Raw genomic sequence first — 57,671 nt, forward strand, 5'->3', positions numbered from 1 at the left:
CAAGCAAGTGCGCAGCAGTTCTGTGTGCAATGGCAGTTATGGTACCCGCAGCAGCAGCTGTAGTACCTGCAACCACAGCCGTTAACAGCGGTGCTATCGTGGCAAGCGCTCAGGGCGAGGGTTACAGCTGGATGACAGGCGACCAGTATGTTCCTGTTGGCAAGCAGTTCACTTTTGAGGTAAATCTCGGTCAGACTTATCTGAACGGCTATCAGCGCAGCGATTTCACATATCAGTGGTATTACAGCGACGATCAGTCCGATAACATGAACTGGACTAAGATCAACGGCGCTACCAACTATACCTACACCGATACAATGACCAAAGATAAGAACCTGCGTCATTTCAAGGTAGAGGTCAAGAACACCAAGACAGGTGAAGTTCATGACTTTGACTGGTTCGGCATGAGAACAGTTAACTGCTATGCAGTTACTACAAAGCTGGGTGCAGCTTCCATCGTTAAGGAGTCAAGCGGTACTTATGTTAAGATCCCTGTTACTCTGTCAGGTCTGTACAACAACCTGCTGACAGGCTATCACTTCGAGTTCCAGTATGATAACAGCATCTTTGCAAGCGCAGAGTTCGATGACAACACTCGTCTTTCTCCTATGGGCAACGATATGAACGACAAGGGCAGATATATCGTTACAGGTGCAGACGTTTCACCTAAAACTGTTGCTAACGGTTATGTAGGCGACCTGTACCTCGAACTGAAAAACGGTGCTAACCCCAACGGTTCTAAGATCTCTGTTGTAGATCAGGATCTTACCGTAAGCGGCGGCAGCATCAAGGGCGTTATCAACTACGGTTCTACCGATACTGCTGCTACCATCTCTACAGGTACCTCCGCAGTTACTTATCCTACCAACATTCAGGTACAGTACAGCGAGCAGTATCATCAGGTAAGATTTACCTGGGACAAGGTAGCTAACGCTCAGAACTACGGTATCGCAGTATATCTGGCCGGCAAGTGGAGAATTCAGACTCAGGGCATCTCCGCTAGCACAACTTCCTACACCACTCCTAAGAACCTGACTCCCAAAATGACCTACAAGGTAGCTATCGCTGCTAAGGTAAACGGCACTTGGGACGTTGCTAACGCTATCAAGAACGCTGTTACTATAACCGTAAAGTAATAGAGCTTTCCAAATCCAAAAATAATATGAAAAAACGGCAGTTCCTTTCGGGGGACTGTCGTTTTTTATGCAAATAGAGCATCAGCACTCCCCTGCCTGCGTTTTTTTAGAATACTGACAAAAAAACACTCTACAGATAAACTGTAGAGTGTCCGTAGTGCAGGTAAGAGGACTTGAACCTCCACGGGGTTGCCCCCACTAGCACCTGAAGCTAGCGCGTCTGCCAATTCCGCCATACCTGCATTTTATGTACTGTGTTTTTCACAGCTTATATATTATAGCATACTCTTTCTGATTTGTCAACCCCTTTTTGAAAAAAATCTATCTTTTTTAAACCATGCCTTTTGCCTTTAGATGACAGTCTGCTATAACTTCAGGTTATAGTACTATTTGATTTTAGTATTTTACAAATGGCTGAAACTGTGCTATAATAAAGAAAAACAGAAATAGTCTGAAAATGAAAGGCGGTATTATTATGGCAAACAAAGAACTTTCAGATATCTTCCCTCTCGGTGAGAAGAACCCGTTCGGTCAGTTTTTTATCGGGCAGAGCTACCTTGCTCCGCTGACCACCGAACAAGTCCCCACATACAACGTTACATTTGAGCCTGCCTGCCGCAACAACTGGCATATCCACCATGCGAAGAGCGGCGGCGGTCAGATGCTTATATGCGTAAGCGGACGCGGCTGGTATCAGGAGTGGGGCAAAGAGCCGAGAGAACTCCATGCGGGCGATGTGGTCAATATACCTGCGGGCGTAAAGCACTGGCATGGCGCGGCTAAAAATTCATGGTTCCAGCATCTTGCGATGGAGATACCTGCCGAAGACGGTCACACCGAATGGTGTGAGCCTGTGGACGATGAACAGTACAGTAGACTGGACTGATAGTGAGGTGACGGATATGGCAGTAAGTGAAAATGCTAAGGCTTATCTTGACAGAATGTTCCCTGAGGGGAAAGAAGGTCTTGAAAAGACCGACCCCGAATTCTGCGAATTTTTCAGGAATTTCGCATTTGACGAAGTGTTGAACAACGATGACCTTGATGACAAAACACGCTTTATGGCGATACTTGCAACTTTGCTTGGGTGCGGCGGCACAGACGAATTCAGGGTGATGCTCCCTGCGGCGCTGAATATGGGCGTTACTGCGACAGAAGCCAAAGAGATAGTCTATCAGGCGGTTGCTTATCTGGGCATCGGTCGGGTGTACCCTTTTCTTAAGGCGGCTAACGATGTCATGGGCGAGATGGGCATATCTCTGCCGCTTGAAGGTCAGTCTGCGACAACGCCTGAAACCAGACTTGAAAAAGGTGCGCAGGCGCAGGTGGATATTTTTGGCAAGGGCATGAAGGACTTCTACAAGACGGGACCAGCCGAAACGGTACACATAAACCGCTGGCTGGCAGACAACTGCTTTGGCGACTACTACACACGCGGCGGACTTGACTACAGACAGCGCGAAATGGTGACTTTCTGCTATCTTTCAGCACAGGGCGGATGTGAACCTCAGCTGACTGCCCATGCCGCAGGCAACATGAAAGTCGGCAACGACAAGGCTTTTCTGATAAAAGTGGTGTCACAATGCCTGCCTTACATCGGCTACCCGCGCAGTCTTAATGCAATCACCTGTATAAACAAAGCGGCTGAGAGCCTTTAATGATAACAACTGCCCCGATGACATGTCGGGGCAGTTTTCTGTCAAAATGGGAAAAAGTGCATAAATTAGTCGAAGCAAAGTTGTATGAAATTAATCTTGACTATTTAACTAGGATTTGATATAATTTAAACGATATGGAGGTGTTCCCGATGGACAAACTTCATGAAAAATACTCACATCTGCTGGAGTATATTAAAGGACTGGGCAGTGCGGCGGCGGCTTTCTCAGGCGGCGTTGACTCGGCTTTTCTGCTGGCGGCGGCTAAAGAGGCGCTGGGCGATGAAGTGATAGCTGTCACGGCGGTATCCCCATCTCTTCCAAAGCGTGAACTTGCTGATGCTGAGGCACTTTGCAGACAGCTCAGTGTGCGGCTGACGGTCTTTCAGTCAGATGAACTGGAACTGGAGGAATACCGCAAAAACCCGAAAAACAGGTGCTATTACTGCAAGCACAGGCTGTTCACCCGCATATTGGAGATAGCCGAGAAAAACGGCTTGGCGCATGTTATCGAAGGCTCGAACAAAGACGATGATGGCGATTACCGTCCGGGTATGCAGGCTTTAGCTAAGTTAGGCATAATAAGTCCGCTGAGAGAATGCGGCTTTACCAAAGCTGAGATACGCAGGCTCTCGCAGGAGATGGGTCTGCCGACCTACGATAAACCATCGGCGGCATGTCTTGCATCGCGCATACCATACGGCGATGAGATAACTGCCGAAAAGCTGTGCATGGCTGAACAGGCTGAAGATATGCTGGTCGGTCTGGGTCTTAAACAGCTGAGGGTGCGCATACACGGTGACATTGCGCGTATAGAGGTACTGCCCGAACAGTTTGATACCGTTATGATGCACCGTGAAGAGATAGTACATAAATTCAGACTGATAGGTTTCAGATATGTGAGCCTTGACTTACAGGGCTACCGCACAGGCAGTCTGAACGAAGCGATAAATTAGGAGGAATTTTGAAATGGCATGTTTTATTGTACCTACCACTGAGGCGATAGTCACGACCATCGCGGCAAAAGTGATAAAGAAAAAAGAAGCTGACCACCATATTGACAGCAGTGAGCATATCTCGCTTTCAAGGAAGATGGGCTGGCTCAACAATATGCTTTGGGGCGGTTCGGCTCTGCTGGCGTTTGAGCATGTGTGGCATGGCGAAGTTCAGCCGTTCTTCCCTTTCCTGACTGCGGCAAGTGACCCTGAGTCTACTGCCGAGATGCTTCATGAGATGGCAACTTCGGGCACAGCTATGGCGGCTGTGGTAACGCTGGCATGGGCAGGTCTTTGCGCGGCTGTATCGGCTATACAGAAGCGCGGCAAGACGGAAGAGGCAGAGGCATGACACTGCTTATAACTGTCATCGCGGCACTTATCACCACTGTTGTATGGTACACAAAGCCGCATGCAAGGAAGCTGAGAGTCGGCAGTCTGGCGCTGATGTACTGGGGCGCATCGCTTATGTGGCTGGTAGATGCTGTGGTCGAGTATGCCGAACTCAGGGCAGAATACTTCACGCCTGCCGCCGCCGACATGCTCAACGACGCATTTTTGGGAATTTGCGTGTCAGCGCTGGGTGTTGTCATCTGGCTGGTAATGGTGCTGTTGAAAGACCCCGACGGCGTTGTGCGCACTGCGCTCGGCAAAAAAGCTGAATAACTTCGTGATACAAGCGGTACTGTCAAGCGCGGCAGTTCCGCTTTTTTTATGCGTACACCGCTGATGTTACTGTAACTGCATAGTTACGCCGTTTTTTTGACTTCTCGTCCGAACATGAAAACACCCGCCCTGCCTTACAGCAGAACGGGTCCTTCATCATAATTCTATAAAAATTTCTACGCCGACTTATTTATCGGGCGTGCCGGCACGCCATCTGCGCGGCATCTGACTTGCCGCGAATTTGATGTTTTGACTGCATTTTTTAGCTGTTTTCTTCTGTTTTAATTATAGCACATATTCACGCTCATGTCATTTACCAAAATGGTAAAGAACCTATCTTTGTAGACTTGCACAAGTTTACCGTAGCTAACATGTACGCATGCAACAATTTATAGCAATCCAACTATTTAAATTCACAAAATCCGGTCGCTAAAGCTCGGATTTATGGGTTTTGTGACCCGATTTTGTCTGAATTTTAAGGCGGATCGCTATAGCGAACTTATTTCTTATCTGTCACAAAAATCGTCAGCGCGAACAGCCACGCTGCCGAACCATAATTGTTATTATTTGATACATAAAAGGCTGCGCAGAAACTTTTCTGCACAGCCTTTGAAATTATCAGTTTATTTTTCTGCGGCGTCTTCTTACCACAGCGGTTATGCCGCCGATGGTCAGCAGAAGTGCTGATGCACCGCCTACGCCATACCATATTCTGGTGTTGCCCACCGAGAAGTGCTCGACTTCGGTGATTATGCGCATGTTGCCTGCCTTATCGACCAGCTTTGCGCCTATTGAATAAGTACCTCTTGGCAGTGTAAGAGAAAGCGCGTCATTCTCGACATTGTAAGCCGCACTGACCTTCTTGCCGTCAACGCTGATCTTGTTGCCGTCAGGAGTGATCTCCTCACCGTTTATGTAAACAACAGTTTCGCCGTCATCCAGCACCTCGCTGATATTCGAGAAAGTGATGGTCTGTTCGCCCGAACCCTTTAGCCAGCCCCAGTTTTTGAGATAATCGGGAACTGCGCATTCAGGCTTGGTGTTGTCTATGTACATTTCACCGAGATCGATGTACTCGCCATCGTTCTCAGCCCTCAGATAGAGCCTTGTATCAGCATCTTCGGTGAAGTTTGCCGAGAAATATCCGCCCGGCAGATCATATCTGCGTGCATCGACCATGTACAGGTCATCGTCAATTATCTTTTCGCCAATTGCGGTGGCACCTGTGTCTATCTCTTCTTCGGTGTCCTTGTCTACCAGCAGCAGCTTAGGCGAAGTGCCTGCCTTAGAGAACATAACTATGTTAAGATCCTCAAAGCTGGTGGGCTGTTTGGATATAGGACCGTACTCTTCATCTTCAAAGGAATACCAGCCTGTGCCTTCTTCCTTACTGCTGTTTTCGATATAAGCCAGCAGAGGTGTGTTCATCAGACGAACGAAGGTGTTCTCGCTGATCTCACTCTTGTTGCCCGCCATATCGACTGCATACATGGTCACAGAGTAGACGCCGTCTTCTTCAAAATCGGGGACTGTGAACCTGATGGTATCCTGCGAAAGACCCTGCTCTGACTTGTTTATCTCCAGCGCCTTGTCCTTTTCGTAGTCATCATCGTCCTCATCTGCACTCTTCGCCTCAGGCACTATCTCACCGATCTCTCTGCCGTAGCTGTATTCGGGCTTGAAAGTTGTCAGTTCATATTCAAGTCTGTAGAGATTTGTGTCCTCAAATTCAACGAAAGGTGCTTCATCCTCAAATCTGTCGATGTCATAAACTGCCAGCGCATTGTATTTATCATCGGTCAGTTCAGCGTAATCGCCGTCGCTTCTCGCACCGAGAACGGGGGCAGTGGTATCTATCTCAAAGATATCGGTCTTGGTTTCAGAACCATCTTTGAGGTCACCTGCGTTTCCTGCGCGGTCCTCAGGATCGATCTCGATCTTGTACACGCTGTCCTCGTTCAGGTCGAAGGTCAGCTTGTGTGTGTTCTTCTTTTCATCATGTACCCATTTGAAGTCAGGCTGCTCTTCTGTCCACTCAACGCCACCCTCTTCGTGGGCACTGCCCGGAGCCTTGCTGTAGACTGCAATATGCAGGTCGCTCTCCTCGAAGTTCTTCTCGGTCACATCGACCTCAAATGCTGCACGCCTGCCGTCCTCATTGTTGTAGTAGAGTTCAGTGGTGCCGCTGACATCATCGGGAGTACCTGTCTTGAAATCTGCAAAGTTATTGGTGATGACAGGCTTGGTCTTGTCAACTATAAAGTGCTGACCTGCATCGAAAGTGCCGGGATTGCCTGCAAGGTCGGTATACTGTATGGTAACGTTGTAGTCGCCGTCCTCCTTGAAGTCCAGCTTGGCAGTGTGTGATGTGTTGTTGCCTGTACCCTCACCGTTCTGCCACGACACCTTCTGCTCAACGCCGTTGACCATTACCTTAGCGTCAGCCGCATTGAAGTTTCGCTCCAGTATCGTGAAGTTTACAGTCTGGTCTGCATCGTAGTATATGCCGTTCTTCGCTTTGGTGTTTGTTATCGAAGAACTTACCACAGGTGCAGTCAGGTCAAGAGAATACATCGCAGATGCCGTCAGCTTGTTGCCTGCGTTATCGGTCATCGAGATATTGACAGGATTGTCGTTCTCATCGCTCTCGACAAGCAGCTGGAATGTGACCTCAGTTATCAGGTTAGCATCGGTAGCTGTTATCTGCTGACCGACATCAACAGTGCTTGAAAGTGTTGTGTCTTCAACAGAAGTATCCATGTGACCGCTCTTGTGGTCTTTGCCTATCGACCAGTCTATGTCGGCTATACCCGAGAAGCTGTCACTTACAGTGACATTGAGTGCCAGCGGGTGGTTGTAGAAACCGTTCACAGGTGTGCCGAGCGGTGTTATGTTGATGTAAGCATGCTCAGAGTGCAGCTGGCTGTCCTCGATGACAGTGCCGTCAGGCGCATGCTTGCCTGAATCGTGACCAACATTATCGGTGACCATAGCAGCTATATGTCCCTTGAAGCCCTTACGAATGACGAACTCGGCATAAGTGCCGTTCTCGTCCTGTCTGAGCATGGGAGCGTCCATAGTCATTATCACTGCGTTTCCGCCTGCTTCGTTGGTGTAAAGTGTGACTTCCTTTATGCCCGAAGAAACATCGGGGTCGTTCACATAAACCCTTGCGGTAACATCTGTTTCAAAGAAATAGCCGTAAGAACCGTTGTGTATGAACGGTGAGTTCTCGACTGTACTGCTCAGTGTGAACGCGGTTATCTCAGGCGATCTGTTGTCGATATAGAATTCTTCGTTATCGTATGAAACATTGCCCGCGTTATCCTCAGCAGATGCCTTTAACTTGTAGTGACCTTCCTGATCTATGCTATATGTATACTCAGGGTCGGTATCAGTATACCTGCCGTCTTCAAAACTCTTGCCGCCATAGCTGTTCTCATCTTGTATCAGTTCATTGGTATCGGGGTCGGTAACATTGACTCTGCTTATACCCGATTTCAGGTCGCCCTCATCGTAGGCAACTACCGTGTATTCCACTCTGCCAGGGAACCATTTCGTGCCGCCTGCATCGATATAAGTGTAGCTGTCATCTGTCGCGATATCAACATGAGGAGCATTTTTCTCCAGCATCAGCAGTATGCCGTTATCATCAAATTCGCCGTTTTCATCGATCGCACTGAGCATCAGTCCGCCAACACGTTCTCTTGGGGAATTTGGTGTGAAGGTGTAGTGGTTCTCATTGTCCAGCTGGTCTTTTATCACAATGTAAGGCACGCCGACATAATTGAGTTCTATACCGCTGAATACCAGTTTGCCTGTAGCGCTGTCTATCTTAGCTTTATATTCTTTTTCCCCCCAGTGGAGAACAGCTTCTTTTATGCCGCAGCCTTGATCGTTGTCCTTAGCACTGATCGAGATATCGATCGTTTCATTGCCGTATATGCCGAACAGCTTATAATTCAGCGAATCCTTGTTTACCGTATATTCTGCGTCATCGATGGTCGGTGCAGTTTTATCAACATAGAAATTCGGATAATCTACTACGTCGTTCTTCGGGTTCTTGGTAACAGTTCCCGCAACATCAGTCACTTCGGTATCTATTACATACAAGCCGTCAGGTAAATTATTTGGTATCGGGATCGTCACTTTTCCGCTGTTGCTAAGTACGAGATCGCTGGAGTATTTCAGTTCCTTTTTAATAACTTCCCTGCCGTCTTTATTCCTGATGATTATATCGGCAGTTTTCAGTGCCATGTTGTCGCTGAATGTAAAATCGAGCGCATTGTCATCAGCTTTGCCGAAGAATTGTTTCTTTTCTTTTTCGTTCTCAGGCAATTCTTTATGTAACGAACCTTTGACATCAACAGTGAAAGTCGGTGCAACAGTATCGATGACCAGCTTAACATCGTTGTCATCAGTAGAAAGATTATGTTCGGACTTTGAGTCAGCAAAATAATATGTTCTGCTGTTGCCTACCTTGTCTTTGACAACGATATACGCTTTGCCATCAAGCATCATGCTTCCGTCCACAGACATTTCGGGCTTTATGGGGTCAAAAACAAAGCTCCTGTCCTCTTTGTGTGCACTGTACTCTATCGTTCTGTCATCAGTTTCGATATACAGCTTTACATCTTTTTCATCGACACCGCTGAAAGTATCGATAACATTAACTGATAATACCAGTTCTTTGTTGCTGTAAACGCCGCCCTTTATATAATTGAGCCTTGCTCCGTTTCGGATCTCAAATGATTCCTTATCGATCGAAGGTGCTTCGGTATCCACTGCATAATAGCATGTATCTTTTTTGATATGACCTTCGATATCTTTTACCTCTGTTTCGACAACGTATACACCATCGCCTGACAGTTTCACATCCTCAGGGTCAGTTTCCCTGACAGGTATTCTGTAATTACATATATTACCGCAAAAGTCTATAGCCTTTTCAACACTGTCATCAATGTTTTTACTTTTGTAATGAATCGTTTCATCGCCTTTAGTTATCTTTATGCTGTAAGCTGCAATGCTGATATCGTCCTTAAAACAGTACCGAAGAATATTATCATTTTCGGTATCGCAGAGTATCGCTTCATATGTGTTGTCAACTACAGAACCTTTCACAGCGCGGTTAACAGTTTTGATTTCTGCAAGTGCATCATTATCACCGATAGTGGAATAGAGATATTCAGATTCGCCGTCGATAGGTCTGGCTATAAACAACTTATCTTTTACACCGATGGTGAAATTGTATACACCTTTATTTTTAAGTTTCAGCTTACTAAAAGGTATATATACTGTACGAACTTTCTTAGATCCGTCAGATTTTGCTTCAACTTTCGACATTGGAAAACTTATGATCTGACTATTGCCTTCATTATCTTCACATGTAACATCGATAGTGCAGTCATCGAAGTTCTCATCCTCAAGTTTTACCTTAAGGAAAGAATCCTCGTTGACATATGTATACTTGGTAATATAAAAACCGTCTTCACCGTCATAGCCGTAATTCTGCTGAGCGGCAGACTGTTCTTTGCCCATATAGTTATTTATAGCACCGTCAAAAACTATCTTAGGTACATCTGCATCAGGTACATAGATGCTCTGAACATTCACACGTCCGCATTTGTCTACCGCGTAAACATATACCGTATTTTCCTTCATTTCAGGTGTGACATGTATATTCACAGTCGGCTTTTTATCGGGTTCACTGATATCTACCGCAGGTGTGATATTAGTGCAGTTATCTACCACATCATCCAGCTTTTTATATGCCTCACCATCGCTATAGTTATAGTATATTTTATCGATGCCCGAAGCATTGTCTGTTATTTCGGTCGAAACTATTTCTATCTCATCGGAATATTTTTCCTTTTGCTTTAAATCAAGTTTAAAATCATTAGGCTTATGTTTATCGAGCTTGTAACGGAACCAACCGGACGTGCTGTATCTTTTATAACTGCCTTTCCAGCGTGCATAAAACATCACATAATTGTCGCCCTCAGGCAATTCATCAAATGAGGTTATCGGTTTTGCTTTTTTAGTATCGTCCTGATATGGAATGCCGTTTGCGGGCACTGCATAATAGTAGACCTCAGCAGACAGACCCTCGCGTCCTTCGAGTCTTATGCTCCAGTCATTGAGTGAAGTTACCCATTCATCACCGTTTCTTGCAGGAATGATGACCAGTTTCGGCGGCAGGATCTCATCGACCTCCTGTCCGCCTGTGGTATCTTCATCTTTAGTCGGTTCATCATCAGGTCTTTTCTCTTCTTCATCAGTCGGAGTTTCATCGCCTGATCTTTCTTCATCATTGACTTGCTCTTCTTCGTTATCAGCATTTTCCCCCAGTGATCTGTCATTCAAGCCAGCCTCGATCATCGAAGGCATTTTTCCCAGTGCCACGCTATTGTTCGAGATCATCGAAAGTGCTGCTACCATTGATAGTATCCGCTTAGATAATGTCATTCCGTTACCCCTTTCAGTCAATTTGGTTTATTATTTTCATTGTGGAACAATATTCTTCCCAGCGCTCTGTAAGAGCTTCCGTTTTTGTAAGGCTTACCTATAGAAGAATATCTTCTGTACTTTTTCAGCCCTATAAAAACGGCGTATATAAAAAATGACAGTGCCGCAGCGACAAACAGTTTGACCATAAAGATCAGCGCTGCGGAATTGTATCTTATATCCCATTCATTTATGAAATTCTCAAGTTCGCCCGTCAGCCTGAGTATGCCCATAGCTGACACAAGCAACACAAGTGATATGGCAAAAGTCAGCAGGAACGGCTTTCTGCCATGCTTGAAATAAGCACCGAGCAGTTCCTTGATCTTTGAAAACAAGCCTATCCTCAATTACCTCACCCCTCACTCTTCAAAGCTGTCGAGATAGTCCTTTACCGAACGCCTTACTATGGCAGAAGGCTCATCGCTTCCCTTGCTCTCGACTATCTTGTCTATCTTTTGGTCGGTGTTGAGTTGTTTCGCAAGATAGACCAGAAGATTTCTGTACTCTTCCTTTTCGCCGTATTTCACCAGCGTTTTATAGCATTCACCTGCATAGCGCGGCTGCTTTGATTCATATATCTTTTCAAGCAATTCGTAACCGATACACTCGCTGTCTTCCTTGATATCAAGGTCAGCAGCAGAAACATATTCCGAGAACATCAGCAGCACTTGTCTGTCAGTATTACTGAGCAGTTCATCAAAGCTGCGGCGTGAGAATTCTTCATCAGGCACCTGATCCAACAGCTGTACCAGATCCTCCGCTTCCTCCTCACTTATGCCGTTTATATCACTGCCATCGTTTTCGTTATAGTAGAAGTCATATATCTTATCGTAGATCGCTTTTCTGCCTTCTACACCTGTTGCACGCATCTGTTCCTCAGCGGCACGTTTCAGCGATTCGTGCTTGGATATCTGATAATTATCCATGATATTATCTATCTTATGCGCCGCAAAGTGACCGCCGAAATAATACAGAAATCCCAGAAAGCACAGCAATGTCGTCAGCAGACCGAGAAATACTGCGCTGACCGAAAAGGAGTTGCGCACCTTTATGTCATCAGTTCTCAGCACCGCAGGCGAACGCTCACGAGCGTCCATGATATCACTGCGAAGCGTTGCATAATCATGATAATAATTCTTGTTATCCCTGTCAAAATAATCGGGCGTTCTTGATCTGGTCGCCTTAATGATTATCTGTTCGAGTTTATCATAGAAATGCACTGATGCCAGCGAAAGATCGCGGTTGCAGTAGGCATCTTCATTGAGCATCATTTCGGTATCAAAAAAGCGCTGGTAGTGGTATCCGTTGGAGAATTTCTTGCGGTACTCGATGTTGTTCATGTACAGCGAGAAAATATTCATGCACTCCCACAAAGTTGCTCCCAACGAAAAGATATCGCTCTCGACCGTCAGACGGCAGGCGTTTTTGAGGTCGCCGTTCAGGTTCGCAGATGTGAAGTTCGCTTGGGGCTTCATTTCAAGATTATATGCTTCCGGCGCGGCATATCCGACAGTACCGTATTCGTAAACATTCTCTCCGCCGAACGGCACAGTCACGTAGTCTTTGCCCTGATCCATGTAGTTTGCCCTGCCAAAGTCGATAAGCACCACTTCATCGCCTGCATTGGTTATCATGATGTTGTCGGGCTTTATGTCCATATGAAGTATCCTGTTGCGGTGCATGTAATCAAGCACGTCACACAGCTTGACCGCAAAGTTATAGATCACCGACTGGAAACGCAGACAGAAATCATTATCTGTCACGTACTTCTCAGTCCTCGCCTTGTTTTCTTCACTGAAATCGCTGTAGCCTGTTACAGCCAGCTTAGTCCTCACCACCAGTGGGAACTCGCCGTATTCAAGACAGAATTCTTCCAGTGTCTTGCCCTCGATATATTCTTCGACCACACAGAAAAATCCGCGTCGGTCGATATAAAAAGGTTCCTCACCCTCAGCCACATGCTCGAACTTTATGGAAAAATCTCCGATATCCTCGATAAGGTCATATATCCTTACCACCGAACGACAGCCCTGAAGGTCATTGAATATCTTAAGATCCTTGCCTTTGAAACGTTTCAGTATCCTGTCATTGGTACCCCTGCGCTTGAATTTGAGCACACAACTCATGCGGATATTTTCGTTTGCAATGCTTTCTGCTGCCCTCAAGCCCTTATAGACTATACTCTCGGTGCCGCGTGCGATAAAGCCGTCACCGTATTGAAAAAGATCCTGAAAGCCGGTATCTATCGTGTAAGTGAATTTTGTGCCGTGTATCTGCATAAAGCTGTGGTTCTCCTATCCGATCGTTCTTTGTCTGTAACTCCGGTCAGATCAAAGATCTATTTTATGAAAAATCTCCTCAACTTTTTGTTAAGCCTGCTGAAACGTGAGTATGATACCGAAAACGTTTTCAGCAGAAGTGCCGCCCGTTTCTCTGCCGACCGGAACAGCTGATGCTGTAACAAAAAAAGTCTGACAACTTTACCGAACAAAAAGCACCGCCGCAATAACAGAACATTTCAAAAGCCATCAGACATACCACTGCCACATACATTTATAATTGTACAGCAGCCGCCTGCAAAAAGCCGCACCCAACGCATCACTGTCACAGCAGATACCTGTGGCGGGTATAACTTTGCCTTTTTTACGCTGCGCTTGGAATCAGTGCCGATCCTAGTGCTTAAAATACAATATTTTGACAGAATATAATTTTTTCCACCTTAAATTATATCACCTTTATGAATGCTTGTCAAGATAATTTTAATAATATTTTGACTAAAAAAGATCCATTCTTTCATGCGGCATTTATCAAATTAGTTTTATCGGCTGAGAAGTCCTGAATTGCGCACTTCCCGATGCTCGGTCATTTTTATTAATTGTTAGAACGAATTCACTTTTATTTTTCAAAACGATTTTGTCAGCATTTTTCATTGAGCTTCTTGATGTCCGGCAGATACATGCTTTTCATTAGCGCAAGTACATCACTCGCTATGAGAACAACTGAGGTACGCTGTATTTCACAAAATCTTTCACACTATCCGAGGAAAATCCGTGTTTCTGATAACAGTTTAATATTTTTATACTTCCGAATGATATCGTCATTTTTACGCTGCCATTATTGACAGGTCATACCAGCGTAAAACTTATTTGTAAAACATTAAAAAACAGGTAATTATATTTAACTTATGTTCAGCTGATTTTTGATATATAATTGTAATTGTGGGATATCCGATGTCCAATGGTCGGATACGCCGAAATGTCATAAAAAGTTTAAGGAGTATATTGAAAATATGCCGTTGCCCAAAAAAGAATACTACTACTCGATAGATGCCGCAAAATTCATATGCGCGCTGCTTGTCGTGGCGGTACACTGCATGCCTTTTGGGTACAGTGAAGCATTCCTTATCCCCAACCAGATAGTGAGGAATTACATAGCACGCATAGCTGTGCCGTTTTTCTTCGTATCGTCCGGGTACTTCTATTTTAAGAGCAATTACTGTTACGACTATAAAAAAGACAAGGAAAGAAAGTTTCTGTCACGGTTTCTTTTCCTTTACATATTCTGGTGCCTTGTGTATTTCCCGATGCACATACCGGGCATACTTAACGACCCGAAAGGTGCTGCGGTCGGGGCACTGAAATACCTCAGGGACTTCGTCTTTATTGGCGGACATATACATTTGTGGTACCTGTCAGCGACCGTTTTTGCAATACTGGTGATATCAGCACTGCTGGAAAAAAATCTCAGTATAGAGAGGATATTCCGATATTCTCTGGTGCTTTACTTCATCGGGCTGCTTGGGCAGGGATATTCTTTCCTGCTTGAACCGCTGAAAAGATACAGCATCATCAAAGGTTTCATCGACCTTTACGAGAACGTTTTTGTCACAACAAGGAACGGTCTTTTTGAGGCTTTCACTTTCGTTTCTATGGGGCTGATACTTGCAGACCACAGGGATCATCTTCCAAAAAGGACTTCACTTATCTGTCTGATACTTTCAATGGCAGGCTTTGCAGGTGAACTGCTGCTGGTAAAACACTTCAGCGGAAGAATTGAGAACGATTATTACATAAGCCTGCTGCCAGCGATATTTTTCTTTTACAGATATATTTCAAAGATCAAACTTGAACCCAGCGACAAGTACAAGACCCTCAGGAAGTCCAGTACGCTGATATATTTCACTCACCCGTGGGTAAAAAATGTACTTGGGTCAGTGCTGAAACGTGTGAACAGCACACTGCCTAACACCTGCCTGCTGTTCATACTCACTGTGATATGCTGTATACTGCTTTCGATGGCTGTGATAAAGCTATCAGAGATCAAAGGCTTCAAATGGCTGAAAAAAATTTACTGACATAATAAAAAGGTGAGTTGTGGGACTCACCTTTTTTCATTCTTTCTAACCTTTTACTTCGTGCGGACATTCTATCAGTATCACACACGACTCTTCGTTAACTCAGTCGTCTTTTCTCTGTTCACGCCTGCGGCGCTGAGGGCGGTTGGCGGCTTCTGACGAAAAAAGTTCCACAACAGCATCAGTCAGCGCATCGGGTACAGTTTCACCGCTTGAGATGATATCTGCCCACGGACAAAGTTTTTTGTAGTCATCATCGAAAACTACTGTATAGGGTGGTCCGCAACGATCGTTGACAGACATGTAGAGATGTCTGCCATCATTTATGATACCGCTCGCTTCACTCTCTGTCATGCCGTTTTCAAGTCTGCCGAACTGTTCAGCGGTCATCTCATAGAGATGATACGCCTGAAAACCGCCGTATTCTGCGGTATATCTGCCGTTTTCCTCATCATGGCAGGCTTTCCAGCCCGAACCTTTTTTGAATGTCATATCATCCACCTCACTTAATATAATAGATTATGGTTTTTCCCTGCTGTTATGCAGATGATACCATAAGAATATGTACCTTATTTGTCCGAGCGATAACTATTCTGTTAATTAGATACTTTTCGCACAATATCGAATGTAATACTTCTGTTTTGCCATTAATTGACTATCAGCGCAATATTTGTTATGAACTTACAAATAAAACATATCAGACGACAACGCATGCGAACCGATGTTCAAGCGTGCTGACAAGGCAATGTACACCGAAAAGCTGAAATAAAAAGAAAAGTACGGAAGCTACAGGTAAATACAATATCCCCCGTCAGGCAGTTATGACTGTATGACGGGGGGATTTCTCTTTGGTCAGCGGTCTGCAAAAAACTTTTTCAGATCCGTGACTGTTTCTGCTGTCAGCGGGTAGTTCTCGACAACATGACCTTCTTCCAGTCTGACTATGTGGTCACAGCAGGAGAGGATAAACTCAAGGTCATGGGTGACTATCAGCACAGCTTTGCCCAAGCCGCGCAGTCTTGTCATTTCGGCGGCGACCTGCTTCATGTGGTAAAAATCAAGTCCGCTTGTTGGCTCATCAAATATCATCACAGGCTTGCTTGAAGCAATGCCGCCCGCGATGGCAGTTCGCTGTTTCTGACCGCCTGAAAGCGCCATCGGGTGGGTGTCGGCAAAGTCGGCAAGGTCAAGCAGGGAAAGTATGCGTTCAGCGGCGGCAGATTTCTGTTCATCGTCAAAAGTTTTGTCGGTCATGCTGAGTATCACTTCATCGCACACGCTCTCTGTGAAAAGCTGGTGATTGACATCCTGCATTATCATGTAGCAGTGGTGAAGACGTTCTCTGGCTCTTAATTCCCTGCCGCCGAAAGTCATGATGCCTTTGCATTTCTTCTCCAGCCCGCAGATGTTGCGCACAAAAGTGCTCTTGCCTGCGCCGTTGTGACCGATCACCGCGATAACGCTGTTTGCGGGAAGTTCAAGCAACGGGATATCGATACCGTGTCTGCCGTCTTTGTATGTAAAGCGGAAGTCCTTAAACTCCATGACCGCTGACGATATTTCGCTTTTTGACGGCGAATATGGCACGCTGTCTGTGTCAAGAGGGCGTATGCCCAGCGCTTCGGTGTCAGAATAGCTGAGGGCTGATATCTCAGCCTTTGAAAGTTCCTTCTTGACCATGCCGTTTTCAAATATCAGCATACGGTCAGCCAGTTCGCGCAGAAAATAAAGCCTGTGCTCGGCTATTATGACAGTCTTGCCCTGTGACTTCCACTTTGCCAGTATATCTCTCAGCTTGCTCACCGCGCCGCTGTCAAGGTTGGAAGACGGCTCGTCCAGCACTATGATATCGGGCGACAGCAGGTCAACGCCTGCGCAGGCTATCATCTGCTTTTCGCCGCCCGAAAGTTCAAAAATGCTGCGGTCGAGCAGCTTCTCTATCTTTAGCGCGGAAGCTGTTTCCTTTATCAGTGCCTCTATCTTTTCGGGCGGCACGCACTGATTTTCTGCTGCAAACGCTATCTCATCGGTGGTGTTGACATTGAAAAACTGCGAACGCGGGTCTTGAAAAACACTGCCGACATGCCTTGCAGTTTCATATATCGGTGTATCGGGTATGCTTTTGCCGTCAATGGTGACTTTTCCCGAAAGTTCGCAGTTATAGTAGTGTGGTATCAGACCGTTTATCAGCCGCGTTACAGTCGTTTTGCCGCAGCCCGATGCCCCTGTGAGCACTATGAACTCGCCGTCTTTTATAGTCAGGTCTATGCCGCTTATACCGTTTTTGGGAACAGGTTCATTATATCACAGCATTTGCAATTTTGGGATTTTCGTGTTATAATAGTATCAACATTAGGAGGTGTATGATTATGAAAATTAAAGAAACTCAGGAGTTGCGTGCACAAAGACTAAATGCTGCCATTGAAAAAAGCGGATTAAGTTATCCAGAATTGGAAAAGCTGACCGGCATATCGAAGTCTTCTCTTCAGCGCTATGCAACAGGAGCAACCAAAAAGATCCCCATTGACTGCTTAGAAAAGCTGGCGAAGGCTTTAAATTTAGACCCTGCGTATCTTGTCTTTGGCGAAGATAGTTCACCTTTTAACATGGTAGTAGGAGGTAATAAAATGTTTGACAATAGACTTAAACAACTTCGCGAAGCCAGAGGGCTGACTATGCGTCAGGCTGCCGCAGACCTTGACATACCATACACAACTTATGTGCATTATGAAAAGGACGAAAACGAAGCAAATAGTACAGCCCTTGTGAAAATGGCTCTTTACTATGGCGTATCTACTGATTATTTGTTAGGCTTACCAACTAAGACAGAAAAAGACTCCCCGCTCAATTCAGAACGAGAAGCCTTAAATTCACTTATTAATTATTTGCCAACAGAGCAGATTAATGATGTCTGCCAATTTATGGAGTTTCTGGTTTGGAAGAAGAAACAGGAGTAACTTTCTGCTTTCTCTTCCGTAGTTCCATCAGGTCATCATATAACTTCATGACTTTATCAATAAGTTCCTGTCTTTCATCTTTCATCTCAGAAAACCCATTTCGTTTTTTTGCTATCCAAAGTATAGCACATATGTTCTTGTTTTTCAAGCCCGAACAGGGTGATTAAACACCCTAGAAAAAAGTATACAATATATCGGGCAGCAACACCAGTTTATTTTCCGCTCATTTTCCGTTTACTTATAAGGAGGTAATGACAATGGAAAAACGTGTCATGTCAAAGAAGATCTCAGTCATCAAGCAGATAAAGGCGGCTCACAATCTGCCAAACGATAAGATACTTGACCTTGTAGCCCGCAGCGGCGGGTCGTTAGCAGACAGTACCCAGCGCCGCATAAGTATACCTGATGTAACCGCCCATATAGGGCTTGACTTTACCAAACATTCCTATTCCTTTCCATAAGCCCGCATCAGCGGGGTCTTTCAAGCATTATGACCTCTTTCCAGTTAAAAAAGCGGCAGACTATCCTGCAATGCTCCTCCATCTGCGCCCACGACATATCATGCACGAACGGCTCACAGACACAAGTCCAGAAAGATGATATCAGCACATGGAATTCCTCCTGAGTGATATCAGCTTTTGCCATGCCGCGCTTTCTGGCTTCATTGTAGTAACGAACGTAGGCGCGGCTCATTTGCAGTACGAACTCGTGGTTGAAATCCTCATACCGCGTACCGGCAGCCTTGCCTATCAGCAGCGCGAAAGTGTCCCGATATTCGTACAGCATTCTGAACATCGGCACCATCGCATCATAACTCATTATCCACGAGGAGTATATCTCTTCATTGCTGAATGCTGACAGTTCGACCTCCGAACGGCTCGCCATAAAATCACTCAGCGCATTGACGATATCCTCCACCACTGCACAGAACAGGTCTTCCTTGCCTTTATATCTTTTATAGACAGCGCCTGTCGTGATATCAGCATTTGCACAGATGGTCTTCAGTTCAGCTTTCAGGAAGCCTTGTTTCATAAATTCTGCCTTTGCACTTGCAAGCAAGCGTGGGTCAATGCTTTTATCGGGTGTTGACATATTGTTCTCCTTACCAAAAATCAGATTATCGATAAACCGATTATCATTTTTTCACACCATTATTTTGTTGTCAAGGGGTGCATCCAAATAAATGAATTAATATTTTATGAATTCAGCCACGAAAAGGGGCTGCTGCAACCGCAGCACCCTCTAACCATATCCGAACATCAGAGTAAAAATACATAATTACCGGTGAAATAAGCTGTTTCAGTGCGCACCCCCCAAGCCTTCTTCAAAAAAAGAGGACTCGGGGGTGTTATGTTCTGCTGGTTTTTATGCCGTTTTCAGTTCAAAAACGGTCGGGGAGTTTATTTTTCGCCCGAAACGAAATAGGTATATACGGTCATCAGGTATTTTTTTCATGGATAGACCCCTTTTCTTGACAATTCCAAAGTTGACAAAGTTGACATAAATCGACACTGCTTTGTCAACTTTTAAAAGCCCTATTTTACGGCGTTTAAGCCTTGTTTTTGAGAAAATTGACAATGTTGACAAGGTAAGGGGAAAAATGAAAAAATAGCAGGTATTTTCCAATATATGGTAAATTTATTTTTTAAAGTATCCTTACTACCCTGTCAATTTTGTCAACTTTTATGTTTTGACCCCTGAAAGCCCTATTTTTCGGGGTTTATATAGTTGACACTTTCGTGTCAGCTTTTGTCAATTTTGTCAATTTTTATGTATGGTTTTTGCAATTATATTATACCACAAAAAGAAGAGCTTGGCACTACCTTTCAGGTCTGTGCCAGGCTCTATTTTCTTTGTTGGGGCTGCAACAGCCCCATTTTATTAATACATATAAACCCGAATGCCTGCCAACAATTATGAATTATGAATTCAGAAAGCGCTTACCTGTCAGTACCCTTTGCTTTCGAGATATTCACGGCAGGTCTTTTCGATGACATCTCTTGCTTCCGATGCACTCATATCAAGTTCACAGCATGCGGCATGAAAGTGACCGCCGCCCCCGTGAGATTTGCAGATATCATTGGCAGAAAGTTCACCGCCGGTCCTCATCGAACATCTCATTCGCCCGTCAGGCAGTTCCCTGATTGTCACACCTATACGCAGACCCTCTATCTGCTCGACAAAACTGTTTATGCCTTCAAGGTCGGAATCCGCCACACCTGCTGTTTCAAGGTCTTTCAGCATGATGATGCCCGTAACTATCTTATCATCATAAGTGAAATGGAAACTGTCACGCAGGATATTCTCTATCTTCATTCTGCCTGCCGACTTTATGAAAGTGTTTATCCTGCCGATATGATAGACATCTGCTCCTGCTTTTGCAAGTTCGGCGGCGACCTCAAAAGTCTGCACATCTGTGTCAGTAGTCCTGAAACATAGGGTGTCGGTGACGACCGCTGTGTAAAGCAGGTCGGCTATCGGTTTGGTGACAGTTATGCCCATCTCTCTTATAACCTTGAAGATTATCTCTGCACAGGCACCCGTATCTGTTTCCACATAGCGATAGTCCACATTGTCAAAAGTGTTTTGATGATGGTCAATGCAGAAAGTGAAATGCTTATCACCATAAGTTCCGACCCTGTAGCGCGAAGCGCAGTCAACAGCGATATAAACAGGCTCACCGACATCATCGCACCGAACTTTGTCGGTCATATATCGGTGTATGCGCGGTATCTCGTCCTGACCTCTGACTGTACATTTTTTACTTACAGACTGCAACGCAAGACACAGCCCGAATGCTGACCCGATACAGTCACCATCGGGACGGATATGGTAGACGATGCAGTAATTATCATATTCTCTCAGTTTCTCAGCCATTTTGCGAACAGATATATCCATCGACAGCTCCTCCTATATTTCCGACAAACGGGAACAGCCCGCTGTGAGCCATTCCCGTTTATCTTACATTTTACATTATACTTCGTTATAACAAAACTGTCAAGTGAAAATGCGGATATATTTATTTCTGCATTCATCACTCAAATACGCTGCGCTTTTTGCAGCTGTGAGTGCTGAATGAGCCTTATCATAAGGCGGATCACTATAATTCCCGCTACTCCATGCCCTTGAGTACTTCGACCATATCTATCTTTCTTATCCTCTTCCGGAACATGAAACCTACCACAACAGAAACAAGCATAACGAAAGCTGCTGCGATAACATATGTCACAGGGCTTATGTAGCATGGCCAATCCACCTGATCGCCGTTTGAATCCATCATTGCCCGCAAAGGTGCCTGTCCCAGAGGTATACCGATGATAACGCCTATCACCGACAGCCAGAGGTTCTGCACCGATATCAGCCGCCTGATGGCAGAACTCTTGAAGCCCAGCACTTTCAGTGTAGCAAACTCCTTTTCGCGCTCATTGAAAGACAGGTTGCCCGAATTGTACAGCACCACGATTATCAGCAGTGCCGCAAAGAATACCATGAAAAATACCAGCAGATCCATGACTTCCATACTCTTGTCAAAAGCAGCTTTAAGGTCGTCCATACTGTGTACGGCGGAAACAAAATCAAGATCTTCGGCACCATCACAACTCTGCTTTGATACCAGCATCGCAGGTCTGAATTCAAAGCCCATCGCTTCGTAATCTTCCCTGAGCATAGTTATACCCATTATCGAGGGGTGCCTTGAAATGAATCCTATCCTGCTCTCGTTCCACTTGTCATCTGCGGCGCGTTTCCAGTAGACCGTGTCGCCCTTTTTAAGACCAAGTCTGTCAGCCTGCTTCATGGTCAGCGCCACACTGCCCGCTTCCAGCGGAGTTACATCCAGCGCATCGTCGGATACTCTGAACAGCCCCTTTCCCTCAGTGACGGTCAGTTTACAGCTTACTATATCGTCAGAAGTCGGGTGGCTTTCGGCGGCGATGGAGATAAGATCTGCCGATATGAGTTCGCCGTCATATTCATCAGCTATGCTGAGTGCATCTTCGGGGGTGCAGCTGTCTTTGAAAAGCACCTGTGTTTCATAGTTCTGTATATCACTGAAATACCAGTTCCTCACATAGCCGAGAGTGTCGTAAGCACCAAGACCCAGCGTCATGATGACCATGCCCATCATAGTGCCTGCGATGCCCATTACAGCCCTCAGCTTTGAGCGTGCGATATCTCTGAGGTCATACCTTGCAGTGAAGCCCAGCTTGTTCCAGAAAGGCAGCTTCTCGAAAATGCAGGGCTTTGCCGTCTTTGCAGCAGCAGGTCTGAGGGCTTCCGAAGGGTGTACTTTCAGTATCATGCGGCAGCTGAAAAATGCAGCGGCAGCGCATATGACAACGATGACCGCCGAGAGCAGTATGCTCTTGCCGTCATAACCCGCTCTCCAGCCCGGTACACAGTAAAACTCACCGAAAAGGTCTACCATCATTTTGCCGAATGTGAATACGCCCAGCACCACGCCCACGATACAGCCCAGTGCAGTTATTACGACACTGAAACTAATGTAGTGCGCCATTATCTTGCGGTTTTTCATGCCCAGAGCGTTCAGCGTACCTATCTGTGTGCGCTGACGTGCTACCATACGCTTCATGGTGGTGGTGATGACCAGCAGTGCTATCGCCACGAACACAGCCGAGAACACGTAGGAAAAACTGTCATGCTGTGAAAGTTCATCGGTCAGGCGGTTGTAGCCGTCGATGCTCTTGCGGTCGGCAAGGAAAGCATAGCTGCCATCAAGGGCATCTGAGATATCCTCTTCAAGTTTGAGCGGGTCGCCGTCACAGGTAAAGACTATCTCGTTGTAATTTCTCAGTTCTTCGGGCAGCACCTTAACAGACATATACGCAAAGCTGATGTTGTGATAATCGGTATCAGCATCGGTGCTGGCACAGGCATACTCATATTCGGGGGTAGCTACAAGACCTTTTATGGTCTTTGTCAGGTCAAGCCCCATCACATGCGAAGTAAAGCTGTCACCGACTTTAAGCCCCCACGCTTCGGCAAACCGCTGGAAGAGCCACACGCCGTCTTCATCATCGGGGTCATAGTCCTCACCCTCGATAGTGTAAGGCTTTGTGACTTTCTGCGATGACTGAAAATAGCAGTAAAGTTCGGCAGAATGGTATTTTTCGTCAGCCTTGCCGAGAACTTCCGTCCTCAGCTGAACATCATTTACACCGTCAACGTCAGCCACCGCATCTGCCTGTTCTTCCGAAAAAGCTGCGCCGTATATCCAGCCGTCAGAGAAATTTGTTGTTTTGTTGAGTTCCTCGCGTGCTTTGCTGCCGCCGATGACATTCGCCTGAAATCCTGTATAGCACCACATCGCCACCGCCGCAAGGATAAAGATAGAAAAGAACTGTGCAAAACCGCTCTTTATATCTCTGAGCATTTTACGCTTAAGCATGAACGTGCCCCCTTACCATTCGATATCCCGCGCAGAAGCGGGTTCATCGTTGGTCTTTATGGACTTTATCTTACCGTTGCGCATGTGTATTACCTTGTTGGCGCACTTGGCGAAATCGGCGTTGTGTGTTACCAGTATGACCGTGTTGCCCTGTTCGGTGGAGAGTTTCTGCAACATCTCCAGAACTATCAGACCCGTTTCCGAATCCAGCGCACCTGTAGGTTCGTCGCCCAGTATTATCTTAGGGTCTTTAGCCAGTGCGCGGGCGATGGAAACGCGCTGTTGCTGACCGCCCGACATCTGCGACGGAAACTTGTTTTTCTGGTCTGCAAGACCTACCCGTTCAAGCATCTCATCAGCATCAAGAGAATCTTTCTTTATATCCTTGACCAGTGCCACATTCTCATAAGCTGTCAGACCCGGTATCAGGTTATAGAACTGAAAGATAAATCCTATCATATCAGCGCGGAACTGCGAAAGCTGGCGGTCATTCATGGCAGAAACTTCCTGCCCGCCCACTATTACCTTGCCCTCAGTGGGCTTATCCATTCCGCCCAGCATGTTGAGCACAGTTGACTTGCCCGCACCCGAACGCCCCAGTATCACAACGAATTCGCCCTCTTCTATGGTGAAGCTGACATGATCCACCGCGATCTGCTGACCGTCGCCTTTACCGAAGACCCTTACTACATCTTTGAATTCAACTGCTGTCTTTGACAATTTATACACTCCATTTCTTTTGTGATAGTTAGTTAGTCTAAACTAATCACATTATACACCTTTTGAATATCTTTGTCAATTAAATTTTCTCGGAGATAAGAAGTTTGTATTTTTACACGTTTTCTTTTAACAATCACATTTCTGCTTTCAGCAGACTCAACCATTCACTCACCTATAGCGATACAACTTTTTAAATTCACAAAATTCGGTCACAAGACCTCCGATATATGGTTTTTGTGACCGTGTCTTGTCTGTATTTTAAGGCGGATCGCTATAAGAACTGCGTATCAAAAAATAACTCTGCCGATAAATATTGACTTGACGGCGGCAGTGTGATATAATCAGGTTAGTTTTAAATAACTGATATTTCACACTGAACTTTCGGCATTGAGGAGGTTGTATGCCATGAAAACTATCAGCAGTTCTATCATTTATAAAAAGCTGTTCAGAGAACTGGAAACAGAATTCGGCTGCGAAGAAGCGCGTAAGATATGGGCACTGGCAGAAAGGCTGAACAGACATCTGTATGAAAAATACTCGGCAGAGGACGAATTTGATACAGCAGGCATGCTGTTCCCTGCGGCGGCGGTATACACTGCACTGAAAAAGCGTCAGCCCGAATATCCCGCTATGGAACTTCTGAGGTCATACGGCACAAAAACGGGCGAACGTTTGCGCAGGCTGATACACGCATTCACCATGATACCCTGTGTACCTGCGCTGATATGGAAAAACATCGACAAGATAACAGACCATGCCAGCAGTGAGAAACTGGGCTACACAAGGCGTGATATGGTGGTCACAGAAAATACTTCCCGCGTAGATGTGCTTAGCTGTCCGCTTCATGAAATGGCTAAAAAACTCGGCATGCCCGAAGTCTGTCAGACCATATGTGCGATGGATAAGGTGTACATGACAGGTTTCAGACACATTCAGTACAAGCGCACAAGATCGGTGGCTGAGGGCGACGACTGCTGTGACTACAGACTTTGGTGGGACAAGGATAAGGGTTGAACAAGTATGACAAAATTGTATAAGAACAACATTTCCGGATCATTTGGCTGCATCTGTTTCTGTATAAGTGAACGGCTGCCTGGCTTTGCCTAACCGACAGCTGTGTTAACTGACAAAAAGATATTCTGTTTTACAGGCGAGGTTCACGGGGCAGATGGGGCGGCAGTCATACCTGCTGATACTGCCGATGTACGTTCTGCTGCTGTTACAGTATGGGTCAGCTATGATCTGTTCGCAAAGGAGGCATCGTAAGAATGAAGCACGCTGAAGATCTGACGGAAAAAGAACTGGAAAGGATACGTTTTGTAACAGGCGAGGCTTTTGTCACAAACGAACTTTTTCACGAGTTCGGCAGCATTGAAGAACGCAGACCGCTGGTGCTTAAGTATATGTCTGCTTTTGTGGACTTTGCTTACGAAAGCGGTTCGCTTTACATGACAGATGACGGCTGCGGTTTTATCGGTCTGCAATACATCAAAGATAACGCCGTTCTGCCGCAGCTGAAAATGCTGGTGCGGCTGTTCACAGGTCTGCCATTCGGCAAACTGAAAAAAATGCTGGGGCATGTCGGACAGATAGCTGATGCAGACAAACAGTTAAAAAAAGTTACCGCATATAGATGTCCTCATGGTGGCGGTAAACAAGGATTCGCAAGGCAAGGGCTATGCCCGGCAGCTGGTTGACTTTGCCAAGAAAATGTCTGAAGAGAAAAACCTCCCGCTGCTTATAGGCACAGATATGAAAGACTATGCCGATATGTACTGTCATTACGGTTTCAGACTTGCATGCAGCAAAACCGCTGACAACGGCGTTACAAGATACGTTCTCACATGGCAGCCGTCTGATAAAACCAAATAATGCCGCCAAAACCCTTTATTACGGCATATCTGAAAAAAGTTGCAAGCAGTGGTTGACAATTGATAAAAAAAGTGTTATTATAGACTTACCGAGTTAGTACTAGCTAATATTTTTAACAGAAAGGATGTATCATTATGATAGATTTACAGAAATTAGCGATATTTGCAGGCGGTCTACTCTGCGGAACAGCAGGCGTAAAGCTGCTGAAAAGCAAGGAAGCTAAGAAAGTATACGCTCACACGACCGCTGCCGCGCTGAGAGCAAAAGAGTGCGTTATGACCGATGTCACAAAGGTGCGTGAGGGCTGCGGCGACATCGTGGCTGAGGCTAAGGAGATAAACGAGAAGAAGTCTTCTGATAGCGCTGTTGAAATCATTGAGGATACATGTGAATAATGAAGTGTGAGATACTTCACGAAAGCAGAGGGCGCATAAGGGTACACTGTGTCTGCGGCAGAATGACTCTGCACCAGGCTGATATACTGGAATTCTTCCTCAGGGCAAAGCCTTTTGTTACAAACGCAAAGGTCTACGACCGCACAGGCGATGCCGTGATATGGTATGACGGCGAACGCAGGAATGTCATAAAAGCACTGGCAGGCTTTTCCTTTGCTGATGAAAGTGCTGAAGCACTCGTGCCTGAACACACCGGCCGCGAACTTGACCGCAGTTTTGAGAACAAGCTGATAGCGATGCTCATGTGGCGTGCCGCAAAACGCACGATAGTACCTGCACCCATAAGGTTCGTACTGACGGTGATAAATGCACTGAAACACATCAAAGAAGCACTGACAGCACTGTCACACGGCAGAATAGAAGTTTCTGTGCTGGACGCAACGGCAATAACCGTTTCACTGCTGAGAAACGACTGCGGCACTGCATCTTCGGTGATGTTTATGCTGGGACTGGGCGAACTGCTTGAGGAATGGACACGCAAAAAATCAGTGGATGAACTTGCCGGCGTGATGTCACTGGGTATAGACAAAGTGTGGGTCATAAAAGACGGCACTGAGGTGCTTGTGCCCACAAACGCCATCAATGCGGGCGATGAAGTCATCGTGCGCAGCGGCAGCATGATACCACTTGACGGCGTGGTGCTTTCGGGCGAAGCTGAGGTCAATCAGGCATCTCTCACAGGTGAGAGCCTGCCTGTACACAAAACCGTCGGCAGCTATGTCTACGCAGGCACAGTAGTTGAAGACGGCAGCTGCGTATTCAGGGTCGATAAGACATCAGGCTGCGGCAAGTACGACCGCATAGTCAAGATGATAGAAGAATCCGAGAAAATGAAATCACAGGCTGAGAGCAAGGCTGTGCATCTGGCTGACAAGCTGGTGCCATACAGTCTGGCGGCAACTTTGCTGACCTATCTGCTGACAGGTGACAGTGTTAAGGCGATATCGATACTTATGGTCGATTACTCCTGTGCTCTGAAACTGGCGATACCGATATCTGTAATTTCAGCAATGCGTGAGAGCAGTGTTCACGGCATAACTGTCAAGGGCGGAAAGTTCCTTGAAGCTGTAAGCGAGGCTGACACCATAGTGTTTGACAAGACCGGCACGCTGACCCATTCAACGCCGCGCGTGGCAGAGATATTCACATTTGGCGGCAGCAGCGAGGAAGAAGCACTGCGGCTGGCGGCTTGCCTTGAAGAGCATTACCCGCATTCGATAGCAAACGCCGTTGTCGAAGAAGCAAAGCGTCGCGGCATCGACCACGAAGAAAAGCACTCAACGGTGGAATATGTGGTAGCACACGGCATATCAAGTTCGATAGACGGCAAAAAAGCTGTCATCGGAAGCTATCACTTTGTTTTTGAAGACGAGGGCTGCACTATCCCCGCAGATGAGCAGGAGAAGTTCGACAGTCTGCCGCATCAGTATTCTCACCTGTTCTTGGCTGTCGGCGGAGCACTGGCGGCTGTACTCTGCATTGAAGACCCGCTGAGGGACGAAGCCGCAGAAGTGGTATCATCGCTGAGAGAACTTGGTTTTGAAAAGATAGTCATGATGACAGGCGACAGCAAGCGGGTCGCCAGATGCGTTGCCGAAAAGGTGGGCGTTGACGAACTGCATTACGAAGTACTGCCCGAAGACAAGGCTGAATTCATAAGACAGCAGAAAGCGGAGGGAAGAAAGGTCATAATGGTCGGTGACGGCATGAATGACTCCCCTGCCCTTTCAGAAGCCGATGCAGGCATAGCCATTAGTTCCGGCGCTGCCATCGCGCGGGAGATAGCGGACATCACCATCTCGGCTGATGACCTCTACTGTCTGCTGACACTGCGTAAGATAAGTCGTGCGCTTATGACGCGCATCGACCGCAATTACCGCTTTATAATGACTTTCAACACCGCACTGATGGTGCTGGGCGCATTCGGCATAATAACGCCGACGACTTCGGCACTGCTTCACAACGGATCGACCATATCGACAGCACTTTCGGATATGCGTGCATATCTGCCATAACAGAAAAAAAGAAGTCGGGCAGCCGACTTCTTTTTTGTTGCTGAGGAGCAAGCCCAATATATATCATTTTTCGCCTTTTACCCATGCGACTATCTCCTTTTCGGCGCGTGCAAAATACTCCATGTTCTCTTTGCGGTATCTGCCGAAAGTTCGATAAAACAGCCCTATCAGCGGTATCATGCGGTAGAGTTTCCGCTCGCGCTGACGGTTCGGCATTAGCCCGTTGAGATGACTGCCATGCGGAAAAACAACAGTCTTTACCTGCCTGCAAAAGCCTTTTCTTTTAAGCCTTGCAGAAAGCCGCTTGACCGAATATCCCGCATACCAGCATTCGTCCATAGCGCCCGCTATCAGCAGTACATCTGCACCGCATCTCTCTATCGGAAGTTCGGCTTTCTCAACGCCCTCTTTGTCGCAGTACGCTTTGTAATAAGCCGCCCACATGCCCGTGACCTTGTAAGGGACTGCGGGATGGCGCATGTACCTGCCTGCGCGGAAATGCGAGAAATCTGCCGTAACATACGGTATCTCCTTGCCAAGATAAGTCACCACGCTGTGACCTGTCATGGTCTTTTTGTCGGCAAGTGTTCCCTCAAACGGAACATGAGTCGGCGATACCATTATCAGCTTCTCAAAACCGCCGATATACACCGCACACAACAGTGCAAATATGGAACCCATCGACTGCCCGTAAACACTGATATGAGCGATATGCTTTGCCTCACGCAGATATCTGACCGCAGGTCTGAACATATCAAGCGGTATCCTGTCAGGCGAAGCAGGCAGACCCTCTGCCCCGAAAAGCGACACCGCCAGACCCGTGATGCCGTAGTCCGCAAATCGCTCTGCAAATTTGATACCTGGCAGAAGACTCTGTTCGCCACCCATTATTATTATAACTGCCCTGTCACTGCCGCCGTCAGGTTCGGCAAGATGCCCCGTAAAGCCGTCTTTTTTCATCGTGAAATTTTCGTATATCATTCCCTCACCCCGCACTTTTTAAGTTATGCAAAACTAACTAAAAACAATTATATCACATCATACCCCAAAAGTCAATAATGAATGTGATTATCCCGCTGATACACCAAAATAAACGATGTTATATCGGGAATTGAATACAGTTGGCGGTTATCTTTCCCCCGCCTGCGGCGGGGGGAAAGATAACATCAACTCAGTTTTTCCTCATTGATAAAGGTATTTTGCAGTGGTGTGCTAAAGGGATAGTCATAATAATGAATGCACTTATCGCGGTATATGCAGAACATATTTCCACACACGGCAAGTATAACACAGTCATGATATTGACATCATCAACTCAATGGTGTATAATTTAAATATGGTGCCGCATAGCATACAGAATTCTTTCCATGCGGCATTATGTAAAAGTATTCAATGACCGATATCTGAAAGGAGATACAAATATGGATCTTATCCCCAGCTTTTCCGTTGACCACACAAAGATCGTTCCAGGCATATTCACCAGCAGAGTGGATATTCTGGGCGATGAGAAGATAACAACTTACGATGTGAGGGTCACAAGACCTAATATCGAACCCGCGATCGATGTGGGTGCCATGCACACGCTGGAACATGTGATCGCCACCTACCTCAGAAACGACCCCGACTGGAAAGACAGCGTCATCTACTGGGGTCCGATGGGCTGTCTGACGGGCTTCTACCTTATACTTAAGGGCAACCGCGCACCAAGCGAGATATATGATCTTATACTCGGTGCTTTCAAATCGGTGGAAGAAGCGGAAGAAGTTCCCGGTGCTTCTGCTGTGAACTGCGGCAATTATCTGCTGCACAATCTCGGCATGGCAAAGTGGTATGCCCGCAGATTTGCTGACTATCTGACCGAGAATGCAGGCAACAGTGTGATTTTCGAGTATCCGAGATCTGAAAGACTTGTCACCGATGACGGCAGACAGTTCTTCGATTCTTAATTCCCGCACACACATCTATAAAGGCAAGGCACTCCTGAATGCAGAAGTGCCTTTTTTTCATCTTTCGGTATATCCCTCAAACTCCACCGATATTATCTTTGAACCACTGCCTGTGACCACCTGCAAAGTGTCGTCCTGCACCGGATGTTTAATGGCGGCGGCATTCTTCTCAACTGTCCTGTAGACCACCTTAAGATATATCAGCGCATTTATGGGATTTTTCACTCTGACCTATTAAACTGTAGATCCTTTGTCTTGCCACTCTTTCACCGCCCTGTCAAGGTCGTGTATAGTGTAAATGATATGTCCTCAACACATTGAGCTCTCTTATTTATTTTTATGACTATCCCTTTAGCACACCTGCTGAAAATGCGGTAAACAAAAGGATAATTGATCGCAGGATATCTTTCCCCCGCCTGCGGCGGGGGAAAGATATCCGCCAACCACTTTAAGTTCTGCCAGATCGCTGTTTTTTTTGTGGTGTGTCAGCGGGATAACCATGTTTATTTTTAATTGAAACAATTGCCCAAAAGGTATTGACATTTTATTGGATATAATGTATAATATATTCACATCGATGTAAACCAAATATTTCTTTATTTAATTTTTATCATAATTAAATTAAAACCATTATTTTTTAGGAGGGCTTATTATGAGCATTGAAAACACAACTGTTAAAGGCGGCTGGACTATCACTCATGGAGATACAAGCATTGAAAAACACCCTGATGCACTTGCTGCATTTGAAAAGGCTACAGCAGGATTTATAGGCGTAAAATTTACACCTGTAGCTCTTCTTGCAACACAGATAGTTTCGGGAAAGAATTATGCCATACTCTGTAAAGCTACCCCCGCAACACTGGATCCTGCAACTACTCTTAAAGTTGTGATCGTTTATGAAGATCTTAATGGCAATGCAACTATTACAGGTATAAAAGATGTATTAGGTGCTGATTATCCTGTATTCGCAGCTACCTGCGATTGTTCAGCAAACGATAATATCGTTCTCGGCGGCTGGAATATCACTCTTGGTGATCCGAGCATTGATAAGCATCCTGATGCACTTGCTGCAATTGAAAAGGCTACAGCGGGTATGTTAGGTGCAAAATATGAACCTATTGCTTTACTTGGCACTCAGATAGTTGCAGGAAAGAATTACTGTATCCTCTGCAGGATCACCCCTGTTACACTTGATCCTAAGCCGACTATGAAGCTCGTTTATGTATATGAAGATACAGAAGGTAACGCTGTTATTACAGAAATCAAGGAAATAATTGGCGCTCCTGTTCCGGGTGGATTTATTGCCAATGACGGTGCTACAGACCTTAACAGCAATCCTGAAGTAAAAAATGCTTTTGAAAAGGCTACAAAGGATCTCTTGGGTGTAGACTATGAGCCTATCGCTTATCTTGGCTATCAGATAGTTGCAGGCAAGAATTATCTTATCCTTTGTGAAAGCAAGATAGTTGTTCCGGATCCCATCCCTTCTCTTACACTTGTAACTGTCTATGAAGATCTTGACGGCAACTGCAAGATCATAAATACCGAACCTGTAGTCCTTTAAGTTTTAAGATATAAGCTGAAAATGTAAATGTTCCCCCGATCTATGGCTTTATGTTACAGATTCGGGGGATCTTTTTATGAATATGATATGTGGTCATTCCGCTGACATATTGTGCTTAACAGACTTTCTGCGACTATTGACCATAGTCGGCGGTTTTCTTTACATGTGTGAACGCATGGAAAGAAAACATCTCATAACTGTTTCTTGTTATACCTTTATTCCCGGTGGTGTATTAAAATGGTTAACCATATATTTCAATCAACATTAAGCCTGAACAGCTTCCTTGTGATAAATGCCGCGCACACCGAAAGCCCTATACCGACTATGACCACCGCAGGCAGCGCCCACGCGGGACTACAGTCCATAAGCTGCTGTGCGTAGCCTGCGGGCATCTCTTCAACTGCGCAGTCATATGTGAAATCGCGGTTGAACCATATCTGACCGTAATAACCGAAGGTCGAAAAACTCATCACAACGCTTTTAGCGACTATCGCCGCCCACTTTTCATTGCCTATCACCAGACCTATGACCTCTGCAAGAATGCCTATGACCGCTATTGGCAGTGCGTGCCATAGGTTGAACTCCCCTATCAGCAGAAATATCAGCATAAGCCCCAAAGAAAAAGAAAGCGCCACGAACGGTGCTTGTATACGTTCAAAGGCTTTCACCGTTATACCTGTGATAAGCACGCCTGCCGTTACCTGATACAGCACAAACAGTACAGGGTGTACCGCACCCATTCCGCAGACCGCCAGCGTAGCCACAAAGTACAGCAGCACATACACCAACTGCCACAAGGCATTTTTCTTGTTCCATCGTTTTTCCATAAAAACAACTCCTTAAGTTAATTTTTCGGGGAAGTATTAACTTTCCCCATAAAAGCAAAAAATCCGCTTAATAAGCGGAATTTTTGTATCTCTGATATTTATTCACAACCCGAATATCTCTTTCCAGCCGGGATACAGCAACGTCTTGACAAACTCCATATGTCGGACGGCTTCCTCCCTCGTCAGGTCGTGCCTGACTATCTCAAAGACCAGATGGATATATTCGGTAGAAAGTATATGCCACTCCATTTCGGTCAGTTGTCTTACATTCCTGCCCGACTTTCTGAGTATCTCGGCGTACTGCTTGTTAGATGACGTTTCGCTTTCTATCAGTTCTTCCTCGAAATCCTCAAATACTGAACCTGCCGAACAGCATACCAGCAGTTTTACGCCATCATAGTTGGAAAAGATGAAATCTGTCATAGCAGATGACCATTCTTCACCAAAAGGGTCAAAAGATGTGATATCACCCGACATATTCTCACTGCCGTCAGCCTGCATTGCTTTTAACGCATCAAGAGTGTCTTTGACAAGATAGTAAAACATATCCTCCTTGCCGCTGAAATGCTTATACAGACCTGCTGTGGTGATACCTACCTCAGCCGATATGCGGTTGAGCGATGCCTTGTCATAACCATGCGTCAGGAACTCATTCTTCATACATTCGATTATCCTGCGGTTGGTGGCTGTTTTATCCTTTGGCATTGCATACACCTCATTAGCTAACAGTATTAACTATCTTTAGTTTATCATATTAACTCACGTTTGTCAAGGGGGGTAAAAAATTTTTTTCACAGATAAAAGCGCCCGCCGAGCATTCGATGATGCTTCGGCAAGGCGCTTTCGGTCTTTATTCAGAATATTTATCAGCGTTTAACAGCATCACATGAAAAGTTCAGCCACATGGTAAACGATGCAGGAAAGCACCAGCGCATTGCAGATGTAGAAAAGTGCGACCTTGACTGTCCATTTAAGCGAATGCGACTCCTTGTAGGTGGTAGAAAGCGCCATCAGGCATGGTACACTGAAAGTCGTTGCGAACATGAATGCGAGGGCTTCTGCGGCAGATACAGCCTGCGACATCGCTGTGCCAAGCAGTGCGGTATCGGTGGAAGTTCCCTGTGAGAAGAATGCGGCTTCCATAACGGAGTTGCCGCCCATGAAAACAGCGTTCAGCGTACCAAGTACCGCTTCCTTAGCGAAAGCACCGCTTAAGAACGCCACAAATGTCTGCCAGCCCATGCCGAAGAACTTTGTGACAGGTTCGATGGTCGTGCCAACGCGGTAAAGCAGGCTGTTGTTGACGTTGCCGTCCCTGCTGAAAGAAAGCACATAGAATATAAGCGAAACAAGTGTTACAGTGCCCAGCGCCCTTTTGAATATATCCCATGCCTTGAAGAAGGCTTCTTTCAGGATATGCTTCCAGTGTGCCTTATGGTAGGGCGGAAGTTCCATTATCATGCCGCTTCTTGTTTCCATCGGCGCGAGTTTTCTGCCGAACACTTTTGACACTATTATCATCGAAACGACCACATAAGCCAGTATGCCGACACACACAAGCATAGTCTGCCACCATGTAAAGAACATGCCCGATACCACAGGTATTATCGACCAGATCGACGCACACGGTATCGCCCAGACTATGGACATCGCCAGCATTCGCTGACCCCAGTTATCCATGACCCTTGTGCCGCATGCGCCGCCGATAGTACAGCCGAAGCCCATCAGCATCGGACAGATAGCCTTGCCCTGCAAGCCCAGCTTTGAAAGCAGTCCGTCAAACTGATATGCCGCGCGTGCGATAAAGCCTGTTTCTTCAAGAAAGCCGAAAACAATGTTAACACCGAGAACAAAGCTCGCCATAGATATTGTGAATGACAGTGTGTTCGGTATCATCATGCTGAATATGTTCACTATCCAGGGGTGAACGTTCCAGCCTGTAAGCAGTTTGTCAACGGGTTCGTGCAGAAGTGTGGGTATCATCTGACCGACACCCGCAAACGGCAGCATGACTATCATCGATACCATGAATGCCAGCAGCACCACCGCGATACAGATGACCTTGCCCAGTATCGGTCTTGTCATAACACGGTCGAATTTCGACATCTTGTAGACCGATTCCCTTGTCCTTGTGACATTTTCGAGTATCTCGCTTACCCAGTCAAATTTCGCCTTGCTGTCAGCCTTTACATCAGCCTTGCCTTCGGGGGCTTTTACAGACAGCTTGTGAGGTTTTTTGAGTTCTTCGGCTATCAGCTTTTTCAGCTTGTCATAATCCTTTGTATCTGTGGCATTGAAAGGCAGGACGGGTATGCCCAGCTTTTTCGCCAGCGCATCGGTGTCTATATCCTTGCCCATATCCTTTGCAACGTCCATCATGTTAAGCACCAGCATGGCAGGTTTGTCAAGGCGTGCAAACTCCGCCAGCATGAACATGCTTCTTTCAAGCTGTGATGCGTCCACCAGCACCACTGTCAGTTCGCTCTTGCCCGACTTTATGAAATCCGTTGTGATTATCTCCTCGTCCGAATTGCCCGAAAGACCGTAGCTTCCCGGCAGGTCGGTGACTGTGTACTTTACGCCGTTGTATGTGAAGCTGCCCTCGTTCTTCTCAACGGTCTTGCCTGCCCAGTTGCCCACATGCTGACGTGCGCCTGTCAGGTTGTTGTATATGGTCGATTTGCCCGAATTCGGCTGACCCAGAAGTGCGATACTGCCTGTCATACTGCCTCCACCTCTATCCTCTCTGCATCTGCCCTGTTCAGTGAGATGAGCGTTTCTCTGAGATATATCAGCACAGGCATTTTCCTGTCATTTCTCACCGTCTGGAAGGCTGTGCCCTCCGTTATGCCGATGGAAGTTATGCGGTTCATGAAATGGTCATCGCCGCCCACCGAAAGTATCCTGCCCTGCATATCGGCAGTTGAGTCTGTCAGCTTCATGTTTTTTCCTCCAATTCTGATATTTACTTTTTATCCTTTCCCGCGCCGCAGCTGCACCCGCTGCAGCCCGAACAGCCGCACCCGCAGCCGCCCGACTTTTTCGCTCTTATCTTGCTCCTCACAATAAAGAACACTATGAGCGCCACAACTGCCAGCAGCACCACCGACATGATGTTTTCGGCAAGCCATGTCATATGAATTACCTCCTTATAAAAGTTAGTCCGCGCTAACTCTTATGCAAATTTATATCGGCACAAAGCCGACATAAACATATCCGTTCTTACCGCAGATACACTGCCCGTCATTCCATTCCGCAGAGCCACTTCCAGCCCTTTGAGAAAAACGTGTTTATCGTCTTTGCATAGTGCAATGCCGCCTCACGGTCGAAATCGTGTCTTATAGGCTGTAAGACCGCCTCGACATTTGAGGATACCAGCAGATGGAACTCGCGCCTGTCAAAATCAGGCACACAGTCACCGCGCATGCGCAGTGCCTCGATGTGCTTCAGCGAACTCTCCTCCTCCATCTCGGTGAGCTTATGGGCATAGTCCTCATACCGCGTCCCCTTTGAACAGCATACCAGCAGTTTGAACTCGTCAAAATGGTCATACACAAACTCCATAGCGAACACCGCATCTTCATTAAGAAATGCCGCCGCCGCACCTATTTCTGCGATGGCATCATGCTCCTCCTGCTCTTTGCGGCGGTAAAGCTCATAAAAGCTGTCAAGTATCGGCTGTACTAAGTGGGCAAACATATCCTCTTTACTAGGGAAATGCTTATACAGCCCCGAAACAGTCATACCTGCGCCTGCCGCTATACGCCGCATCGAAGCATTCTCAAAGCCGCAGTTCAGAAACTCTTCTTTTGCCGCCGCCACGATGCGCTCACGGCTCTCTGTCTTATCTCTTGGCATTTTGTTATCTCCTGTCTTTTTAGTGAACGCCGTTCTCTTATATAAGAATACACTGTTCTCTTACGTTTGTCAAGGGTGTCAGTTTATTTTTAGCGTTTTGAATAATATGGTTAGATTAAACAAACTTCCATTTGATGATAAGCGCCAGTTAACTATAGCGATCCGCCTTAAAATTCAGACAAAATCCAGTCACAAAACCCATAAATCCCAGCTTTTGCGACCGGATTTTGTGAATTTAAAAAGTTGGCTTGCAATAACACATCAGATGTGCTATACTATTTTCGGTAATTACTTGCTGAAAAAGGGGTGTCACTATGCCGTTAAAGTTTTTCGGACGCGGTTCTGCCTTTGCGGACGCGCACAATTCTGCTTTTTTTATTGAAAACAACGAACTTGTAATCATCGACTGTCCCGCATCGACTTTTCAGAAAGTCAAGCGTATGGAGTGGGAGAAGTTCGATAATATATTCATACTCATCACCCATACTCACGGCGACCACGCAGGCGGTGTGGGCATGATGCTTCAATTCGTATGGTTTGCAAGCCTCATGAAAAAGCGTGTCACTGTCGTTGCCCCGTCAGATGAAGTCAGAGAAGACCTGACTATACTGCTTAACAGGATAGAGGGCTGTGAGCCCGAATGGTATGATATCACCACAGCTGACTGTCTGCAAAAAAGCTGGTTTGTAAAATCAGTCCCCACGACCCATTCAAGCACTCTTGCAGGCAAATGTTTCGGCTACCGGCTGAAAATAAACGGCAGAAATGTGGTATACACAGGCGATACTGCAACATTGTGCCCTTTCCTCCCGCTGCTGTCAGAGGGTTCGTTCCTTTACGCCGAAGCTGCAACTTTCAGGAGTGATGTTCACCTTTATCTTGAAGATGTTCTGCCCACATTTGAGAAGCTGACAGCTGATGGTGTAAGAGTCTGCCTGATGCACCTTGACCGCGAAGATGTGGTAAAGAAGGTCATAGCAGGAAAAAACATAACGCTCGCGCCCTTATACGAGAATGACATATAACTGCGATAAAAAGCCCCCGCAGACTTTGGTCGGTCTGCGGGGGCTGTATGACGGGCTTTCAGGCTCTTCTTATGTAGAAATCGCACCTTTCCGCACCCTTGCCGAGTGTGCCTTTGCGCTCAAAGACAAGTCCGGGAAGAGCGCCGTAAACACGCTCGTCATTTTCACAGAATATCTTTGTCAGTTCGGGACAGCCAAGTTCTGTCAGATAAGTCTTGTAGGGACATTTCAGTATATCCATGCGATAGGCATTTTTCTCTTTGGGATAAAACCTGTTCTCAAAACCGCAGGAAGCCCCAAAATTCTTCTTGGTCATCGGGTCCCACATCTTTATGAAAAGCGAGGGCATAAAGGGTATCTTCATTATATTTTTGAGGGGACTTGCCTTTGCGCATATCTTAACTGCCGCATTTTCAATGACTGCATATGCCTGCTCATCGGTCATGTATTCCCTTGCAGTCAGGTACATCGCCGCCGCAGGGAATATCTTAGTATCGGTGTGCGAATGGACACCCTCAGGCAGGCTCTCATACTTTTTAAGATAATCATTCAGACGTGATGCCGCCTTGCGCCACAGCAGGTCGCATTTTTCTTTGTCAAGCACCATTTCTATCTCTTCTCTGTACTCCTTTTTGGAGTCAAGTATTTTTATTGCAGATTCCATATATTCTTTCCTTTCTCAAATCATAAAACACAGTCCGAGAAACATGACTGCATTGGCTATGTTGCCCTTAGCGGGCAGTTTTGTAGGGGCAAGTATCACAAACAGCGGCAGAGTATTGAACAAGCATGCCCATATCGGCAGTGCCGTCCTGCCCGATATGACCAGCACAAGAAGCGTCACCGCAAATACCAGCAGACCCAGATATGCTATGGCAGCTGCGGCTGTCCGCCTGAAAAAGCACAGAACCGTTTCAAGGGCTTGTTCAGTCCTGCCGAGTTTTACATAGAACCACTCCACTGCGCCGCATAAAACATGGTGGGCAGTTATCGGCACTATGAAAAACATCCCCGATATGTACATTATCTTACCTGATAATTCTGAATATCCCCCAGCCCAGCGGCTAAGTTCCAGATACCCGAAACCTGCCATAAAAAGCGCCAACACACCGACAAGCATCGACGCTTCTATACGGCTGAGCGGCATTTTTTCAAACAGCTTTTTCATTTTTTCACTGTCTTTTGTATCTTTGCCCATGTCAAATCTGCCTGCGGGCGTATAGGCAAGCATACGATCAGTAATTCCGCAGATGATGTGTCCCAGACAGGCTATCATAAGTGCGGTCTTCATTGGTCACCACCATCGGACAGGGCTTTGAAATACTCCTGCCTTACCGCCTTTGCTTCCGGCACAAATTCCATCGCGCCCCAGCAGTGCATCATACCCTCACCTACATGGACTTTCAGCGGAACACTGTGCCTCTCACAATGCGCTTTCAGGTCATCAAGATAAGCGTACATGACCTCATGGGTGCCGTAAAAAACTTCAATGGCAGGAAAACCCGAAATATCGCAGAGCAGGGGGCTGAGCAGATAAGCATCATCTCCATTTGCAAGAACAGGCGCTATCCTGTCAAAAAATGCGGGCGGTATCATCACATCGAACTTTTTGAGTTTTTCCATCTCAGCCTTCTGCTTACTGTCGGGCGGTACCTGCATACCGGGAGATTGCAGTACCAGTTTGCGCGGGAGCGGCACTTCGGGATATCTGTTCTTTATGTAAAGGCAAAGCGACATTGCCTGTCCGCCGCCCGATGATGTGCCGAATAACCGCACATTCTCGCTCTTGTATCTTGTGAGTATATGGCGGTAGACTTTGAGCGTGCTTTCGAGTGTTTCAACCAGCTTGTGGTCGGGTGCCATCGGATATATCGGAAACCATACCTCAGCATCGCAAGCCCTTGCTATCTGCCCGCAGAGGATAAGGTCACCTGTATCGGGGGGAAGTATATACCCGCCGCCAAACAGATACAGCACCGCACTTTCGGGCTTGCTGCCGCTGACCCTCAGCGCATATACCGTCACTCCGTCAAAGTCCTTTCTGATCATCTCAAAGCCGTCTTTTTTCAACTTTTTGAAAGGAACTTTCAGCGGCTTTTTCTGTTTCTTTGAATATTCTGACAGCAGTTTCTCCCACTGCTCGCCCTCTTTATCGAGCATCTTGTTCACGCCTATCAGCGAGAACATTTTTTCAAGCGCTCGGTATCTTAAACTTGGCATTTTATGACCCCACTTTTCTTTTTCTTGAACTGCGGCTGTTGGTACAGTCAAGTGATTAGCCAACGCTAACTGCATATCAATTATATCACACTAACCACGAAACGTCAATATCCCAAAGGCAAAAAAGAAATTGTATGACAGGCAGTCCGCTTAACTTTATCATTGCGATTTGATATGATCACAGTAAGAAAAAAATCGCTGTTTCTCAGGCATATGGAGGTATCACAGTGGAAAAAAACAGTGATAAAAGTTGACCCTTTCGTATCGGTCAACGGCATAAAGTTCGGAACAGCAAGAGAAAAGGTGCATGAGATATTGGGCAAGCCCGAAGACTCTTTCTTCAAGGGTGATGATGATATCGAAACAGATGTCTACAGTTGTTTCCACACCTGCTATGACAGCGAGTATAAATTTTGAAGCGCCGGAAGTTATCTATGTTGATGAAGCGGATATCTTCTGCGGCGGCGAAAAAGTGCCGAAACTTATAAAGAGGTGCTGGGATTTTTTTCAAAAGCGCTTTGACGATGTTGAGGAAGACGATGCAGGTTTTGTGTCGGTAAAAGGTTCGGTAGGCATCTATGTCGAAGATGCGGACGAAGACGAATACGAATACGATACCATACTGTTTGCCAAAAAGGATCATTACAGCGATACGGATATCTGAGCGGAGATATCTCATACAGATCGTAAAAGACAGCCGCATTTGTCAGGCGGCTGTCTTTTTCTTTTATGGCGTTTAGTATAAGTTAAGTGCCAAAAAACTGTGAAAAGCGAGAAAATCGGTGAAATTTTCGGGCATACTGTTGACAATCCGCTTGTTATATTGTATAATATCAGTAAATTAAACCGCCTGATCTGTTATAGTAAACGACATGTTTATTTCTGCATTGAGCGCTCGCTGACGCTGTGATCAGCATTGACTGCACCGAATTCCCTGAAATCAATGTCGTTAACTATACTGACAGGCGGCAGAAGAGAGGTAAAGTATCATATGTTGAAAAAGATCATTTCAGGGGTGACCGCAGCAGCGTCCGCATGCACTATAGTGCTTTCGACTGCTTCGGGCGTTATCGTGCATGATGCACCTGCCGCTTCAACTGTATCTGCGGCATCTGCACCCGACAGCTACCACGATGACTGGCTTCATGTAAATGAAAACGCTGAAGTCGTTGATATGTACGGCAATCCTGTCTGGATGACAGGCGTAAACTGGTTCGGCTACAACGTTGGCAGTCAGGTGTTTGACGGCGTGTGGTCGGCTAATATGCACGACTGCCTTGACCTTATCGCAGATCACGGCTTCAATCTGCTTCGTGTACCCATGTCCACCGAGATAATATTGCAGTGGAAGAACAGAGAGCCTGACCCGATGATAAAGGTCAATGCTTACACCAACCCCGAACTTGTAAAGACATTTGATGAGAACGGTACTCCCATAGAGTACATGTACAGCTATGATGTCTGGAACAAGGCTGTTGAATGGTGCAGAGAAAACGGTATCAAGATAATGATAGATATTCACTCTGCGTCCACTAATGCGGCGGGTCATACCTATCCGCTGTGGTATGATGACAGATTTTCCACTGAGGACTGGCTGGAAGCACTGTCATGGTTCTGTGAGCAGTACAAGGACGATGATACAATTATCGCCATCGACCTGAAAAATGAGCCGCACGGCAAGCCTGAGGAAGGCAAATTTGCGAAGTGGGACGACTCCACAGACCTCAACAACTGGAAATACGCCGCTGAAAGAGGCGCTATGGCTTGTCTTGAACAGAACCCCAACCTGCTTATAATGATCGAGGGCATCGAATGCTATCCCGATTTTTCAAGGGGTGCTGACTGGTCAACACCTTCCATCGACTACGCACACTACGGTGAACCCAGCAAGATATTCGGCGCATGGTGGGGCGGAAACCTGCGCGGTGTAAAGGATAAGCCTGTTGATCTGGGTAAATACACAAAGCAGATAGTTTATTCTCCGCATGATTACGGTCCGCTGGTATATGCTCAAAGCTGGTTCCATCTTGAGGGTGAAAGCCCGAATTTCACAAACTATGAATTCGATACCGAATCTCTGCTGAATGAGTACTGGCGTGATTCGTGGGCTTATCTGGTAGAAGAAAAGCGCTATCCTCTGCTTATGGGCGAATGGGGCGGCTTTGTGGATTCAAAGCACGACCCGTCGGGCGCAAATACTCAGTGGCTCACACTTCTGCGTGACTACATGATCGAAAAGCGCATACACCACACATTCTGGTGCTTCAATGAGAACTCCTCCGATACGGGCGGACTTGTCTATGATAACTTCGGCAAGTGGGACGATGAGAAATATGAGTTCGTAAAGCCCTCGCTGTGGCAGGACGAGAACGGCAAATTCATCAGCCTTGACCATACCATCAAACTCGGCAGAGCAGGCAACGGCATATCGCTCAGCGATTATTATTCCACCACACATACCGAACCTGTGCAGGATACGACCCCGAACTATGGCGATGTCAATGCTGACGGCAAGGTAGATATCTCCGATGCTGTGCTTATAATGCAGTATGTTTCCGACCCGAAGAAATACCCTCTCACCGAACAGGGCAAGAAAAATGCTGACTGTGTCGATGCAGGCAGCGGGCTGAACAAATCAGATGCGACTGCTGTGCAAATGGTCGCAAACGGCACTATCTCGGCATCAGACCTGCCTGTCACGGCGGAAAAACTCAGCAAGCTACAAAAATAATACGCTAAATAAATACACTAAAAAAAATTGCAAGCATATTTTGCTTGCAGTCAGTCTGTCCTCCAAAGCCCCTATTCCTTGCGGATCAGGGGCTTTTTTTGATAGACTGCCATATATTTTTTAACTTCAAACCATATATGATTTTTTTGGCTCCGAATTTTCTTGTATAATAATAAATGAAGGTCTTCACATTTACGATTTCAACATGAAAATGAAAGGACACATTTATTATGAATAAGAAAAGAAGAAAAAATAGAAAAACAACCCCCCCCCCGTAAGATGAACCACACAAATAATAAAGCAGCATCGCCTAAAACAGATGTTTTTACGATCTGTGTGGCTCTTGCAAATATCGGTATAACCCACTTGGCACATATATATTTAGATAAACTCTACAATAATAAAGGCATCTATGCTGAGATAAAACTGGTTAGCGCATTGTATGTTATAGCATTTTTCGGCTATAAAATAGCTCCGCTTTTTTTAAAGAAAATCCATAAATATCTGAAAAAGTAATGTTTTTATCCGAATAATCCATTTTCACCTTTGCAGATCAGTGATATCATGCTATTGTGGAGTATTATTTCCATATATGACTATCCCTTTAGCACACCAACTAAAAATGCGGTAAACAAAAGGATAATTGAGCGCCATACGCCAAGAACCTTAAGTTCTGTATAGCCGCTGTTTTTGTAGTGTGTCAGCGGGATAACCACATTTCCATAATACAGGTATATGTAGCGTTATTAACAACACGGCAAGCCCGCTGGCACACTACATCGCAAAACTTCCTCGTTATAAATAAATACGATCAGTGTACCACAGGTGCAGCCACATTAAGATCGGAGGATATGTTATGAAGAAAAAAACCAAACGCGCTGCCGCTGTATTGCTGTGTGCTTTGCTTGCGGCGTCTTCTGTCCCGTTGGCAGATGCACCGTCGGGCGCACTTACAGCTTCGGCGGCTTCATCAAAGCTCGTGGCTTTTCCTGGCGCAGTCGGCGGCGGCAAATATGCCACAGGCGGTCGCGGCGGCGAGGTCTACCATGTCACCAACCTGAATGACAGCGGCGCAGGTTCGCTGCGTGATGCTGTCAGCAAGTCGGGTCGTATCGTAGTATTCGATGTCAGCGGCACTATCACACTAAGCAGCAACATAGTATGCAGCAGCAACATTACCATCGCGGGGCAGACCGCACCCGGCGGTTCCGGCATAACCCTTAAGGACTACAAGTTCGGCATGGGCGGCGATAATATCATCGTGCGCTATCTCAGTTCCCGTCCCGGTCCCGATAAGGCAACAAGTTCGGGCAACGATGCTTGGGGCGGCGCAAAAGGCTCAAACTCCATCGTTGACCACTGCTCACTTGGCTGGACGACTGACGAACAGTGGGGTCTTTACTCAAATAACGACCACTACACTGTGCAGTATTCGGTCATCGGTCCTGCGAATTCGTGGGGCGGTCATGTCAAGGGCGTTCACGGTTTCGGTCTTATGATGGGCAGAAGCAACCTTACATTCGACCACAACCTTATCTGTCATAACGTTTCCCGAAACTTTCGCGGAAAAGTCGTAGGCACTGAAACTGCCGATTTTACCAACAATGTCATCTATGACTGGGGCTACCAGACAGCCTACGGCACTATAGGTCATGTGAATTATGTGAATAATACCCTTAAAGCAGGTAACTCCACAGCAAGCGGCTATCACTATGTACAGGTGTCGGCAAACGATAATTTCAAGCTGTATCTGAGCGGCAACCGCATACTCAATAAAGACGGTTCCTACCGCAACAGCGAAAATGATAACTGGTCTGCCATATCCTACGGCAGCAGCGATAAAAACCGCAGCAATACCGAGTCAACCACGCCTTTCACCATCCTGTCTGACAGCGGCGAGAACATTTCTTCTGCGCTCAACTGTGAAAGCGCGGCGGCATCTTATGACCACGTTATCAGCTTTGCAGGCAACGGCATCTCTCCCGACAAGCGCACCGCCATTGACAAACAGTGCGCTCAGGAAACTGCAAACGGCACAGGCTCATGCAGTGGTACCGACCCATACAGCGCCGACCAGTCAGAACTGAGCAAATATAACATTCAGTGCGGCGTTAAGTACGAATACCCATCTGCTGTGACCCGCAAAGAGATAACCGATAATGACAACGACGGCATGGACGACAGCTGGGAACTGGCAAGAGGTCTTGACCCCACCGACTCCACCGACTATAAGGGCGACTACTGCGGTCAGGGCTATATGAATATCGAGTACTATATAAATGACCTTACCGTTGACTCGTTCCCTGAGGGCGTTGTGACGCTCTCACCTGCTACAGGTGATGCGAAATACGGCGCTGTTATGGATACTTCCGTAAAATATGAGATAACCGACAGCAATGGCGGCGCATTACAGGCAAATACCGCAGGCTGGCGCCTTGCAGAGGCGGGAAACGGCTATTACCGCATCATATCCGCTGACAGCGGAATCGACCTTTCAAGCGGTGAACAGTACAAGTTCGTCAGAAAAGGCGCAGGCTATGTCATCTATACCAGATCATCAGATGATAAACAGTGTGTCGGCGGTGACGGCACTGTCTGGAATGTCACTGTCATGGTCGAACCTCTCAGCGGCGAACTGTTCAAAGAACTGAAAGTACTGGATACACCTCGCAGTTCTTTCTGGAAGATAGAAAAAGGTCTTTCAGCAGGCGCACTGCTTTACGGTGACCGTGATGTGGTGTATACCTCGATCCCCGACAGCTTAACAGGTGCCGAATATCTTGTGACTTCCTGCGACTCCAAACTGACAGACTCCGACCTTGCAACATTCAAAGCGGGTAAGAATATGACAGTCTATGTCGCACTTGACAACAGAGTAACGGCGCGCCCCGCATGGCTCTCAAACTACACTAAAACAGGCATGACTGTTCAGAACAGCGGTTCTGTGACATTTGACATCTACCAACAGGAAGTCAAAAGTGGTACTACCGTCACTCTCGGCACAAACGGTCAGAGTTCGGGCTGTGTGAATTATACCGTGTTTGCAACAGCTTCCGCTGTTCCCGCATCTGAGGTATATCCCGAAATAACAAGCGTAGAGTACAGCGAGCAGTTCCACCAGATAAGATTTACATGGAAGCCTGTTGACGGCGCTTCAAACTACGGCATCGCAGTATATCTCGCAGGCAAGTGGAGAATTCAGACTAAGAACATCTCAGCATCAACACTCAGCTATACCACCCCGAAAAACCTCACACCCGGCAAGACCTACAAGGTAGCTGTTGCCGCTAAGGTCAACGGCGAATGGACAGCCGCAGAATCGATCAAACATGCCGTTACTGTCACTGTAAGATAGCTGATACACGTATTTTCCACCATACCGCCCATATCATCGGCAGTGTGAAAAAAACTAAATAAAGAGAGGCTGTTGCATAACCGCAGCAGCCTCTTTGCTTTAATATAACTTTAACGACCATCTTTCGCCATAGCTTCACTATCCATCTATTTTATGCAAGGCACTTTATCCTCAAGAAAAGCGTCATGCACTGGGTATAGCTGTTGTCGGGTAGATGTTAGTTTTCATGGTTTAATTCTTTTGTGATATTTGTATTAATGTACAAAAATATAGTGGCAGATTTGTGAATAATCACACTCGAAAACGGTGCTACCTATATGTTATTATATATAAATCTATGATAATTCAGAAAATTCCTATTATTCCGACACTGACGGCGGCGGGCTATAATCCCGCTCGCATACGGCGGGAAAAGCTGATCGGAGAAAAGTATATGACGGCGCTCCGGCATAGTCACGCCCCGTCACACGGTCTACTAGATACACTTTGCCGACTGCTGGACTGTCAGCCCGGTGACCTGATCGCATATGTCCCCGATGATGCACCCGCCGCAGAGCAGGCACTGCCCGCAGATGATCCAGATACTTGATACACTACACCCGCCCCCGATGGTTTCCGCGCCGTCGGGGGCGTTGCATTGTAAAAAATCAAAACAAAAAAGTCCGCAAACGAAAAGTTTACGGACAAAGGAAGCAGGGGCACCAAGGATCGAACTCGGGACACGCGGTTTTGGAGTTCTAGGGTCATCGTTTACAATAATTCCCTTTTATTTTTACTTTTTAGAAATTTGTGTCTATAGACACAGTTTTCTATCCCGTTTTCTTTCTCAGGGATAATCGAATAAGGTAAAAGATAGCGTTTGACAGAAGTCAGGCGCTATTTTTTATGGCAGCGGCAGGGTCGCTCCCTGCGGGCAGTGCTTAGTGTTTTTCTCACTGCCCTTTCCGCTGTCAATAGATTGAAAAACACTAAGATTAAAATCCGCAACAGCGGTGAAAGGAAAAAACCATGAAAAACACAAAAATAATTGCAGTAGCAAATCAAAAAGGAGGCGTGGGCAAGACCACTACGACGATCAATGTAGGTGCAGCACTTGCTCTTACGGGCAAAAAGGTCCTGCTAATTGACTTGGACACTCAGGAATCCCTTTCAAATTTTCTTGGGATATACAATACAGAGAACAATATAGGAAAAGCGCTCTACAAGACAGTTAACCGCGAAACTATTGACCTTGCAGATTACATTGTCACAAACGAGGTCAACAGAGTTGACATAATCCCGGCAGAACTGAACACAATGCAGCGTATAGCGATTGACCTTGTATCGGTAAGAAGCAAGGAAACAGTTTTCCGCAGACTTATAAATCAGAACAGTGAACTGCTTGACAGATACGACTATATACTGCTCGATTGCCCACCGTCCCTTAATGTTATATTGGATAACGCACTTACGGCGAGCCGATATGTGCTTATCCCCTGTCAGGCTCACCCTCTGAGCTATCCCCCACTGCCTAATCTGCTTTTGCAGATTGACGAGATACAGGCAGAATTGAACGAAAGTATTGAGGTCATCGGCATTGTGCCAACAATGGTCGACCGAAGTACCAACAGCAGACAGACAGTCGATATGCTGCGTGAAAACTATGCTGACGTTGTCTTTGAAACAGAGGTCGAACGCATGGCTGTTGCCGCAAATTCAGCGCTTACAGAAAAAGCTGTCGTGCTTTCCAATGCAAAGGACAACCGCGTTTCCCGTGAATACAAGGAACTCGCAAACGAGCTGGTCAACCGTATCGAGGGGGTGTAAGGCATGAAATTTGATAAAGTCAGCGAAACCTTTTCCGAGAGGAAAGAAAAAGGCAGTATAAAAGAAAGCCTTATCTCAGCTGAGGAAGTGCTGAACGAGATAACCGAGATAGCTATGCACAAGCTGGATATGTACACCGATGAGGACGGCAATCAGCCCTTTGACATAGACGAAGAAAAGGTCGAGGCTCTGAGCGAGAGCATCAAAGAAAACGGTCAGCTGGAGCCTATGATCGTCCGCAAAAAAGACGGCAGATACCAGATACTCAGCGGTCATCACAGATACCTTGCTATGAGGTCGATGTTAGCTAAGTATGCACTTGCAACAGTGGTCGATGTTTCAGACCTGAAAGCCTACATGATAGTATGCGAGAGCAACATACACCATGCAGCACCCCCGCCGTCCAAATTGTGTAAGATCTTCCTGCGGTATCGTGCCGCAGGAAAGGAAGAAAAGCTGACCGCCGATCAGCTTGCTAAGATGTTCGGCATCAGCCGTGAGCAGATGTACAGAATAATCGCTATGGAACATCTGACCGAACCTACAAAAGAGCTTATAGATGCAGGACTTATCTCTACCAACAGCATAAAGCAGCTGAGAACACTTACTCCCGATCAGCAGGATACACTTGCTGACTACGTGTACAATGAGGACAAGAAACTCACTAAGGGTAAGTGTGACAAGGTCATTGATCTGTTCATCGGCAAGCCCGATGCAACAGCAGAAGATATTGACGAGTGTTTGAATAGTGATGATAAAGAAAAAGATCCTGCCAACAACTACACTGCCATGAAGAAGATGAGCAAAGAACAGCTATCCGAGTATCTCTTTGAAAACCTTTCAAGATTTACTTCGGCGGGCGATATCCTTTCTTTTCTCTGTGAGAAGGAGGTTTAAACTATGCCAAAAATAACACGATGCGAGTATGAGGAACTCTATGAGAATGCCGGAATAAAAAACTATCAGTTACGTGATCTGACTGATATAGAGCTGATACACGGCTACGATCTGACACTTCTCCCCGGATACGAGGAATTATCCACGGAGAACAAAAAACTTTTTGAAGACACTGTAGTGCGTTTGTTCAACGGACACGGTCTTGATACCCGCAAGGATCTTCTTCCGAAATGTGTTCACTATGTTGAAGAAATAAATTTCTATAAATTTATTGAAGAGGAAGATTGCAACTCGGTTATCGGGCAGGAAGTATACTCGCTCATCAAAAACAGAAACGGCAAGTATGTACATAAAAAACGCATTCATAGGTTTACGTATGAAAAAGGCATACCTTTTAAAGAATGCAAAACTTACTCAAAAACATATCTCCGATTTGAACTGAAAGGTGTATGGTATCACTTTACCGAAGCCTATGAATGGTACTGAGTTATGGAAATAAGGATTATAGGCACTGAGGAAGAACTATCACAGGCGGCGGAACTTATCTCTTCCGCCTGTGATGTTGCTTATAAAAGTCGGTTCTATCGCTGCCGAAACAAGAATAATGCTTATCGGCTATATATCAAAACAAAGGATAACACCAATAAAGAAGAAAAGCAACTGGAAGGTCAGATGTCTTTTGATGAGGTGTGATAAATGCTGAAAGACTATGATATAAGTAAGTATATCAATAAAGAAATACATGATCCAAAAGCAGAGATAATATTAAAAACAAAGGATAAACTTAATGAATATCGAAAAGAAACAATTAAAACAGATCCAAACTCTGATTTCAAAGACAAGCTGTATCGGATCTGTTGTACAATTATATCTAAATATAAATAACGATTTCCGATAATAGCAAACGTCAAAGCAGTCGAACATTTTCGGCTGCTTTTTTTGTTAAAAAGTAAAAAAACGAAAGGAAGAATAAAAAATGGACGAAAATATTATTATGGCTTTCAGCAGACCTCGCGTAATAAAGCCTATATACAATCAGAAGCTAAACACCTCCAATATAATGAAGATCACTTCACCAACTGAAGAAAGTGTAAAGAAATATGTGGAGAAGTATCATATTAAAGGTTTTGATATGAACTCGGCTACATACGGTTACGATTCTAACGTGATGATAACGATCAATACCGAAACCGATGAGTGCAAGTTGCAAGTGTTTGATTGCGCTACTGGTAAAATGATAGCCTCATACACTGGATCAAATAAGTCAGATGTCTTTTGATGAGGTGTGATGATAGCACAAAATGTCGATATAGGAGATAGCTCAAATGAGCAATAGAAACAACGAGATCACTGAATGCTTAAATGACACGATACAGCTGCTGAAAGAAGTAGAAGCAGGAATAGATATGAATAAATCAAACTATTGTAGGTTGTGCGATACTCCTTTACGACACACCGATACCCTCGGCAAACTTCTGGGCGAAAAACTTGGCTGCGTATATGTAAAAAGAGAGTCTACTTATTTTTGCTTCAATTTCGATGGTGATACAGAAACAGAGATACACATTTCGATTAATGAACCATTCAACGTAGATATATTCCTAGAGCATTACTATACCAGAAGAGATTTCTTTTGGGGCGGTCTCGATCCATTTCACTACGATGCGTCTACGATATTAGAGAACATCAGAGTTAAAATAAGGAATTTAAAAAAACTTGATGAAAAACTGCAATACCTAAAAGCAAAGAAATCAAGAATTGAAGAAACAATAGCAAAGGCAAACCAAAGCAGAAGTGTTATTTGGAAACTATTGAGTAGGTTTCAGACTTTTCAGTCCGATGATTGCTTCAAAGCAATCTTAGAAGAAACCCAAAAAGAAATAACAACAATCGAAGAACGAATAAAATGTTTACCGCCATTGCAAGAATTAAAAATATCCGAACAGTATGCGGAAGAGGAAGCAAACCGCATTGAAAATGAAATGAAAATAACGCTTGAAAAGCAAAAAGCTAAGATTGAAGAGTATAGCATGATACTCTTCAAATGGACTGATACGGTTATGGTTTATGATCGAAGCGGTCAGAATGTTGGAAGATTATCAAAATAATCTACAATATGATTTAGACACACTTTAATAGTAAACAGCAAAGCAGTCGAACACTTTCGGCTGCTTTTTTGTTTTCAAATTACGAAAAGACTATAAAGAGAAAGGAAAAAGATAGATGTACAGCCTTGAAGAAGTTAAAAACGGACAATGTTCGTTGACAGTTACTGTGGTCGAAACAGACTACGGCAGATTTGTCACCGACGAATACATAGACGATGATGATCTGTATTCTTCCTCGGCATTAGCCGATCATTTTGAAAACTGCGACTGTGGAGATGCAGATTATGCGGATATTGAAGTCGGTGTATACAGATACGGCGATCTCGATGTTGATGCAGATGATATGCTCCCCGATGATGTACGTGAATATATCGAAAGTGACATCGAGAACTTTCTCAGCAAATGCGACCCTCTTGAAACTAACAACTATGAGGTCGATCTGAGGGAACTGCTTGGACGAGAAGATGGAAGGAGTTACTAAAATATGAACAGAGAAGATAACTTACAGATAATAGAGAACTCTGTAACGCAGGAAACTTATAAAAAGATAGTGAGCAGGAACTATTCGGACGATGTTCTTAACTACATTTCAGGATACGGACCGACAATAGAGGTTTTTGCAGATACTAAGTACAAAACCGAAACTGTTCACAAGCTGGCTGATGCACTGAGCAATCACAGGATAAGCACCTATGATATGATGGATATTATGAAAAGTTCGGTGAACAGCGCTAAGAACGAACCATACACCGATGACTTTATCAAAAATATCGGCATAACTAACTTTAGGGAAAATATGGCGGCTTTTCTGACTTCAAATACTGCCGATGTTTCCTATAATGATATAATATCAGGCTTAAGCAGCGGAATATATGAAGAAAACACTGTCGGCAGATTGCAGATAAATGATATGCTTGCATCTGAGATGCGAAAGGCAGGCATAAATCTTACAGTTGAAAGCTATGAAGATGTGAACTACACACCTGTTCAGAAGCACATACTTTGCGAACGCATAAACTATATGCGCAAGAGTCCTGACTGGGAAGGAGTACGCAAGTCATTTGCCGAACCTATCATATCCGAGAATTTTGATGATATGATAATTCTTGATACCGAAACGACAGGACTTTCACCTTCATACGATGAACTGCTGCAAGTGTCGATCATAAACGGCAAAGGTGAGGTTCTGTTTGACAGCTACTTTAAACCAAATGCAGCGTCATGGGACGAAGCGCAGGCAGTAAACCACATCAGTCCTGAGATGGTGAAAAATTCACCGCGATTAAATGAAAAGGCTTACGAAATATCTCAGATACTCGATAAAGCGCACAAGATAGTCGGCTATAACGTGGATTTTGACCTCGATTTTCTTTGGCTCAACGGTGCAGGCGGCAGTAACGATAATTTCAAGAAAGTCGATGTAATGCAGATGTTTGCGCCGATATATGGAGAGATAAATGAAAAGTACGGCGGCTACAAATGGCAGAAGCTGACCAAAGCTGCCGACTATTATGGCTATGACTGGGATAGCCACGCCGAGAGCGCACACAATTCTCTGGGCGATTGTTACGCGACACTGCATGTATACAAGTCTGTGCTTAGCGATCTTAAAAAGAAAGAAATATTCAGTGAGTATTGTAAACCACTGGACAGCGATGATGACCTCAGTGGAAAACTCCTAATACTTGTGCCGGAGGCGCTCAACGAAGATAATCAGAACAAGGCTATGCTTTTCTTCTACGCAGAAAGTGCTGTACCTTCTGTCGTAGATGGCCGTCCGATGATAGTGTCCGGAAAATATCTAGCTGACGATATACGAGCAAGATATGACCTTGACGCTATACTAGGTATCGCTGACAAAGATAAACTGCCTGCGTGGGCTGAAAACAAGTTGAGAACACTTGAAAAAGAACAGCTGGAGATCAACGCAGAAATGAAGCAAACTGCTTATGACGAAAACATGGCTGCGTACAGATATATCAACGGCTTAGATGATCATGATGAACCGAGTGAGCAGGATGATGACGACTACAGCTATGAGAATTTAAGTCACAGCATATTCCTCGACGAGATAAAAGATCAGTATGCAGATTTTCGCGATAATACACTTCGCATGACAGCAAAAGATATTTTTGCGGCGGCATATGAGATCACCGCAAAGACTGCCATCAAAGAGAAACTCGTAAATGAAGATGTGATGCTCTCAGATGAACAGGAAACTGCACTTATGCAGAGCGATAATATGCTCGATGAGATCTATCAGGATTGGCTTAAGACAGACAGTGAAGACTTTGCAGACTTGCCTACGGTAATAGTAAACACTGCCGAATATAGACACCTTTGTTCCAATCTTGAAAAACAGAATATCAACGATAGTGCAGTTGTTTATGAAGAAGAAACAGACGATACTCCCGCTGTAAGTACATGCAGAGGGCGCTGAAATATGAAAGGTTGAAAAAAATGGCAAAGAAAAACAACTTTCTGGAAAAACTCGATTTGCAGATCGACGAGGAAAAGATCTCAATAATCGAGTTTTATCTCAGAGAAAATAAAGAAACGATCGATATAAGTGCGGAGATCTCCGCACTTATAAACAGCTACATCGACAAGCTGTATGTTAAGAAAGTACCAAAATCAGTAAGACATTTTATTGACAACAAGGACAAGGAGGTCAAAAGTAATGAAAATGAAAGAAACGGATCAGAGGACAAAGGCACTGCTGGGAATATCGAATTACCCGATGCGCAATCAGTTCTCGATAATGGACGCGGCGGCTAGAGCCAGAGAACTGGGCTACACCGTCAAGGTGATAGTTGATACCCGCACAAAAGCCGTCTGCGAAATGATAGTTTTTGACAGAGATAACATTTTCTACTGCTCGGCGGCTGATCTTATAGATAATACTAAGGACACGTCGCTTATCAAGTACGGTACAGTGACTGACAGCGGTGCTGCCCTTACTTTTAATGAGATCGGTACTGTTACCGCTGACGAACTGAAATATGCGGTGAGCGAAGGCAGGCTGTTCCCGATAGACCCTATCCCAAGAGAAAAGAAAAAAACAGGCAGACTTGTAGAAACTGAAGCGGCTTTTTCACGCTGGGTCAGAGCGAGGGGAATGCACCCTTTCGTAAAAGGCAGGCGCATAAAGACCGACTCGGGTTCTGAGGTCGTCTATACAACAATATACTGATGCCTAAGATCATCGAGGACAGCGCTGTATATACGGGCAAGAATGGCAGGCTGTATGAGCTGGGCAAAGTCTTCATGTATACAGCAGTTGTTCAAGATTTTCAAAGCCGTACCTATGCGGTCATCACAAAACCTAATATTTCTGATGATGGACTTCTGTGGTGGCGCACCAAGCAGGACGGTTTCAAAAGCAGAACCAAAGCCACCAAAACAGCAAAGGAGCTAGATCAGATGTACTCACTGATGGAAAAGAACCAAGAGATAAAAAATGTTGCAGAAGATATTGACGATCTTATATCAAAATCATATATAAGTAACTTCAACTATGATCTTGATGAAGCATTCAATAAGATCATAGAAAAGCACAGCGAATTCGAGGTCGCACAGGCTGTTGCTCTCACTATTAATGCCAAATCATGGGACGGTCGTTTTTCACAGCTTAATAAAGCATGGGCTGATAATTTCATAACTTTCAACGGCATAAAGACCGAAGAGTATGACCGCTTCTATGGCTGCAATACTCACTCGGCGCTTCTTGACGGATTTACAGATGTTGTCCGCAAGAATATAGCTAACCGCAGCATTACTGAACTGCGCGGCGAGAGTATCGCGGAAGAGCAGTTCATCGAGCAGAGTGCGGGCAGGAAGTAGCACACTGCACAAATTGCTAACTACAATTTTATACACTTTTACTTTAACTCAATAACGCCATAGTGATTTTATCACTTTAAAGTGGTAAAATTTTGTGCATTATTGCTCTTGAAGTATATACGTATATATGTTATATTATAGATAGAAGAAAACCAATATCTTGCAAAAATGAAAGGTGGGCTAAGACTATGAACGATTACTATGCTCCATACTATGAGGAATATAAAAAGCGCAGCGCTATGCTTGAACTTGTAAGACCAGCCGATGAGGTCTATGCGTTCATTAACGAACAACTGGAACTGCATGAACGCTACATGAAACTAATGCGCGAAAATGCACCGGATGAAGAGTATGAGAAGTTCGACTCACCGTTCTGGCGTGACAATGTGCGGAAGTTTGTCGGAGAAGAATTCTGGCAGGCATCTCACCTTGAACAGTACGACTACGCTCTCAGAACAAATGCTGATGTCTGGTGTCGTATGTACGAATATTACTACGACATTTTCCGCGCAATGCTGAAATGCGAGCTGGAAGAGAATGACCGCATTGTTAATGCTCCTCTGGTTCTTGACAGACAGCACTTCGTAGAAAGCTGGGACGCGGCGAACATTCGCTTTTTGAAGTATGTTGCGGATCACAACATCAATAAGGATGAGTACTGGCAGAACTACGCTTATCATGTATACACCAAGTATTACGTGGAGTATTGTTCATATGTTAACAGAACTTCGCCTTCAAAGGAAATGGTAAAGAACCGTGAGCGTGAGGGGGAGATACCTTCTCTTGACAGGATACATTATAATAACTGGGCGCATGAGTATGCGTTGGAGATCGTTAACAGTCAGTACACCAACAGCCGTGATCTGGCAAAGGGGGCAAACTCCGACGGCATGATATGGGATAAGAGTTTTATCCCCAAGAAAGAAGAAAACATCAAGTGGGCAGCATTCAATCAGTACGAGTTCATGGCAGACCCTCGCTTCGTTGACTTGCTTGAACGGCTTGCCGCAGATAAGGGTGTTACACTCCCCGAAGCGTATGAGATATACAAAAGCGGGAAGTACACACCTATAATAATATCAGGCAGCTGATTTGACAATTTCTGCTTGATGTGGTATTATAAAGTGTGTCTAAAGACACACTTTAAGGAGGCATGACTGATGGTTACGCTCGAAGAAATGTTAAACGACGAAACTATTCAAGACATAATCAAATATGCCAAACAGTATGACCTTGACAAAGTCGTGCTGTTCGGTTCAAGAGCGAAAGGCATTGCGCGAAAGTTCAGCGATTATGATCTGCTTATATACGGCGATGAACCGTCAATGCTAGATTATTATTTATTCCTTACAGATGAATACTTGTCACCATATTCTTTTGATGTGGTCATTGACGGTCACTATTCAAAAGAGTTGAAAGAAGAGGTAGATAATACGGGGGTTGTGATCTATGAAAAGGTACGATAAATATATTTCCGCTGTTACTTCACTTAACAATTTTAAAGCTAAAATGCCGATGTATGAAGAAATGCAGGATAGTGATACAAAATCACTCATATACTCAGGCTATATAAATCATTATCAGCACACTTTTGAACTTTCGTGGAAGATCTGCAAGCAGCTTATGGGTTACGAGGGAATTGCTGATGCAGAAACAGGTTCTCCAAACACTATACTTCGTGCCTGTTTACATAACGGTTATATAGATAACTGGAATTTATGGAAGAAAGCACTTACAAGCCGAAATGACTGGACACACATATATAGCGGTGATGACGTAGAAGATGCAGTAAAAACCATAAGCACAGACTACGTTCCCATGTTCAATGAGCTGGCTGATAAAGTGGAAGAAAAGATAGTTGAACTGTATAATGATGGTCTTATCCCTGAAGCGGAGATAGATGATACCATCATAGAACTTGCTGAGAACGGCAAGCCTTACTCGCCAAAACGATAAAGTGTGTCTATAGACACACTAAGAGAATGGAGTTGACATATATGAAGATAAAAGCAGCAATATCTGCGTTACTGACAGCTGTGATGCTGACCGCCTGCGGGCAGACAGAACAGCCTGTATCTGATAGGGTAGATGTATCTGCCGCTGAAACTGCGGTCACTACCTCAGCTTACAGTGAAGATATAACAACAAGCGCTGAAACTACTACCACCACTACCGTTACAACTTCGATAGCTGATGAGGATAGTTCTGCGGTCGTATCATCTACGCCCAGCAGCACACAGCGTACAGTATCATCAACAAGTAAAGCTGCAACGGGCAAGGCGGCAACTACTACGAAGAAGTCTTCTACCACCACCAGACAGTCTTCTGCGAACGGTGGAACTGTCAACAACAATAACAATGTCAGCGGAAACAGCGGCGGCGCGGCTGCTCAGGCACAAGCACATCAGTCATCGTCGGGCGGAACAACAGCCGCTAGGCAGACACAAGCGCCTGTGACCACCACAACGCCCGCACCCGTAGTTACTGCGGCACCTCCCCAGACTACCACCACAACAACTACAACTCAATATGTACCTGAGCCTGAACCTCAGCCTGAACCTGAACAGCGCTTATCAATTGATGATGGCGTTATGGATCTGAAGCTGTATGACCCCGATCTTCTTAATGAATTATCAAGTATTTACGGCTCATTTTCCGATTACTTAGATCTTCAGCTTTGGACATTCATTGACAGCTATCCTATAAATTGTCTTGACTTGTATAATGCCGGACAAAATCTCCAGTATGATGGCAC

59 protein-coding genes and 1 tRNA gene (1 of these 60 running past the window's edge) are annotated in these 57,671 nt (G+C 45.5%); 39 read left to right on the top strand and 21 right to left on the bottom strand.

The window, feature by feature from the left end; translation table 11 throughout:
• Positions 1-1,136: hypothetical protein (locus CUS_RS20325; RefSeq protein WP_037276267.1), on the top strand; the 1,136-nt coding region annotated here is incomplete at its 5' end.
• A gap of 158 nt (positions 1,137-1,294) precedes the next feature.
• Here the strand turns inward: CUS_RS20325 and CUS_RS02625 are convergent.
• Positions 1,295-1,378, bottom strand: a tRNA-Leu gene (locus CUS_RS02625).
• Between the two features lie 233 nt (positions 1,379-1,611).
• Between CUS_RS02625 and CUS_RS02630 the strand changes: the two genes are divergently transcribed.
• From CUS_RS02630 to CUS_RS02650, 5 genes are all read left to right on the top strand, one after another.
• The gene (locus CUS_RS02630; RefSeq protein WP_002847455.1) at positions 1,612-2,022 is read left to right on the top strand and encodes a cupin domain-containing protein; all 411 of its coding nucleotides are present in this window, start codon (positions 1,612-1,614) and stop codon (positions 2,020-2,022) included.
• 16 nt (positions 2,023-2,038) lie between these two features.
• Positions 2,039-2,794, top strand: coding sequence for a carboxymuconolactone decarboxylase family protein (locus CUS_RS02635; protein WP_002847466.1), 756 nt, complete (start codon positions 2,039-2,041; stop codon positions 2,792-2,794).
• A 149-nt stretch (positions 2,795-2,943) separates the two neighbouring features.
• Positions 2,944-3,747, top strand: coding sequence for an ATP-dependent sacrificial sulfur transferase LarE (gene larE, locus CUS_RS02640; protein ID WP_002847391.1), 804 nt, complete (start codon positions 2,944-2,946; stop codon positions 3,745-3,747).
• Between the two features lie 13 nt (positions 3,748-3,760).
• Positions 3,761-4,138, top strand: coding sequence for a hypothetical protein (locus tag CUS_RS02645; protein ID WP_002847420.1), 378 nt, complete (start codon positions 3,761-3,763; stop codon positions 4,136-4,138).
• Positions 4,135-4,452 carry a hypothetical protein gene (locus CUS_RS02650; protein ID WP_002847445.1) on the top strand — a complete coding sequence of 106 codons (318 nt, stop codon included), beginning with the start codon at positions 4,135-4,137 and terminating at the stop codon, positions 4,450-4,452. Before CUS_RS02645 ends, CUS_RS02650 begins: the two co-directional genes overlap by 4 nt.
• 618 nt (positions 4,453-5,070) lie before the next feature.
• On the opposite strand, the gene CUS_RS02655 is transcribed toward CUS_RS02650, so the two are convergent.
• From CUS_RS02655 to CUS_RS02665, 3 genes are read right to left on the bottom strand one after another with little or no spacing between them, the layout of a single operon-like run.
• Positions 5,071-10,917 carry an Ig-like domain repeat protein gene (locus tag CUS_RS02655; RefSeq protein ID WP_157769486.1) on the bottom strand — a complete coding sequence of 1,949 codons (5,847 nt, stop codon included), beginning with the start codon at positions 10,915-10,917 and terminating at the stop codon, positions 5,071-5,073.
• A gap of 17 nt (positions 10,918-10,934) precedes the next feature.
• Positions 10,935-11,303: a hypothetical protein gene (locus tag CUS_RS02660; protein ID WP_002847426.1), complete on the bottom strand. Its 369-nt coding sequence runs from the start codon at positions 11,301-11,303 to the stop codon at positions 10,935-10,937.
• A gap of 12 nt (positions 11,304-11,315) precedes the next feature.
• Positions 11,316-13,235, bottom strand: a complete 1,920-nt coding sequence (locus CUS_RS02665; RefSeq protein WP_002847412.1) for a protein kinase domain-containing protein — start codon at positions 13,233-13,235, stop codon at positions 11,316-11,318.
• Positions 13,236-14,245: 1,010 nt separating this feature from the next.
• Here CUS_RS02665 and CUS_RS02670 point away from each other — a divergent pair.
• The gene (locus tag CUS_RS02670) at positions 14,246-15,310 is read left to right on the top strand and encodes an acyltransferase (RefSeq protein ID WP_002847464.1); all 1,065 of its coding nucleotides are present in this window, start codon (positions 14,246-14,248) and stop codon (positions 15,308-15,310) included.
• Between the two features lie 102 nt (positions 15,311-15,412).
• Here CUS_RS02670 and CUS_RS02675 read toward each other — a convergent pair whose 3' ends face one another.
• Together CUS_RS02675 and CUS_RS02680 are read right to left on the bottom strand one after the other, a co-directional pair.
• A complete protein-coding gene (locus tag CUS_RS02675) occupies positions 15,413-15,802 on the bottom strand; it encodes a hypothetical protein (RefSeq protein ID WP_002847458.1) in 390 nt (129 codons plus the stop codon).
• A gap of 360 nt (positions 15,803-16,162) precedes the next feature.
• A complete protein-coding gene (locus CUS_RS02680; RefSeq protein ID WP_050792200.1) occupies positions 16,163-17,587 on the bottom strand; it encodes an ABC transporter ATP-binding protein in 1,425 nt (474 codons plus the stop codon).
• A gap of 92 nt (positions 17,588-17,679) precedes the next feature.
• On the opposite strand from CUS_RS02680, the gene CUS_RS18440 reads away from it, so the two are divergent.
• Both CUS_RS18440 and CUS_RS02690 read left to right on the top strand, forming a co-directional pair.
• Positions 17,680-18,267, top strand: coding sequence for a helix-turn-helix domain-containing protein (locus CUS_RS18440; protein ID WP_002847414.1), 588 nt, complete (start codon positions 17,680-17,682; stop codon positions 18,265-18,267).
• A gap of 257 nt (positions 18,268-18,524) precedes the next feature.
• Positions 18,525-18,728 carry a hypothetical protein gene (locus CUS_RS02690; RefSeq protein ID WP_002847410.1) on the top strand — a complete coding sequence of 68 codons (204 nt, stop codon included), beginning with the start codon at positions 18,525-18,527 and terminating at the stop codon, positions 18,726-18,728.
• A gap of 7 nt (positions 18,729-18,735) precedes the next feature.
• On the opposite strand, the gene CUS_RS02695 is transcribed toward CUS_RS02690, so the two are convergent.
• From CUS_RS02695 to CUS_RS02710, 4 genes are all read right to left on the bottom strand, one after another.
• Positions 18,736-19,359, bottom strand: coding sequence for a TetR/AcrR family transcriptional regulator (locus tag CUS_RS02695; protein ID WP_002847402.1), 624 nt, complete (start codon positions 19,357-19,359; stop codon positions 18,736-18,738).
• A gap of 855 nt (positions 19,360-20,214) precedes the next feature.
• Positions 20,215-21,165 (bottom strand): DHH family phosphoesterase, encoded by a 951-nt coding sequence (locus CUS_RS02700; protein WP_002847449.1) that lies wholly within the window; start codon positions 21,163-21,165, stop codon positions 20,215-20,217.
• Between the two features lie 214 nt (positions 21,166-21,379).
• Positions 21,380-23,674, bottom strand: coding sequence for an ABC transporter permease (locus CUS_RS02705; RefSeq protein WP_002847471.1), 2,295 nt, complete (start codon positions 23,672-23,674; stop codon positions 21,380-21,382).
• A 12-nt stretch (positions 23,675-23,686) separates the two neighbouring features.
• The gene (locus CUS_RS02710; RefSeq protein ID WP_002847447.1) at positions 23,687-24,394 is read right to left on the bottom strand and encodes an ABC transporter ATP-binding protein; all 708 of its coding nucleotides are present in this window, start codon (positions 24,392-24,394) and stop codon (positions 23,687-23,689) included.
• A 405-nt stretch (positions 24,395-24,799) separates the two neighbouring features.
• On the opposite strand from CUS_RS02710, the gene CUS_RS02715 reads away from it, so the two are divergent.
• From CUS_RS02715 to CUS_RS02730, 6 genes are all read left to right on the top strand, one after another.
• Positions 24,800-25,408, top strand: a complete 609-nt coding sequence (locus CUS_RS02715) for an L-2-amino-thiazoline-4-carboxylic acid hydrolase (protein WP_002847425.1) — start codon at positions 24,800-24,802, stop codon at positions 25,406-25,408.
• Positions 25,409-25,510: 102 nt separating this feature from the next.
• Positions 25,511-25,660 (top strand): hypothetical protein, encoded by a 150-nt coding sequence (locus tag CUS_RS19700; protein ID WP_157769487.1) that lies wholly within the window; start codon positions 25,511-25,513, stop codon positions 25,658-25,660.
• 2 nt (positions 25,661-25,662) lie between these two features.
• Positions 25,663-26,091 (top strand): hypothetical protein, encoded by a 429-nt coding sequence (locus CUS_RS02720; RefSeq protein ID WP_002847463.1) that lies wholly within the window; start codon positions 25,663-25,665, stop codon positions 26,089-26,091.
• Positions 26,036-26,266, top strand: a complete 231-nt coding sequence (locus CUS_RS19020; RefSeq protein WP_080559504.1) for a GNAT family N-acetyltransferase — start codon at positions 26,036-26,038, stop codon at positions 26,264-26,266. The genes CUS_RS02720 and CUS_RS19020 overlap by 56 nt, the downstream gene beginning before the upstream one ends.
• Positions 26,267-26,400: 134 nt before the next feature.
• The gene (locus tag CUS_RS02725; protein ID WP_002847452.1) at positions 26,401-26,661 is read left to right on the top strand and encodes a DUF6110 family protein; all 261 of its coding nucleotides are present in this window, start codon (positions 26,401-26,403) and stop codon (positions 26,659-26,661) included.
• Complete coding sequence (locus CUS_RS02730; RefSeq protein WP_002847444.1) at positions 26,661-28,736, top strand: heavy metal translocating P-type ATPase; 2,076 nt, start codon at positions 26,661-26,663, stop codon at positions 28,734-28,736. Before CUS_RS02725 ends, CUS_RS02730 begins: the two co-directional genes overlap by 1 nt.
• A gap of 63 nt (positions 28,737-28,799) precedes the next feature.
• Here CUS_RS02730 and CUS_RS02735 read toward each other — a convergent pair whose 3' ends face one another.
• Entirely contained in the window at positions 28,800-29,717 is a 918-nt protein-coding gene (locus CUS_RS02735; RefSeq protein ID WP_002847389.1) for an acyl-CoA thioester hydrolase/BAAT C-terminal domain-containing protein, read from the bottom strand.
• 440 nt (positions 29,718-30,157) lie between these two features.
• Here CUS_RS02735 and CUS_RS02740 point away from each other — a divergent pair, with 440 nt between their 5' ends.
• Complete coding sequence (locus CUS_RS02740; RefSeq protein WP_002847423.1) at positions 30,158-30,682, top strand: S-ribosylhomocysteine lyase; 525 nt, start codon at positions 30,158-30,160, stop codon at positions 30,680-30,682.
• Between the two features lie 57 nt (positions 30,683-30,739).
• Here CUS_RS02740 and CUS_RS19705 read toward each other — a convergent pair whose 3' ends face one another.
• Complete coding sequence (locus CUS_RS19705) at positions 30,740-30,907, bottom strand: hypothetical protein (RefSeq protein WP_157769489.1); 168 nt, start codon at positions 30,905-30,907, stop codon at positions 30,740-30,742.
• A gap of 427 nt (positions 30,908-31,334) precedes the next feature.
• On the opposite strand from CUS_RS19705, the gene CUS_RS02745 reads away from it, so the two are divergent.
• Positions 31,335-32,246 carry a hypothetical protein gene (locus tag CUS_RS02745; protein ID WP_002847454.1) on the top strand — a complete coding sequence of 304 codons (912 nt, stop codon included), beginning with the start codon at positions 31,335-31,337 and terminating at the stop codon, positions 32,244-32,246.
• Between the two features lie 254 nt (positions 32,247-32,500).
• On the opposite strand, the gene CUS_RS02750 is transcribed toward CUS_RS02745, so the two are convergent.
• The 6 genes from CUS_RS02750 to CUS_RS02770 form a co-directional block, all read right to left on the bottom strand.
• Positions 32,501-33,073 (bottom strand): MptD family putative ECF transporter S component, encoded by a 573-nt coding sequence (locus CUS_RS02750; RefSeq protein ID WP_002847451.1) that lies wholly within the window; start codon positions 33,071-33,073, stop codon positions 32,501-32,503.
• Positions 33,074-33,175: 102 nt separating this feature from the next.
• A complete protein-coding gene (locus CUS_RS02755; RefSeq protein WP_002847462.1) occupies positions 33,176-33,778 on the bottom strand; it encodes a TetR/AcrR family transcriptional regulator in 603 nt (200 codons plus the stop codon).
• 177 nt (positions 33,779-33,955) lie between these two features.
• Positions 33,956-35,797: a ferrous iron transporter B gene (feoB, locus tag CUS_RS02760; protein WP_002847421.1), complete on the bottom strand. Its 1,842-nt coding sequence runs from the start codon at positions 35,795-35,797 to the stop codon at positions 33,956-33,958.
• On the bottom strand, positions 35,794-36,015 hold the full coding sequence (locus CUS_RS02765) for a FeoA family protein (protein ID WP_002847465.1): 222 nt from the start codon (positions 36,013-36,015) through the stop codon (positions 35,794-35,796). The genes feoB and CUS_RS02765 overlap by 4 nt, the downstream gene beginning before the upstream one ends.
• A gap of 23 nt (positions 36,016-36,038) precedes the next feature.
• A complete protein-coding gene (locus CUS_RS19025) occupies positions 36,039-36,209 on the bottom strand; it encodes a FeoB-associated Cys-rich membrane protein (protein WP_002847468.1) in 171 nt (56 codons plus the stop codon).
• Between the two features lie 107 nt (positions 36,210-36,316).
• Positions 36,317-36,931, bottom strand: a complete 615-nt coding sequence (locus CUS_RS02770; RefSeq protein WP_002847475.1) for a TetR/AcrR family transcriptional regulator — start codon at positions 36,929-36,931, stop codon at positions 36,317-36,319.
• A 314-nt stretch (positions 36,932-37,245) separates the two neighbouring features.
• On the opposite strand from CUS_RS02770, the gene CUS_RS02775 reads away from it, so the two are divergent.
• Positions 37,246-37,956 (top strand): MBL fold metallo-hydrolase, encoded by a 711-nt coding sequence (locus CUS_RS02775; protein WP_002847460.1) that lies wholly within the window; start codon positions 37,246-37,248, stop codon positions 37,954-37,956.
• A gap of 58 nt (positions 37,957-38,014) precedes the next feature.
• Here the strand turns inward: CUS_RS02775 and CUS_RS02780 are convergent, their stop codons facing one another.
• The 3 genes from CUS_RS02780 to CUS_RS02790 are packed head-to-tail and all read right to left on the bottom strand — an operon-like array spanning position 38,015 to position 40,176.
• Positions 38,015-38,620, bottom strand: coding sequence for an L-2-amino-thiazoline-4-carboxylic acid hydrolase (locus CUS_RS02780; protein WP_002847457.1), 606 nt, complete (start codon positions 38,618-38,620; stop codon positions 38,015-38,017).
• Between the two features lie 15 nt (positions 38,621-38,635).
• On the bottom strand, positions 38,636-39,247 hold the full coding sequence (locus CUS_RS02785; RefSeq protein ID WP_002847390.1) for a DUF6796 family protein: 612 nt from the start codon (positions 39,245-39,247) through the stop codon (positions 38,636-38,638).
• Positions 39,244-40,176 carry an alpha/beta hydrolase fold domain-containing protein gene (locus CUS_RS02790; RefSeq protein ID WP_002847467.1) on the bottom strand — a complete coding sequence of 311 codons (933 nt, stop codon included), beginning with the start codon at positions 40,174-40,176 and terminating at the stop codon, positions 39,244-39,246. The genes CUS_RS02785 and CUS_RS02790 overlap by 4 nt, the downstream gene beginning before the upstream one ends.
• A gap of 174 nt (positions 40,177-40,350) precedes the next feature.
• Between CUS_RS02790 and CUS_RS02795 the strand changes: the two genes are divergently transcribed.
• From CUS_RS02795 to CUS_RS02895, 21 genes are all read left to right on the top strand, one after another.
• Entirely contained in the window at positions 40,351-40,593 is a 243-nt protein-coding gene (locus tag CUS_RS02795) for a hypothetical protein (protein ID WP_002847461.1), read from the top strand.
• The gene (locus CUS_RS02800) at positions 40,544-40,840 is read left to right on the top strand and encodes a hypothetical protein (protein WP_002847435.1); all 297 of its coding nucleotides are present in this window, start codon (positions 40,544-40,546) and stop codon (positions 40,838-40,840) included. Before CUS_RS02795 ends, CUS_RS02800 begins: the two co-directional genes overlap by 50 nt.
• A 327-nt stretch (positions 40,841-41,167) precedes the next feature.
• On the top strand, positions 41,168-42,907 hold the full coding sequence (locus tag CUS_RS02805) for a cellulase family glycosylhydrolase (protein WP_100084517.1): 1,740 nt from the start codon (positions 41,168-41,170) through the stop codon (positions 42,905-42,907).
• Between the two features lie 856 nt (positions 42,908-43,763).
• Positions 43,764-46,262 carry a pectate lyase family protein gene (locus CUS_RS02815; protein WP_002847448.1) on the top strand — a complete coding sequence of 833 codons (2,499 nt, stop codon included), beginning with the start codon at positions 43,764-43,766 and terminating at the stop codon, positions 46,260-46,262.
• Positions 46,263-46,599: 337 nt separating this feature from the next.
• Complete coding sequence (locus CUS_RS20615; RefSeq protein WP_002847469.1) at positions 46,600-46,851, top strand: helix-turn-helix domain-containing protein; 252 nt, start codon at positions 46,600-46,602, stop codon at positions 46,849-46,851.
• Between the two features lie 419 nt (positions 46,852-47,270).
• Positions 47,271-48,068, top strand: a complete 798-nt coding sequence (locus CUS_RS02825; protein ID WP_002847472.1) for a ParA family protein — start codon at positions 47,271-47,273, stop codon at positions 48,066-48,068.
• A gap of 3 nt (positions 48,069-48,071) precedes the next feature.
• Positions 48,072-48,965, top strand: coding sequence for a ParB/RepB/Spo0J family partition protein (locus CUS_RS02830; RefSeq protein WP_002847443.1), 894 nt, complete (start codon positions 48,072-48,074; stop codon positions 48,963-48,965).
• 3 nt (positions 48,966-48,968) lie between these two features.
• Positions 48,969-49,451: a hypothetical protein gene (locus CUS_RS02835; RefSeq protein ID WP_002847433.1), complete on the top strand. Its 483-nt coding sequence runs from the start codon at positions 48,969-48,971 to the stop codon at positions 49,449-49,451.
• A gap of 3 nt (positions 49,452-49,454) precedes the next feature.
• Positions 49,455-49,658, top strand: coding sequence for a hypothetical protein (locus CUS_RS19030; RefSeq protein WP_002847428.1), 204 nt, complete (start codon positions 49,455-49,457; stop codon positions 49,656-49,658).
• A gap of 3 nt (positions 49,659-49,661) precedes the next feature.
• Positions 49,662-49,850, top strand: coding sequence for a hypothetical protein (locus CUS_RS02840; RefSeq protein ID WP_002847387.1), 189 nt, complete (start codon positions 49,662-49,664; stop codon positions 49,848-49,850).
• Positions 49,851-49,941: 91 nt separating this feature from the next.
• Positions 49,942-50,244 carry a hypothetical protein gene (locus CUS_RS02845; protein ID WP_002847396.1) on the top strand — a complete coding sequence of 101 codons (303 nt, stop codon included), beginning with the start codon at positions 49,942-49,944 and terminating at the stop codon, positions 50,242-50,244.
• Positions 50,245-50,290: 46 nt separating this feature from the next.
• A complete protein-coding gene (locus CUS_RS02850; protein ID WP_002847456.1) occupies positions 50,291-51,073 on the top strand; it encodes a hypothetical protein in 783 nt (260 codons plus the stop codon).
• Positions 51,074-51,188: 115 nt separating this feature from the next.
• Positions 51,189-51,554, top strand: a complete 366-nt coding sequence (locus CUS_RS02855; RefSeq protein WP_002847439.1) for a hypothetical protein — start codon at positions 51,189-51,191, stop codon at positions 51,552-51,554.
• 3 nt (positions 51,555-51,557) lie between these two features.
• Positions 51,558-53,513 (top strand): exonuclease domain-containing protein, encoded by a 1,956-nt coding sequence (locus CUS_RS18445; RefSeq protein ID WP_002847470.1) that lies wholly within the window; start codon positions 51,558-51,560, stop codon positions 53,511-53,513.
• 20 nt (positions 53,514-53,533) lie between these two features.
• A complete protein-coding gene (locus CUS_RS02865; protein ID WP_157769490.1) occupies positions 53,534-53,851 on the top strand; it encodes a hypothetical protein in 318 nt (105 codons plus the stop codon).
• Positions 53,754-54,266, top strand: a complete 513-nt coding sequence (locus CUS_RS02870) for a hypothetical protein (protein WP_157769491.1) — start codon at positions 53,754-53,756, stop codon at positions 54,264-54,266. Before CUS_RS02865 ends, CUS_RS02870 begins: the two co-directional genes overlap by 98 nt.
• Positions 54,266-54,916: a DUF3849 domain-containing protein gene (locus CUS_RS02875; RefSeq protein WP_002847405.1), complete on the top strand. Its 651-nt coding sequence runs from the start codon at positions 54,266-54,268 to the stop codon at positions 54,914-54,916. Before CUS_RS02870 ends, CUS_RS02875 begins: the two co-directional genes overlap by 1 nt.
• 188 nt (positions 54,917-55,104) lie before the next feature.
• Positions 55,105-56,007 carry a hypothetical protein gene (locus tag CUS_RS02880; protein ID WP_002847416.1) on the top strand — a complete coding sequence of 301 codons (903 nt, stop codon included), beginning with the start codon at positions 55,105-55,107 and terminating at the stop codon, positions 56,005-56,007.
• Positions 56,008-56,076: 69 nt separating this feature from the next.
• A complete protein-coding gene (locus tag CUS_RS02885) occupies positions 56,077-56,382 on the top strand; it encodes a nucleotidyltransferase domain-containing protein (protein ID WP_002847417.1) in 306 nt (101 codons plus the stop codon).
• Positions 56,366-56,872 carry an HI0074 family nucleotidyltransferase substrate-binding subunit gene (locus CUS_RS18450; protein WP_002847432.1) on the top strand — a complete coding sequence of 169 codons (507 nt, stop codon included), beginning with the start codon at positions 56,366-56,368 and terminating at the stop codon, positions 56,870-56,872. Before CUS_RS02885 ends, CUS_RS18450 begins: the two co-directional genes overlap by 17 nt.
• Before the next feature lie 41 nt (positions 56,873-56,913).
• Positions 56,914-57,671 carry the 5' portion of a hypothetical protein gene (locus CUS_RS02895; protein WP_002847453.1) on the top strand. The gene runs 376 nt beyond the window's last position, so 758 of the gene's 1,134 nt are visible here — the first part of the coding sequence; its start codon is at positions 56,914-56,916; its stop codon lies beyond the right edge, outside the window.

The organism is Hominimerdicola alba 8 (genome assembly GCF_000178155.2).
Lineage (GTDB): Bacteria > Bacillota > Clostridia > Oscillospirales > Ruminococcaceae > Hominimerdicola > Hominimerdicola alba_C.

Excerpts from the sequence above, each read along its gene's own strand:
- CUS_RS02630 (WP_002847455.1), top strand. The coding sequence starts at position 1,612 with ATGGCAAACAAAGAACTTTCAGATATCTTCCCTCTCGGTGAGAAGAAC.
- CUS_RS02635 (WP_002847466.1), top strand. The coding sequence starts at position 2,039 with ATGGCAGTAAGTGAAAATGCTAAGGCTTATCTTGACAGAATGTTCCCT.
- larE (WP_002847391.1), top strand. The coding sequence starts at position 2,944 with ATGGACAAACTTCATGAAAAATACTCACATCTGCTGGAGTATATTAAA.
- CUS_RS02645 (WP_002847420.1), top strand. The coding sequence starts at position 3,761 with ATGGCATGTTTTATTGTACCTACCACTGAGGCGATAGTCACGACCATC.
- CUS_RS02650 (WP_002847445.1), top strand. The coding sequence starts at position 4,135 with ATGACACTGCTTATAACTGTCATCGCGGCACTTATCACCACTGTTGTA.
- CUS_RS02655 (WP_157769486.1), bottom strand. The coding sequence starts at position 10,917 with ATGACATTATCTAAGCGGATACTATCAATGGTAGCAGCACTTTCGATG.
- CUS_RS02665 (WP_002847412.1), bottom strand. The coding sequence starts at position 13,235 with ATGCAGATACACGGCACAAAATTCACTTACACGATAGATACCGGCTTT.
- CUS_RS02670 (WP_002847464.1), top strand. The coding sequence starts at position 14,246 with ATGCCGTTGCCCAAAAAAGAATACTACTACTCGATAGATGCCGCAAAA.
- CUS_RS02675 (WP_002847458.1), bottom strand. The coding sequence starts at position 15,802 with ATGACATTCAAAAAAGGTTCGGGCTGGAAAGCCTGCCATGATGAGGAA.
- CUS_RS18440 (WP_002847414.1), top strand. The coding sequence starts at position 17,680 with ATGAAAATTAAAGAAACTCAGGAGTTGCGTGCACAAAGACTAAATGCT.
- CUS_RS02690 (WP_002847410.1), top strand. The coding sequence starts at position 18,525 with ATGGAAAAACGTGTCATGTCAAAGAAGATCTCAGTCATCAAGCAGATA.
- CUS_RS02695 (WP_002847402.1), bottom strand. The coding sequence starts at position 19,359 with ATGTCAACACCCGATAAAAGCATTGACCCACGCTTGCTTGCAAGTGCA.
- CUS_RS02700 (WP_002847449.1), bottom strand. The coding sequence starts at position 21,165 with ATGGATATATCTGTTCGCAAAATGGCTGAGAAACTGAGAGAATATGAT.
- CUS_RS02705 (WP_002847471.1), bottom strand. The coding sequence starts at position 23,674 with ATGCTTAAGCGTAAAATGCTCAGAGATATAAAGAGCGGTTTTGCACAG.
- CUS_RS02715 (WP_002847425.1), top strand. The coding sequence starts at position 24,800 with ATGAAAACTATCAGCAGTTCTATCATTTATAAAAAGCTGTTCAGAGAA.
- CUS_RS02720 (WP_002847463.1), top strand. The coding sequence starts at position 25,663 with ATGAAGCACGCTGAAGATCTGACGGAAAAAGAACTGGAAAGGATACGT.
- CUS_RS19020 (WP_080559504.1), top strand. The coding sequence starts at position 26,036 with ATGGTGGCGGTAAACAAGGATTCGCAAGGCAAGGGCTATGCCCGGCAG.
- CUS_RS02725 (WP_002847452.1), top strand. The coding sequence starts at position 26,401 with ATGATAGATTTACAGAAATTAGCGATATTTGCAGGCGGTCTACTCTGC.
- CUS_RS02730 (WP_002847444.1), top strand. The coding sequence starts at position 26,661 with ATGAAGTGTGAGATACTTCACGAAAGCAGAGGGCGCATAAGGGTACAC.
- CUS_RS02735 (WP_002847389.1), bottom strand. The coding sequence starts at position 29,717 with ATGATATACGAAAATTTCACGATGAAAAAAGACGGCTTTACGGGGCAT.
- CUS_RS02740 (WP_002847423.1), top strand. The coding sequence starts at position 30,158 with ATGGATCTTATCCCCAGCTTTTCCGTTGACCACACAAAGATCGTTCCA.
- CUS_RS02745 (WP_002847454.1), top strand. The coding sequence starts at position 31,335 with ATGAGCATTGAAAACACAACTGTTAAAGGCGGCTGGACTATCACTCAT.
- CUS_RS02750 (WP_002847451.1), bottom strand. The coding sequence starts at position 33,073 with ATGGAAAAACGATGGAACAAGAAAAATGCCTTGTGGCAGTTGGTGTAT.
- CUS_RS02755 (WP_002847462.1), bottom strand. The coding sequence starts at position 33,778 with ATGCCAAAGGATAAAACAGCCACCAACCGCAGGATAATCGAATGTATG.
- feoB (WP_002847421.1), bottom strand. The coding sequence starts at position 35,797 with ATGACAGGCAGTATCGCACTTCTGGGTCAGCCGAATTCGGGCAAATCG.
- CUS_RS02765 (WP_002847465.1), bottom strand. The coding sequence starts at position 36,015 with ATGAAGCTGACAGACTCAACTGCCGATATGCAGGGCAGGATACTTTCG.
- CUS_RS19025 (WP_002847468.1), bottom strand. The coding sequence starts at position 36,209 with ATGACATGGCTTGCCGAAAACATCATGTCGGTGGTGCTGCTGGCAGTT.
- CUS_RS02770 (WP_002847475.1), bottom strand. The coding sequence starts at position 36,931 with ATGCCAAGAGATAAGACAGAGAGCCGTGAGCGCATCGTGGCGGCGGCA.
- CUS_RS02775 (WP_002847460.1), top strand. The coding sequence starts at position 37,246 with ATGCCGTTAAAGTTTTTCGGACGCGGTTCTGCCTTTGCGGACGCGCAC.
- CUS_RS02780 (WP_002847457.1), bottom strand. The coding sequence starts at position 38,620 with ATGGAATCTGCAATAAAAATACTTGACTCCAAAAAGGAGTACAGAGAA.
- CUS_RS02785 (WP_002847390.1), bottom strand. The coding sequence starts at position 39,247 with ATGAAGACCGCACTTATGATAGCCTGTCTGGGACACATCATCTGCGGA.
- CUS_RS02790 (WP_002847467.1), bottom strand. The coding sequence starts at position 40,176 with ATGCCAAGTTTAAGATACCGAGCGCTTGAAAAAATGTTCTCGCTGATA.
- CUS_RS02795 (WP_002847461.1), top strand. The coding sequence starts at position 40,351 with ATGATCACAGTAAGAAAAAAATCGCTGTTTCTCAGGCATATGGAGGTA.
- CUS_RS02800 (WP_002847435.1), top strand. The coding sequence starts at position 40,544 with ATGTCTACAGTTGTTTCCACACCTGCTATGACAGCGAGTATAAATTTT.
- CUS_RS02805 (WP_100084517.1), top strand. The coding sequence starts at position 41,168 with ATGTTGAAAAAGATCATTTCAGGGGTGACCGCAGCAGCGTCCGCATGC.
- CUS_RS02815 (WP_002847448.1), top strand. The coding sequence starts at position 43,764 with ATGAAGAAAAAAACCAAACGCGCTGCCGCTGTATTGCTGTGTGCTTTG.
- CUS_RS20615 (WP_002847469.1), top strand. The coding sequence starts at position 46,600 with ATGATAATTCAGAAAATTCCTATTATTCCGACACTGACGGCGGCGGGC.
- CUS_RS02825 (WP_002847472.1), top strand. The coding sequence starts at position 47,271 with ATGAAAAACACAAAAATAATTGCAGTAGCAAATCAAAAAGGAGGCGTG.
- CUS_RS02830 (WP_002847443.1), top strand. The coding sequence starts at position 48,072 with ATGAAATTTGATAAAGTCAGCGAAACCTTTTCCGAGAGGAAAGAAAAA.
- CUS_RS02835 (WP_002847433.1), top strand. The coding sequence starts at position 48,969 with ATGCCAAAAATAACACGATGCGAGTATGAGGAACTCTATGAGAATGCC.
- CUS_RS19030 (WP_002847428.1), top strand. The coding sequence starts at position 49,455 with ATGGAAATAAGGATTATAGGCACTGAGGAAGAACTATCACAGGCGGCG.
- CUS_RS02840 (WP_002847387.1), top strand. The coding sequence starts at position 49,662 with ATGCTGAAAGACTATGATATAAGTAAGTATATCAATAAAGAAATACAT.
- CUS_RS02845 (WP_002847396.1), top strand. The coding sequence starts at position 49,942 with ATGGACGAAAATATTATTATGGCTTTCAGCAGACCTCGCGTAATAAAG.
- CUS_RS02850 (WP_002847456.1), top strand. The coding sequence starts at position 50,291 with ATGAGCAATAGAAACAACGAGATCACTGAATGCTTAAATGACACGATA.
- CUS_RS02855 (WP_002847439.1), top strand. The coding sequence starts at position 51,189 with ATGTACAGCCTTGAAGAAGTTAAAAACGGACAATGTTCGTTGACAGTT.
- CUS_RS18445 (WP_002847470.1), top strand. The coding sequence starts at position 51,558 with ATGAACAGAGAAGATAACTTACAGATAATAGAGAACTCTGTAACGCAG.
- CUS_RS02865 (WP_157769490.1), top strand. The coding sequence starts at position 53,534 with ATGGCAAAGAAAAACAACTTTCTGGAAAAACTCGATTTGCAGATCGAC.
- CUS_RS02870 (WP_157769491.1), top strand. The coding sequence starts at position 53,754 with ATGAAAATGAAAGAAACGGATCAGAGGACAAAGGCACTGCTGGGAATA.
- CUS_RS02875 (WP_002847405.1), top strand. The coding sequence starts at position 54,266 with ATGCCTAAGATCATCGAGGACAGCGCTGTATATACGGGCAAGAATGGC.
- CUS_RS02880 (WP_002847416.1), top strand. The coding sequence starts at position 55,105 with ATGAACGATTACTATGCTCCATACTATGAGGAATATAAAAAGCGCAGC.
- CUS_RS02885 (WP_002847417.1), top strand. The coding sequence starts at position 56,077 with ATGGTTACGCTCGAAGAAATGTTAAACGACGAAACTATTCAAGACATA.
- CUS_RS18450 (WP_002847432.1), top strand. The coding sequence starts at position 56,366 with ATGAAAAGGTACGATAAATATATTTCCGCTGTTACTTCACTTAACAAT.